General features: G+C 74.0%; 50 protein-coding genes and 1 pseudogene (1 of these 51 cut by a window edge). 32 read left to right on the top strand and 19 right to left on the bottom strand.

The annotated features are described in order from the left end of the window. Positions 1 to 27 precede the first annotated feature (27 nt). Positions 28 to 1,539 (top strand): fatty acyl-CoA synthetase, encoded by a 1,512-nt coding sequence (locus ACFYUS_RS25530; protein WP_388856428.1) that lies wholly within the window; start codon positions 28 to 30, stop codon positions 1,537 to 1,539. Here ACFYUS_RS25530 and ACFYUS_RS25525 read toward each other — a convergent pair. Both ACFYUS_RS25525 and paaK read right to left on the bottom strand, forming a co-directional pair. Beyond that, complete coding sequence (locus tag ACFYUS_RS25525; protein ID WP_388856425.1) at positions 1,530 to 1,913, bottom strand: VOC family protein; 384 nt, start codon at positions 1,911 to 1,913, stop codon at positions 1,530 to 1,532. The two genes, ACFYUS_RS25530 and ACFYUS_RS25525, sit on opposite strands and share 10 nt — an antisense overlap. Before the next feature lie 23 nt (positions 1,914 to 1,936). After that, positions 1,937 to 3,223, bottom strand: a complete 1,287-nt coding sequence (gene paaK, locus ACFYUS_RS25520; protein ID WP_388856422.1) for a phenylacetate--CoA ligase PaaK — start codon at positions 3,221 to 3,223, stop codon at positions 1,937 to 1,939. Between the two features lie 285 nt (positions 3,224 to 3,508). On the opposite strand from paaK, the gene ACFYUS_RS25515 reads away from it, so the two are divergent. Both ACFYUS_RS25515 and ACFYUS_RS25510 read left to right on the top strand, forming a co-directional pair. Continuing rightward, a complete protein-coding gene (locus ACFYUS_RS25515; protein ID WP_388856419.1) occupies positions 3,509 to 4,930 on the top strand; it encodes a family 2B encapsulin nanocompartment shell protein in 1,422 nt (473 codons plus the stop codon). Positions 4,931 to 4,996: 66 nt separating this feature from the next. Continuing rightward, a complete protein-coding gene (locus ACFYUS_RS25510; protein WP_388856416.1) occupies positions 4,997 to 5,773 on the top strand; it encodes a GNAT family N-acetyltransferase in 777 nt (258 codons plus the stop codon). Here ACFYUS_RS25510 and ACFYUS_RS25505 read toward each other — a convergent pair. Then, on the bottom strand, positions 5,770 to 6,585 hold the full coding sequence (locus ACFYUS_RS25505) for a pentapeptide repeat-containing protein (protein WP_388856413.1): 816 nt from the start codon (positions 6,583 to 6,585) through the stop codon (positions 5,770 to 5,772). The genes ACFYUS_RS25510 and ACFYUS_RS25505 overlap by 4 nt on opposite strands. Before the next feature lie 115 nt (positions 6,586 to 6,700). Here ACFYUS_RS25505 and ACFYUS_RS25500 point away from each other — a divergent pair, with 115 nt between their 5' ends. The 4 genes from ACFYUS_RS25500 to ACFYUS_RS25485 all read left to right on the top strand — a co-directional run bounded on the left by ACFYUS_RS25500 (position 6,701) and on the right by ACFYUS_RS25485 (position 9,995). Further along, positions 6,701 to 8,221 carry an alpha/beta fold hydrolase gene (locus ACFYUS_RS25500; protein WP_388856410.1) on the top strand — a complete coding sequence of 507 codons (1,521 nt, stop codon included), beginning with the start codon at positions 6,701 to 6,703 and terminating at the stop codon, positions 8,219 to 8,221. 177 nt (positions 8,222 to 8,398) lie between these two features. Continuing rightward, positions 8,399 to 8,938 (top strand): hypothetical protein, encoded by a 540-nt coding sequence (locus ACFYUS_RS25495; RefSeq protein ID WP_388856407.1) that lies wholly within the window; start codon positions 8,399 to 8,401, stop codon positions 8,936 to 8,938. A 2-nt stretch (positions 8,939 to 8,940) separates the two neighbouring features. Beyond that, positions 8,941 to 9,312, top strand: a complete 372-nt coding sequence (locus ACFYUS_RS25490; protein WP_388856404.1) for a tail fiber domain-containing protein — start codon at positions 8,941 to 8,943, stop codon at positions 9,310 to 9,312. Then, positions 9,309 to 9,995, top strand: a complete 687-nt coding sequence (locus ACFYUS_RS25485) for a 2OG-Fe(II) oxygenase (protein ID WP_388856401.1) — start codon at positions 9,309 to 9,311, stop codon at positions 9,993 to 9,995. The genes ACFYUS_RS25490 and ACFYUS_RS25485 overlap by 4 nt, the downstream gene beginning before the upstream one ends. Here ACFYUS_RS25485 and ACFYUS_RS25480 read toward each other — a convergent pair. Next, positions 9,992 to 11,623 (bottom strand): acyl-CoA synthetase, encoded by a 1,632-nt coding sequence (locus tag ACFYUS_RS25480; protein WP_388856398.1) that lies wholly within the window; start codon positions 11,621 to 11,623, stop codon positions 9,992 to 9,994. The two genes, ACFYUS_RS25485 and ACFYUS_RS25480, sit on opposite strands and share 4 nt — an antisense overlap. Positions 11,624 to 11,795: 172 nt before the next feature. Between ACFYUS_RS25480 and ACFYUS_RS25475 the strand changes: the two genes are divergently transcribed. The 7 genes from ACFYUS_RS25475 to ACFYUS_RS25445 all read left to right on the top strand — a co-directional run bounded on the left by ACFYUS_RS25475 (position 11,796) and on the right by ACFYUS_RS25445 (position 20,238). Then, a complete protein-coding gene (locus tag ACFYUS_RS25475; RefSeq protein WP_388856395.1) occupies positions 11,796 to 12,596 on the top strand; it encodes a crotonase/enoyl-CoA hydratase family protein in 801 nt (266 codons plus the stop codon). Positions 12,597 to 12,854: 258 nt separating this feature from the next. Further along, entirely contained in the window at positions 12,855 to 13,814 is a 960-nt protein-coding gene (locus tag ACFYUS_RS25470; protein ID WP_388856392.1) for a Zn-ribbon domain-containing OB-fold protein, read from the top strand. Continuing rightward, positions 13,811 to 14,872, top strand: coding sequence for a thiolase domain-containing protein (locus ACFYUS_RS25465; RefSeq protein ID WP_388856389.1), 1,062 nt, complete (start codon positions 13,811 to 13,813; stop codon positions 14,870 to 14,872). The genes ACFYUS_RS25470 and ACFYUS_RS25465 overlap by 4 nt, the downstream gene beginning before the upstream one ends. Further along, positions 14,862 to 16,031: a thiolase domain-containing protein gene (locus tag ACFYUS_RS25460; protein ID WP_388856386.1), complete on the top strand. Its 1,170-nt coding sequence runs from the start codon at positions 14,862 to 14,864 to the stop codon at positions 16,029 to 16,031. Before ACFYUS_RS25465 ends, ACFYUS_RS25460 begins: the two co-directional genes overlap by 11 nt. 225 nt (positions 16,032 to 16,256) lie before the next feature. Beyond that, positions 16,257 to 19,298: an ATP-binding protein gene (locus ACFYUS_RS25455; RefSeq protein ID WP_388856383.1), complete on the top strand. Its 3,042-nt coding sequence runs from the start codon at positions 16,257 to 16,259 to the stop codon at positions 19,296 to 19,298. Positions 19,299 to 19,354: 56 nt separating this feature from the next. After that, positions 19,355 to 19,855, top strand: coding sequence for a hypothetical protein (locus ACFYUS_RS25450; RefSeq protein ID WP_388856380.1), 501 nt, complete (start codon positions 19,355 to 19,357; stop codon positions 19,853 to 19,855). Positions 19,856 to 19,872: 17 nt separating this feature from the next. Then, entirely contained in the window at positions 19,873 to 20,238 is a 366-nt protein-coding gene (locus tag ACFYUS_RS25445; protein WP_388856377.1) for an RNA-binding S4 domain-containing protein, read from the top strand. 50 nt (positions 20,239 to 20,288) lie between these two features. On the opposite strand, the gene ACFYUS_RS25440 is transcribed toward ACFYUS_RS25445, so the two are convergent. The 3 genes from ACFYUS_RS25440 to ACFYUS_RS25430 all read right to left on the bottom strand — a co-directional run bounded on the left by ACFYUS_RS25440 (position 20,289) and on the right by ACFYUS_RS25430 (position 26,053). Continuing rightward, positions 20,289 to 22,487 (bottom strand): germacradienol/geosmin synthase, encoded by a 2,199-nt coding sequence (locus ACFYUS_RS25440; protein ID WP_388856374.1) that lies wholly within the window; start codon positions 22,485 to 22,487, stop codon positions 20,289 to 20,291. A 158-nt stretch (positions 22,488 to 22,645) separates the two neighbouring features. Beyond that, entirely contained in the window at positions 22,646 to 24,565 is a 1,920-nt protein-coding gene (locus tag ACFYUS_RS25435) for an N-acetylmuramoyl-L-alanine amidase (protein WP_388856371.1), read from the bottom strand. 360 nt (positions 24,566 to 24,925) lie between these two features. After that, positions 24,926 to 26,053, bottom strand: a complete 1,128-nt coding sequence (locus ACFYUS_RS25430; RefSeq protein ID WP_388856368.1) for an aminoglycoside phosphotransferase family protein — start codon at positions 26,051 to 26,053, stop codon at positions 24,926 to 24,928. 233 nt (positions 26,054 to 26,286) lie between these two features. On the opposite strand from ACFYUS_RS25430, the gene ACFYUS_RS25425 reads away from it, so the two are divergent. Beyond that, positions 26,287 to 27,777, top strand: a complete 1,491-nt coding sequence (locus tag ACFYUS_RS25425) for a hypothetical protein (RefSeq protein ID WP_388856365.1) — start codon at positions 26,287 to 26,289, stop codon at positions 27,775 to 27,777. A 94-nt stretch (positions 27,778 to 27,871) separates the two neighbouring features. On the opposite strand, the gene ACFYUS_RS25420 is transcribed toward ACFYUS_RS25425, so the two are convergent. Continuing rightward, the gene (locus ACFYUS_RS25420; protein WP_388856362.1) at positions 27,872 to 29,374 is read right to left on the bottom strand and encodes a PP2C family protein-serine/threonine phosphatase; all 1,503 of its coding nucleotides are present in this window, start codon (positions 29,372 to 29,374) and stop codon (positions 27,872 to 27,874) included. 407 nt (positions 29,375 to 29,781) lie between these two features. Between ACFYUS_RS25420 and ACFYUS_RS25415 the strand changes: the two genes are divergently transcribed. From ACFYUS_RS25415 to ACFYUS_RS25385, 7 genes are all read left to right on the top strand, one after another. Continuing rightward, positions 29,782 to 31,116, top strand: coding sequence for a hypothetical protein (locus ACFYUS_RS25415; protein WP_388856484.1), 1,335 nt, complete (start codon positions 29,782 to 29,784; stop codon positions 31,114 to 31,116). Between the two features lie 87 nt (positions 31,117 to 31,203). After that, positions 31,204 to 32,412, top strand: coding sequence for a pyridoxal-phosphate dependent enzyme (locus ACFYUS_RS25410; protein WP_388856359.1), 1,209 nt, complete (start codon positions 31,204 to 31,206; stop codon positions 32,410 to 32,412). 108 nt (positions 32,413 to 32,520) lie between these two features. Next, positions 32,521 to 33,267, top strand: a complete 747-nt coding sequence (locus tag ACFYUS_RS25405) for a response regulator transcription factor (protein WP_388856356.1) — start codon at positions 32,521 to 32,523, stop codon at positions 33,265 to 33,267. A gap of 176 nt (positions 33,268 to 33,443) precedes the next feature. Beyond that, positions 33,444 to 34,499 (top strand): glycosyltransferase, encoded by a 1,056-nt coding sequence (locus ACFYUS_RS25400; RefSeq protein ID WP_388856353.1) that lies wholly within the window; start codon positions 33,444 to 33,446, stop codon positions 34,497 to 34,499. Positions 34,500 to 34,528: 29 nt separating this feature from the next. Continuing rightward, positions 34,529 to 34,717, top strand: coding sequence for a hypothetical protein (locus ACFYUS_RS25395; protein WP_388856350.1), 189 nt, complete (start codon positions 34,529 to 34,531; stop codon positions 34,715 to 34,717). Between the two features lie 42 nt (positions 34,718 to 34,759). Beyond that, complete coding sequence (locus ACFYUS_RS25390) at positions 34,760 to 35,263, top strand: GNAT family N-acetyltransferase (RefSeq protein WP_388856347.1); 504 nt, start codon at positions 34,760 to 34,762, stop codon at positions 35,261 to 35,263. 254 nt (positions 35,264 to 35,517) lie between these two features. After that, positions 35,518 to 36,441 (top strand): carbohydrate kinase, encoded by a 924-nt coding sequence (locus ACFYUS_RS25385; protein WP_388856344.1) that lies wholly within the window; start codon positions 35,518 to 35,520, stop codon positions 36,439 to 36,441. On the opposite strand, the gene ACFYUS_RS25380 is transcribed toward ACFYUS_RS25385, so the two are convergent. Further along, positions 36,419 to 37,708, bottom strand: coding sequence for an ATP-binding protein (locus ACFYUS_RS25380; protein WP_388856341.1), 1,290 nt, complete (start codon positions 37,706 to 37,708; stop codon positions 36,419 to 36,421). The two genes, ACFYUS_RS25385 and ACFYUS_RS25380, sit on opposite strands and share 23 nt — an antisense overlap. Before the next feature lie 218 nt (positions 37,709 to 37,926). Further along, the gene (locus tag ACFYUS_RS25375) at positions 37,927 to 38,286 is read right to left on the bottom strand and encodes an SPW repeat protein (protein WP_388856338.1); all 360 of its coding nucleotides are present in this window, start codon (positions 38,284 to 38,286) and stop codon (positions 37,927 to 37,929) included. A 316-nt stretch (positions 38,287 to 38,602) separates the two neighbouring features. On the opposite strand from ACFYUS_RS25375, the gene ACFYUS_RS25370 reads away from it, so the two are divergent. Beyond that, positions 38,603 to 38,968: a cupin domain-containing protein gene (locus ACFYUS_RS25370; RefSeq protein ID WP_388856336.1), complete on the top strand. Its 366-nt coding sequence runs from the start codon at positions 38,603 to 38,605 to the stop codon at positions 38,966 to 38,968. A 37-nt stretch (positions 38,969 to 39,005) separates the two neighbouring features. Here ACFYUS_RS25370 and ACFYUS_RS25365 read toward each other — a convergent pair whose 3' ends face one another. Then, positions 39,006 to 39,371: a hypothetical protein gene (locus tag ACFYUS_RS25365; RefSeq protein ID WP_388856333.1), complete on the bottom strand. Its 366-nt coding sequence runs from the start codon at positions 39,369 to 39,371 to the stop codon at positions 39,006 to 39,008. Between the two features lie 153 nt (positions 39,372 to 39,524). Here ACFYUS_RS25365 and ACFYUS_RS25360 point away from each other — a divergent pair, with 153 nt between their 5' ends. Continuing rightward, complete coding sequence (locus ACFYUS_RS25360) at positions 39,525 to 40,967, top strand: carboxylesterase/lipase family protein (protein WP_388856331.1); 1,443 nt, start codon at positions 39,525 to 39,527, stop codon at positions 40,965 to 40,967. 202 nt (positions 40,968 to 41,169) lie between these two features. Beyond that, a complete protein-coding gene (locus tag ACFYUS_RS25355) occupies positions 41,170 to 42,198 on the top strand; it encodes a LacI family DNA-binding transcriptional regulator (protein WP_388856329.1) in 1,029 nt (342 codons plus the stop codon). Positions 42,199 to 42,223: 25 nt separating this feature from the next. Here ACFYUS_RS25355 and ACFYUS_RS25350 read toward each other — a convergent pair whose 3' ends face one another. Beyond that, positions 42,224 to 42,928 carry a TetR/AcrR family transcriptional regulator C-terminal domain-containing protein gene (locus ACFYUS_RS25350; RefSeq protein WP_388856326.1) on the bottom strand — a complete coding sequence of 235 codons (705 nt, stop codon included), beginning with the start codon at positions 42,926 to 42,928 and terminating at the stop codon, positions 42,224 to 42,226. Between the two features lie 80 nt (positions 42,929 to 43,008). Between ACFYUS_RS25350 and ACFYUS_RS25345 the strand changes: the two genes are divergently transcribed. Next, a complete protein-coding gene (locus ACFYUS_RS25345) occupies positions 43,009 to 44,145 on the top strand; it encodes an FAD-dependent oxidoreductase (protein ID WP_388856323.1) in 1,137 nt (378 codons plus the stop codon). Here ACFYUS_RS25345 and ACFYUS_RS25340 read toward each other — a convergent pair whose 3' ends face one another. After that, positions 44,146 to 44,652 (bottom strand): DinB family protein, encoded by a 507-nt coding sequence (locus ACFYUS_RS25340; protein WP_388856320.1) that lies wholly within the window; start codon positions 44,650 to 44,652, stop codon positions 44,146 to 44,148. A 102-nt stretch (positions 44,653 to 44,754) separates the two neighbouring features. Between ACFYUS_RS25340 and ACFYUS_RS25335 the strand changes: the two genes are divergently transcribed. Next, positions 44,755 to 45,447, top strand: a complete 693-nt coding sequence (locus ACFYUS_RS25335; protein ID WP_388856317.1) for an RraA family protein — start codon at positions 44,755 to 44,757, stop codon at positions 45,445 to 45,447. Between the two features lie 24 nt (positions 45,448 to 45,471). Here the strand turns inward: ACFYUS_RS25335 and ACFYUS_RS25330 are convergent, their stop codons facing one another. From ACFYUS_RS25330 to ACFYUS_RS25320, 3 genes are all read right to left on the bottom strand, one after another. Next, entirely contained in the window at positions 45,472 to 45,909 is a 438-nt protein-coding gene (locus ACFYUS_RS25330) for an OsmC family protein (protein ID WP_388856314.1), read from the bottom strand. A gap of 60 nt (positions 45,910 to 45,969) precedes the next feature. Further along, on the bottom strand, positions 45,970 to 46,752 hold the full coding sequence (locus ACFYUS_RS25325) for a type 1 glutamine amidotransferase (protein WP_388856311.1): 783 nt from the start codon (positions 46,750 to 46,752) through the stop codon (positions 45,970 to 45,972). A 457-nt stretch (positions 46,753 to 47,209) separates the two neighbouring features. After that, positions 47,210 to 47,863, bottom strand: coding sequence for a class I SAM-dependent DNA methyltransferase (locus tag ACFYUS_RS25320; protein WP_388856308.1), 654 nt, complete (start codon positions 47,861 to 47,863; stop codon positions 47,210 to 47,212). Between the two features lie 147 nt (positions 47,864 to 48,010). Between ACFYUS_RS25320 and ACFYUS_RS25315 the strand changes: the two genes are divergently transcribed. Continuing rightward, positions 48,011 to 50,383 (top strand): molybdopterin cofactor-binding domain-containing protein, encoded by a 2,373-nt coding sequence (locus ACFYUS_RS25315; protein WP_388856305.1) that lies wholly within the window; start codon positions 48,011 to 48,013, stop codon positions 50,381 to 50,383. 14 nt (positions 50,384 to 50,397) lie between these two features. Beyond that, positions 50,398 to 50,877: a (2Fe-2S)-binding protein gene (locus ACFYUS_RS25310; RefSeq protein WP_388856302.1), complete on the top strand. Its 480-nt coding sequence runs from the start codon at positions 50,398 to 50,400 to the stop codon at positions 50,875 to 50,877. Positions 50,878 to 50,895: 18 nt separating this feature from the next. On the opposite strand, the gene ACFYUS_RS25305 is transcribed toward ACFYUS_RS25310, so the two are convergent. Then, a complete protein-coding gene (locus ACFYUS_RS25305; RefSeq protein ID WP_388856299.1) occupies positions 50,896 to 51,588 on the bottom strand; it encodes a FadR/GntR family transcriptional regulator in 693 nt (230 codons plus the stop codon). Between the two features lie 151 nt (positions 51,589 to 51,739). Here ACFYUS_RS25305 and leuA point away from each other — a divergent pair, with 151 nt between their 5' ends. Next, a complete protein-coding gene (gene leuA / locus ACFYUS_RS25300; RefSeq protein WP_388856296.1) occupies positions 51,740 to 53,473 on the top strand; it encodes a 2-isopropylmalate synthase in 1,734 nt (577 codons plus the stop codon). After that, a pseudogene (locus tag ACFYUS_RS25295) lies at positions 53,470 to 54,327 on the top strand (ABC transporter ATP-binding protein); the annotation flags it as partial. The gene leuA and the pseudogene ACFYUS_RS25295, both read left to right, overlap by 4 nt. Position 54,328: 1 nt before the next feature. On the opposite strand, the gene ACFYUS_RS25290 reads toward ACFYUS_RS25295, so the two are convergent. Next, positions 54,329 to 54,709 carry a MerR family transcriptional regulator gene (locus tag ACFYUS_RS25290; protein ID WP_388856293.1) on the bottom strand — a complete coding sequence of 127 codons (381 nt, stop codon included), beginning with the start codon at positions 54,707 to 54,709 and terminating at the stop codon, positions 54,329 to 54,331. A gap of 63 nt (positions 54,710 to 54,772) precedes the next feature. Between ACFYUS_RS25290 and ACFYUS_RS25285 the strand changes: the two genes are divergently transcribed. Next, positions 54,773 to 55,993 (top strand): MFS transporter, encoded by a 1,221-nt coding sequence (locus ACFYUS_RS25285; protein ID WP_388856290.1) that lies wholly within the window; start codon positions 54,773 to 54,775, stop codon positions 55,991 to 55,993. Between the two features lie 74 nt (positions 55,994 to 56,067). On the opposite strand, the gene ACFYUS_RS25280 is transcribed toward ACFYUS_RS25285, so the two are convergent. Continuing rightward, positions 56,068 to 56,245 carry the end of a hypothetical protein gene (locus ACFYUS_RS25280; RefSeq protein ID WP_388856287.1) on the bottom strand. The gene runs 650 nt beyond the window's last position, so the window shows 178 of its 828 coding nt (coding positions 651-828); the start codon falls outside the window, past its right edge — the gene reads right to left on this strand; it ends in the stop codon at positions 56,068 to 56,070.

Raw genomic sequence — 56,245 nt, 5'->3', positions numbered from 1 at the left:
CACCCGGTCCGCGCCGAGGATCACCGCATGGATCGACTCCTCAGCCGCGCCGTCGACGGTGTCCTGCGCATGAGCGCCCAGCGCGTCCCCGACCGGATCGCCGTCCGGTACGCCGACCGGACCTGGACGTACGCGGAGCTGGACGCCGCCGTCTCCACCGCCGCCGCCGTCCTGCGGGAGCCGTCCCACGGGCTCGGCCTGCCCGACCGCGCCCGGGTCGCGACCTACGCCCACAACTCGGACGCCTACCTCATCGCGTTCCTCGCCTGCTCCCGGGCCGACCTGATCCACGTGCCGGTCAACCACCACCTGACCGGCGACGACCTCGCGTACATCCTGGAGCAGTCGGAGACCTCGCTCGTCCTGGCGGACCCCTCCCTCGCGGGCAACGTCCCCGAGGGCTTCGCGGTCAAGGCGCTGCGGGACGCGCCCGGTTCACTCCTCGACGCGCTCGCCGAGCCGGACGCGTACGACACCGACCGCGACGCCCGCGAGTACGTCCAGCTGCTCTACACCTCGGGCACCACCGCCCTGCCCAAGGGCGCGATGATGACCCACCTCGCGCTCGTCCACGAGTACGCGAGCGCCATCGAGGCCCTCGACCTGCGCGAGGACGACCGGCCGGTGCACGCGCTGCCGCTCTACCACTCGGCGCAGATGCACGTCTTCCTGCTGCCCTACCTCGCCGTCGGCGCCGAGAACACCATCGTCGACGCACCCGACCCGGGCGTCCTGTTCGACCTGGTCGAGGCCGGCCGCTGCGACAGCTTCTTCGCCCCGCCGACCGTCTGGATCGGCCTCGCCAACCACCCCGAGTTCGCCACCCGCGACCTGTCCGCCCTGCGCAAGGCCTACTACGGGGCCTCGATCATGCCCGTGCCCGTCCTGGAGCGGCTGCGCGCCCGGCTGCCGGAGCTCGCCTTCTACAACTGCTTCGGACAGTCGGAGATCGGCCCGCTCGCCACCGTCCTCGGCCCCGACGAGCACGAGGGCCGGATGGACTCCTGCGGCCGCCCCGTGCGCCACGTCGAGGCCCGCGTCGTCGGCGAGGACGGCGAGGACGTCCCCGACGGCACGCCCGGGGAGATCGTCTACCGCTCCCCGCAGCTGTGCGACGGCTACTGGCGCAAGCCCGACGAGACCAAGGAGGCCTTCCGGGACGGCTGGTTCCACTCGGGGGACCTCGCGGTCCGCGACGCCGAGGGCTACCTCACGATCGTCGACCGGGTGAAGGACGTCATCAACTCCGGCGGCGTGCTCGTCGCCTCACGCCAGGTCGAGGACGCCCTCTACACGCACCCCGGCGTCGCCGAGGTGGCCGTCATCGGCCTCCCCGACGAGCGCTGGATCGAGGCGGTCACGGCCGTCGTCGTCCCGCGCGGCGAGGTCACCGAGGCCGAACTCCTCGACCACGCACGCGGGAAGCTCGCCCACTTCAAGGCGCCGAAGCGCGTCCACCTCGTGGACGCCCTTCCCCGGAACGCCAGCGGGAAGATCCTCAAGCGGGAGCTGCGCGACCGCTTCGCCGGTCAGCCCTGACCCTTCTCCTCCGTCAGGCAGAGGACGTTGCCGTCAGGGTCCTTGAACCAGGCGCCCCGCAGGTCACCCGTCTCGGCCACGCCGTCGACCGTCTTGATGCCAGGCAGGTCGTACTCCTCGAAGGTGACGCCCTTGGAGCGCAGCTCCTTCATCTCGCCGTCGAGGTCGCCGACCTTCCAGCTCGCCAGCGTATGGCCGGCCTGCCCGCCGTAGGGCGTCTCGTACAGGCCGATCATCGTGCCACCGCACTCGTACCTGGTGTCCTCGGGCGTCTCCTTCGCCAGGGAGAGCCCGAGGGTCTCGGAGTAGAACTGCTTGGCCCGGCTCATGTCATTGACCGGAATGATCGCGACCACGGGGGAGTCCGACAGCATCGCAACCACCTCCTCCCCCCAGGCTACGCGCCCCGCAGGTCCACGATCCTCTTGATCTTGCCCACCGAGCGCTCCAGGGTCTCCGGGTCGACCACCTCCACGCCCACCGAGACCCCGATCCCGTCCTTCACCGCCGCCGCGACCGCCCGGGCCGCCTCCGCGCGCTCCTCGGGCGTCGCGTCCGGACGGGCCTCGGCCCGCACGGTCAGCGCGTCGAGCCGGCCCTCCCGGGTCAGCCTCAGCTGGAAGTGCGGCGCCACGCCCGGGGTGCGGAGCACGATCTCCTCGATCTGGGTGGGGAAGAGGTTCACCCCGCGCAGGATGATCATGTCGTCGCTGCGGCCCGTGACCTTCTCCATCCGGCGGAACACCCGCGCCGTCCCCGGGAGGAGCCGGGTCAGGTCGCGCGTCCGGTAGCGGATCACCGGCATGGCCTCCTTGGTGAGCGAGGTGAAGACCAGCTCGCCCTCCTCGCCGTCGGGCAACACCTCGCCGGTGAACGGGTCCACGACCTCCGGGTAGAAGTGGTCCTCCCAGATGTGCAGGCCGTCCTTGGTCTCCACGCACTCCTGCGCCACGCCGGGGCCGATGACCTCCGACAGGCCGTAGATGTCGACCGCGTCGATCGCGAACCGCTCCTCGATCTCCTTGCGCATCTCCTCCGTCCACGGCTCCGCGCCGAAGACGCCCACCTTCAGCGAGGTCGACCGCGGGTCCACGCCCTGCCGTTCGAACTCGTCGAGCAGCGTCAGCATGTACGAGGGGGTCACCATGATGACCTCGGGCCGGAAGTCCTGGATGAGCTGCACCTGCCGGGCCGTCATGCCGCCGGAGGCCGGGATCACCGTGCACCCGAGGCGCTCGGCCCCGTAGTGGGCGCCGAGACCGCCGGTGAACAGGCCGTATCCGTACGCCACATGGACCTTGTGCCCGGGGCGCACCCCGGCGGCGCGCAGCGAGCGGGCCACCATGTCGGCCCACATGTCCAGGTCCGCCTCGGTGTAGCCGACGACGGTCGGCCGGCCGGTGGTGCCGCTGGAGGCGTGGATCCGCCGGATCCGCGACTGGTCGACGGCGAACATGCCGAAGGGGTAGTGGTCGCGCAGATCCGACTTGGCGGTGAAGGGGAAGCGGGCCAGATCGGCGAGCGCCCGGCAGTCGTCCGGGCTCACCCCGGCCGCGTCGAAGGAGCGCCGGTAGAACTCCACGTTGTCGTACGCGTGGCGCAGGGTCGCGCGCAGCCGCTCCAACTGGAGCGCCGCCAGCTCTTCGCGTCCGAGCCGTTCGCCGCTGTCCAGCAGTTCCGTCATGCGCCCACTCCTCCACTGTCGTAAAACGGACTACCGATCATTCGGTTGATCCGTTCCGGGTCAGTAAAACCGGAGGTACCCGGGGTTTGGCAAGGGGTCGGCGGAACTTTCCCGCGCGCACGGCCGCCCGGACGGCGGAGCGCGCGCGGCGCTCGCGAGGCGGCCGCCGTCACACGGCGCAACCACCCGTTCGCGCCGCACCCGGATGACGTACACCACCGTGCGTTACATCTGGAAGCGAAGAGTGACGCACGAGTCCGCGAACGCCCAGAAAGCGAGTCAGCCATGTCGGTCGACACCGAGCCGGCGGCCACCCCGCCCGCCATCGAGCTCCGCCGGGTCCAGCTCAGCCTCAGCACCGCCGCTGCCCGCAACCTCGCCACCACCACCAAGTCCGAACCCCAGATGCAGGGCATCAGCTCCCGCTGGCTGCTCCGCAAGCTCCCCTGGGTCCACACCCCCGGCGGCGTCTACCGGGTCAACCGGCGCCTCTCGTACGTGGTCGGCGACGGCCGCGTCACCTTCGTCAAGAGCGGCTCCCGGGTCGAGGTCATCCCCGCCGAGCTGGCCGAACTCCCGCTCCTCCGCGGCTTCGACGACCCCACCGCGCTCGGCGCCCTCGCCGAGCGCTTCGTCCAGCAGGAGTACGAGCCCGGCCAGATCGTCGTGGAGGCGGGCGCGCGGGCCGACCACGTCTACCTGATCGCCCACGGCAAGATCGAGAAGCTCGGCACCGGGCAGTACGGCGACGAGACCCTCCTCGGGCGGCTCGGCGACGGCGACACCTTCGGCGGCCAGGTGCTCGCAGGGGACGGGACCTGGGACTTCACCGCCAAGGCCGTCACCGCCGTCACCCTCCTCGCCCTGCCCCGCACCGCCTACCAGGCCGTGGCCGAGCAGTACGAGAACCTCCGCGACCACGTCCAGGGCGGCGGGACCGACGGCCACCGGCGCTCCACCAACCCGTTCGGCGAGGCGGCCATCGAGCTCAGCGCCGGCCACGTCGGCGAGGCCGTGCTGCCCGGCGCGTACGCGGACTACGAACCCAGGCCGCGCGAGTACGAACTCAGCGTCGCCCAGACCGTCCTGAAGGTCCACACCCGCGTCGCCGACCTCTACAACCAGCCGATGAACCAGACCGAGCAGCAGCTGCGCCTGACGGTCCAGGAGCTCCGTGAGCGCCAGGAGCACGAGCTCGTCAACAACCCCGAGTTCGGCCTGCTCCACAACGCCGACTTCGACCAGCGCATCCAGACCCACTCGGGCCCGCCGACCCCGGACGACCTCGACGACCTGCTCAGCATGCGCCGCGACACCGACTACATCTTCGCCCACCCGCGGGCCATCGCCGCCTTCGGCAAGGAGTGCAACAAGCGCGGTCTCGTGCTCGGCACCGTCGACGTCGAGGGACGCCACATGCCGGCCTGGCGCGGGGTCCCCCTCCTGCCCTGCGGGAAGATCCCGGTCACCGACCGGCAGAGTTCCTCGATCATCGCCGTCCGCACCGGCGAGAACAACGAGGGCGTCATCGGCCTCCACCAGACCGGCCTGCCCGACGAGATCGAGCCCGGCCTCAACTGCCGCTTCATGGGCATCGACGAGAAGGCGATCATCTCCTACCTCGTCTCCGCCTACTACTCCGCCGCGATCCTCGTCCCGGACGCCGTCGGCATCCTGGAGAACGTCGAGGTGCGCCCGCGGACCTGACCGCCGGTGTCCGGTGCCGGTTAATCCCGTTGCCCGGCACCGGAGGCCGGTGCTGGAGTGGCCGCCATGGAACCCCAGCACCTGCGTGACCTGTACGACCTCCAGCTGCGGCGCGAGGCCCGCCCCGACGGGCCCGGCTGCCGCGTCGAGCGCGTGGGCGCCGTCGTCCGGCACACCGGCCCCGCGCACGCGTGGAACGGCATCCTCTGGTCCGGACTCGACGCGCCCGCCGCCGACGAGGCCATCGCCGCCCAGATCGACCACTACCGCGCCGCCGGCCTGTCCTTCGAATGGAAGCTGTACGGGCACGACACCCCCACCGACCTCGGCGACCGGCTCCGCGCGGCGGGCTTCACCCCCGAGGACCCCGAGACCCTGATGGCGGCCGAGGCCGCCGCCCTGCCCGGCGAGGTCCCGCTCCCCGAGGGCGTCGAGCTCCGCGCGGCCACCGACGAGGCCGGGATCCGCCAGGTCGTCGAGGTCCACGAGCGCGCCTTCGGCACCGACGGCTCCCGCCTCGGCCGACAGCTCCTCGACCGGCTCGCCGCCGACCCCGACACGATCACCGCCGTCGTCGCCCTCGCGGACGGCGAACCCGTCAGCGCCGCCCGCATGGAGCTGTACCCCGGCACGGACTTCGCGGGCCTCTGGGGCGGCGGCACCGTCGAGGGCTGGCGCGGCCGCGGCCTCTACCGCGCCCTGGTCGCCCACCGCGCCCGCATCGCCGCCGCCCGCGGCCACCGCTACGTCCAGGTCGACGCGGCCGACACCAGCCGCCCGATCCTCCGGCGCCTCGGCTTCCTTCCGCTGACGACCACGACGCCGTACGCGTACGAGTTCTAGGCCGCCCAGTGCGCCGGACGGTCGAAGCCCTCCGGCAGACGGGTCGCCGCGTCCCCGCGCGCCGAGTTCAGCTGGGGCTGCGTCAGGAAGAGGGCGCCCGTGAGGTCCGCCCCCGACAGGTCGGCGTCGCGCAGGTCGGCGCCGATCAGGTCCGTCAGCGACAGGTCGGCCCCCGTCAGGTCGGCGGCGATGAGCAGCGCCCCGCGCAGGTCCGTGCCCCGCAGCTTCGCCCCGCGCAGCCGCTTGCCGATCAGGTCCGCCCCGCGGCGGCTCTTCGGCCGGCCGCCGGCCGTGGCGCGGACCAGCTCGCTCGTCCGCAGGAGCAGCGGATTGACCTCGGCGCGCACCGCGGCCACGTCCAGCTCCTCCAGGGCGTCCGGGGTGCCCCCGGCGAGCTCCTCGACCCGGACGAGCGCCGCGCGCAGCTCGGCGTGGACGGGGCGGGCCGTCCGCAGCGCCAGGGCCTCCGTGAGGTAGCGCAGCAGCTCGTGCAGCTGGCGCACCACCGGGAACACCTCGTACATCTGCCGTGCCGTCTCCGGAGCCTCGCGCCAGGACACGCCGCCGAAGGTCACCTGGGAGACCCGCTGGCCGGCGCCGAAGCAGTCGTACACCGTGCAGCCCTGGAAACCGCTCGGCCGCAGCCGGGCGTGGATCCCGCAGCGGAAGTCCTCCTGGAGGTTCCGGCAGGGCTCGCCCGAGGACTTGTTCACGGCGAAGTCGGCCGACTTCGCGAAGGGCAGCGCCACACAGCACAGACCGAAGCAGTTCGCGCAGTCGCCGCGCAGGGCGGGTTCCCGGGTGTCGGGCACGGTGAAACGGTTCCTTCGCAGTTCGGGGACGGTCCGCCCACCGTACCCCGCCCGGTCTCGTGCTCACGGCGAAACCGATTGCGGTGATCCGCCGGGGCCCGTGAAGATCGTCGGCATGCCGACGTTCACGACATATGACGGGACCGAACTCGCCTACCGCGTCCAGGGGGAGGGAGAGCCGCTCGTCTGCCTGGCGGGCGGGCCGATGCGCGACGCCGGCTACCTCGGGGACCTCGGCGGGCTCGCCGCCCACCGCGCCCTCGTCCTGCTCGACGCCCGCGGCACCGGGGCGAGCGCCGCACCCGCCGACCCCGGCACGTACCGCTGCGACCGTCAGGTCGGCGACGTCGAGGCCCTCCGCGCCCACCTCGGCCTGGAGCGGATCGACCTCCTCGGCCACTCGGCGGCCGGCAACCTCGCCGTCCTGTACGCCGCCGCCCACCCCGGGCGGGTCCGCTCCCTCGTCCTCGTCACCTCCCTCGGACGCGCCCTCGGCGTCGGGACCACCGATGAGGAGTGGGACGAGGCCGTCGAGGTCTTCGCCGACCGGCCCTGGTACCCCGAGGCCCGGGCCGCGCTCGACGCGATCGGGCCCGACACCCCGCTGCGCCGCGTCCACGAGATCACCGCCCCCTTCGCCTACGGCCGCTGGGACGCCGCCGCACAGGAGCACGCGGCGGGCACGGAGCGGGAGACGAACTGGGAGGCCGCACCCGCCTACCACGGCGAGGGCGCCTACGACCCGGAGGCCACCCGCCGCGCGCTCACCGCGCTCACCGCACCGGTCCTGATCGTGGCGGGCGAGTGCGACGCGGGTCCGACGCCCGCGAAGGCGGCCGAGGCGGCGGCCTTCTTCCCGCACGCGGAGCTCGTCGTCCAGCCGGGCGCCGGACACCACCCCTGGGTCGACGACCCGGAAGCCTTCGCCCGCCCGATCGCCGCCTTCCTCGACCCGGCCGTCCGCACCGTCACCGTGGACGGCGTACGGATCGCCTACCGGGTCGCGGGACCCGAGGACGCCCGGCCCGTCGTCCTCGTCCACGGCCGCGGCGACGACAGCACGACGTGGACCGGGATCACGGAGGACCTGGCCGCCGACCACCGGGTGTACGCGCTGGACCTGCGCGGCCACGGACTCAGCGACCGGCCCGGCCGCTACGGCTTCGAGGACCTCCGCGACGAACTCGGCGGCTTCCTGAAGGCCCTCGGCCTCACCGGCGCCACCGTCGTCGCCCACTCGATGGGCGCCGCCGCCGCGTACCTCCTCGCCCAGCGCGAGCCCGGACTCATCGGCCGCCTCGTCCTGGAGGAGGCCCCGGCCTTCGTCCCGCTCGACCCGCCGCGCCCGGTGGCCGAGCGGCCCGAGGGCCCCCTCGCCTTCGACTGGGGCATCGTCACGGCCACCGACGCCGAGCTGAACGACCCCGACCCGGCCTGGCGCGAGGAGCTCCCCGCGATCACGGCCCCCACCCTCGTCCTCGCCGGCGGCCCCACCAGCCACATCCCCCAGGAGCAGCTCTCCCGCCTCGCCGGGTCCGTCCCCGGCGCCCGCCTCGTCACGATCGCGGTCGGCCACCTGGTCCACAACGCCGCCCCGGCCGAATTCCTCGCGGCAGTGAGGGAGTTCGGTCTGTAACCCCCCGCCGGTGGCCGCCGGTTGGCCGGTATGAATCGTCCGTGTTCGTCACGGCGCCGCCGACGGTTCATCAGAAGGTGCGTACTCGTGCTCATCGGACGTCCACGCCGGGACGGGCGTGGCTACGGTCGTCCGCGTCGTCCCGCCGGGGGCGGCTCCGGTCGATCGGGAGTGGACATGAGTTCTGTCGGACGTAGGACCGCCGCGGTGATGGCAGCCGCGCTGGCGTCGCTGGGCGCGGGGGGCGCCGTCCCCGCCACCGCGGCCGCCTCGTCGCCCGTGCCGTGCAGCGGTGCGGAATGCCCCAGCCTGAAGCCGGTCAGGCTCGTGGCCAGCCAGGCCACCCTGAACGTCACCCAGATGCAGCTGGAGAACATCCACGCGATCGCCTCCGACGCCGTCACCGGGGAACCCGTACGAGGCGTGAAGATCGTGTTCGCCACCATCGGCGGCCGGACGCTCGGGGCCGCCTACACCGACTACGACGGCGTGGCCGCGATCACCGCCCCGGAGAACCTGGGTCCCGGAACCCTCCAGGAACTGCTCGGCGGCTACGAGGCGGCGCTGCAGGGCGACGGCGTCCACACCCCGGTCGGGGCCCACGGGGCGATCACCGTCGGCACCGACCAGGGGCCCGGGTTGCCCGCCTCCCCGTGCTCCATCTGCAGTGACCGCGGGCTCAAGCAGGACGTCGTCCCGGTCGACTGGAGCCGGTGACGATGGGCATCTTCCCCCGACGGTCCCGAGCGGCCGGCGACGCCCCTTCAGGGCGTGGTGAGGGCGGCGCCGCCGTGGCCCCGGTCGGCGCCGTCAACGGACACGCGGTCCTGGAGACGGTGGCCGCCCTGCCCATCAGCACCTGGCGCTACCTCTGGGAGCCGGAGGACGTCCGCCACCTCGGGCCGATGGCCCAGGACTGGCACGCCGCCTTCGGCTTCAACCCCGACGACACCAGGATCCCGGTCGTCGACGGGCTCGGCGTGGCCCTGGTCTGCGTCCAGGCGCTCCACCGCCACGTGACGGACCTCGAAGCCGAAGTGGCCCGGCTGCGGGAGTCCGCCGCCATGACCCCGTCGGAGGCGGGGCGATGACGGCGCGGCAGGAGCTGCCGCCGGTGTCCACGGATCCGGTGTCCACGGACGCGGTCTTCCGGCTCCCGGCGACGGTCTGCCGCATCACCGGATTCCTCGGCGAGCGGACGGCCGGCGCCCTCCTGGAGCGTGCCATCGCCTCCACGGGGGACCGGCTGAAGCCCTCCATGATCCGGGACCGGGAGCTGGACCCCGACCTGCGCCGGTCCCGCTCGTGCCCGGACTTCGAGGCGCCCGAGCTGCTCGCGGCCATCGACGACGTCCGGGAGTCGGTCGAGCACACGCTGGGCGTCGACTGCCGGTACACCGAACCCCGTTACGGGCTCAACGTGCACAACGACGGGGACTTCTACCGGCCGCACCAGGACAGCGACATCGCGTACGCCCCCCGGCGCCTGCTCACGTTCGTGTACTACCTCCACCGCACGCCCCGGCCGTTCACCGGCGGCGAGCTGCGCGTCTTCGACGCCGCCCTGCCGCTGCGCACCGACACGACCGGGGCGTGGGAGGAACGCACCTGGCGGGACTGGGAGCCCGAGCACGACAGCATCGTGTTCTTCCTGCCCACCGCCTGGCACGAGGTGCGCCCGGTCGCGTGCCCCGGACAGCGGCACGAGGACAGCCGCTTCGCCGTCAACGGCTGGCTGTGCGCCCCCGACCCCGCGCACCGCCACGCGAGCTAGCCGCGCTGCTCCCCGTCCGCCTCCACCGCCACCGCGCGCGCCCAGCGGTAGTCCGCCTTGCCGCTGGGGGAGCGCTGGATGCGGTCGGTGAGGACCAGCTGGCGGGGGACCTTGTAGCCCGCCAACTGCCGTCGGCAGTGGACCTGGAGGCTCTCCAGGTCCAGCGTCTCCGCCCCGTCCCGGAGCTGGACGACGGCGGCCACGTGGTTGCCCCACTTCGCGTCCGGCACGCCGGCGACCAGCGCGTCGTACACGTCGGGATGGGACTTCAGGGCCTGCTCGACCTCCTCGGGATACACCTTCTCGCCGCCCGTGTTGATGCACTGGGAGCCGCGTCCCAGGACGGTGACCACCCCGCTCTCGTCCACGGTCGCCATGTCGCCGAGGAGCACCCACCGCACCCCGTCCCGCTCGAAGAAGGTCTCGGCGGTCTTGGCCGGGTCGTTGTAGTAGCCCAGCGGGACGTGGCCCCGCTGGGCGAGACGACCGGTCTCGCCCGGCGCGACGGGAACCCGGGTCGCCGGGTCGACGACCTGGGTGCGCTCGTTGACGTGCAGCCGGAAGCCCTTGGCCGGGCCGGAGTCGTCGGTGGCGCGTCCGTTGGAACCGGACTCGGTGGAGCCGAAGTTGTTCAGCAGCAGGACGTGCGGCATGAGCTCCTGGAGCTGGGCCCGCACCGTCTCGGACATGATCGCGCCGGAGGAGGAGAGGGTGAAGAGGGCGGAGAGGTCCGTGCCCCTGAGCGGTCCGCGCAGCGCGTCCACGAGCGGCCGCAGCATCGCGTCCCCGACCAGGGAGATGCTGGAGACCTTCTCCTTCTCCAGGGTGCGCAGCACCTCCTCGGGCACGTACTTGCGGTGCAGGACGACCCGCTGCCCGTAGTCGAACGCGATGAACGCGGTCAGGGTGGACGTGCCGTGCATCAGCGGCGGCGCGGGGAAGAAGGTGATGCCGGCGCCGCCGGCCGCGACCCGCTCCGCCAGCTCCTCGGGGCGCTTCACGGGCTCGCCCGAGGGGTCGCCGCCGAAGAGCCCCGCGAAGAACAGGTCCTCCTGGCGCCACAGGACGCCCTTGGGCATGCCGGTCGTGCCGCCGGTGTAGATGATGAAGAGGTCGTCGGGGGAGCGGGGGGCGAAGCCGCGGTCGGGTGAGCCGGCGGTCTCGGCCTCGGCGAACGGCACGCAGTCGAGTGCGGGGGCGTCCTCGTCCGTGGTCCCCACCCGCACGAGGTGCCGCAGCTTCTCCGTCTGCGGCAGCGCCGCCGCGACCCGGTCGGTGAACTCGGCGTCGAAGACGAGCGCCGCCAGGTCGGCGTCCCGGTAGAGGTAGACGAGCTCCTCCTCCACGTACCGGTAGTTCACGTTGACCGGCACGATCCGCGCCTTGAGGCAGGCCAGGACGGTCTGCAGGTACTCGACGCCGTTGTACAGGTGGAGGCCGAGGTGTTCGCCGGGCCGGATGCCCGCGTCGATCAGGTGGTGCGCGAGCCGGTTGGCGGCGGCGTCGAGCTCGGCGTACGTGAGCCGCCGCTCCGCGCCCGTGCCGGGATGGTCTACGTACACCAGTGCCTCGCGGTCGGGGACCACGTCGACGACCGATTCGAACAGGTCGGCAAGGTTGTACTCCACCGTTCCTCCTGACCCGGGTTCGCTGGTTCGCATGGACGTGGCGGTCATTAGAGCGCCGACGGGCGACCGGGGGAAGGGGGTGCGCAGAAGAATCTGACTGAGTGTCAGAAAACTATTGAACTGGACCCCGGGCTCCTGCAACCTGTTCCAGAACTGGAGACGGGAGACCCCCATGGGCGGCACCGAACACCTCAGCGTCCGGCGCGAAGGCGCCACGCTCGTCCTCACCTTGAACCGGCCCGAGGCCAAGAACGCCCTCTCGCTGCCGATGCTCGTCGGCCTCTACGACGGCTGGCTGGAGGCCGACGCCGACGACACCGTCCGCTCGATCGTCCTCACCGGCGCGGGCGGTTCCTTCTGCGCGGGCATGGACCTCAAGGCCCTCGCCGGGAAGGGCATGGAGGGCGAGCGGTACCGGGACCGGCTCAAGGCCGACCCCGACCTGCACTGGAAGGCGATGCTCCGCCACCACCGGCCCCGCAAGCCCGTCATCGCCGCCGTCGAGGGGCACTGCGTCGCCGGCGGCACCGAGATCCTCCAGGGCACCGACATCCGGGTCGCCGCCGCCTCCGCCACCTTCGGCCTCTTCGAGGTCCGCCGGGGCCTCTTCCCCATCGGCGGCTCCACCGTGCGTCTGCCCCGTCAGATCGCCCGCACCCACGCCCTCGAAATGCTCCTCACCGGCCGCCCGTACAGCGCCGAGGAAGCCGCCGCGATCGGCCTCGTCGGCCGCGTGGTCCCCGACGGCACCGCCCTCGACGCCGCCCTCGACGTCGCCGAACGGATCAACGCGTGCGGGCCGCTCGCCGTCGAGGCCGTCAAGGCGTCCGTGTACGAGACGGCCGAGATGACCGAGACGGAAGGGCTCGCCGCCGAGCTGAAGCGGGGGTGGCCGATCTTCGACACGGCGGACGCGAAGGAGGGAGCGAGGGCGTTCGCGGAGAAGCGGGCGCCGGTGTACCGCCGGGAGTGAGTCGTCCCCCGCCCCACCTCTTCCCGAACTGGGGCGCTTCGCCCCGGACCCCTGCGAAACCGGGGCTTCGCCCCGGACCCCGTACGCCCTTCGGGCGTGTCCTCACGCGCCGGACGGGCCGAGATTCGGCCTCGCCGGCGTTCGAGGCGCGGGGGCCGGGGCGGAGCCCCGGTCAGGGAAGGGACGGGGCGGGGAGAAAGCCCCGCGCAGCGGCCCCACCCGCACCCCACGCCCGCCGCCCCGACCAAGGAGCCCCGCATGACAGTCACCGAACCGCCGGAGGCCCTCCGCGCCCCCCTCGTCGTCGAGTTCCCCTTCACCCGCTCCCTCGGCCCCGTCCAGTCCGCCTTCCTCACCGGACTGCGCGAGCGCACCGTCCTCGGCGTGCGCACCGAGGCCGGTGAGGTGCTGGTCCCGCCCGTCGAGTACGACCCGGCCACCGCCGCCGAACTCCGCGAGCTCGTCGAGGTCGCCGCCACCGGCACGGTCACCACCTGGGCCTGGAACCCCGAGCCCCGGCCCGGGCAGCCCCTCGCGACCCCCTTCGCCTGGGTCCTCGTGCGCCTCGACGGCGCCGACACCGCCCTCCTCCACGCCCTCGACGCCCCCGGCCCCGAAGCCGTCCGCACCGGCCTTCGGGTGCGGATCCGCTGGGCGGCCGAACGGGCCGGCGCCATCACGGACATCGCCTGCTTCGAACCGTACGAGAGCACGGAACAGGGCGAACCCGCGCCCCACGACGGGGAGTTCGAGAACCCCGTGACCGGCATCGTCGCCCCGGCCCGCCTGGACTACACGTACAGCCCCGGCCGTGCCCAGACCCGCTATCTGCACGCACTCGCCGAGCGCCGTACCGTCGGCGAACGCTGCCCCTCCTGCGCCAAGGTGTACGTCCCGCCCCGCGGCGCCTGCCCCACCTGCGGCGTCGCCACCACCGACCAGGTCGAGGTCGGCCCCCGGGGCACCGTCACCACCTTCTGCATCGTCAACATCAAGGCGAAGAACCTGGACATCGACGTCCCGTACGTCTACGCCCACATCGCCCTCGACGGTGCGGGGCTCGCCCTCCACGGCCGCATCGCCGGCATCCCGTACGACGAGGTCCGCATGGGCCTGCGCGTCGAACCGGTGTGGAGCGAGGGCGGCCGCTATCCCGACCACTACCGGCCCACCGGCGAACCCGACGCCGACTACGACACCTACAAGGAGCTGCTGTGACGACGGCCAGGGAAGTGGCGATCGTCGCCTTCGCCCAGAGCGACCACCGGCGGCGCACCGACGACCTCTCCGAGGTCGAGATGGTGATGCCCGTGCTGCACGAGGTGCAGCGGCAGACCGGCCTGAAGGCCTCCGACATCGGCTTCACCTGCTCCGGTTCGAGCGACTACCTCGCCGGGCGCGCCTTCTCCTTCACCATGGCGCTCGACGGCGTCGGCGCCTGGCCGCCGATCTCCGAGTCCCACGTCGAGACGGACGGCGCCTGGGCGCTGTACGAGGCGTGGGTGAAGCTGCTCACCGGCGAGGCCGACACGGCCCTCGTCTACGCCTACGGCAAGTCCTCGCCGGGCTCCGTCCGCGACGTCCTCACCCGCCAGCTCGACCCGTACTACCTCGCCCCGCTCTGGCCCGACTCCGTCGCCCTCGCCGCCCTCCAGGCGCAGGCCCTCGTGGACGCCGGGGACACCGACGAACCGGCCCTCGCCGCGATCGCCGCCCGCAGCCGCGAGGACGCGACGGCGAACCCGCACGCCCAGCTGCGGGGCGCCCGCCCCCAGGGCGGATACGCCGTCCGGCCCCTCCGCACCGGCGACTGCCCGCCCATCGGCGACGGCGCCGCCGCCGTGATCCTCGCCGCCGGCGACCGGGCCCGCGAACTGTGCGAGCGCCCCGCATGGATCCGGGGCATGGACCACCGGATCGAGGCCCACTCCCTCGGCGTCCGCGACCTCACCGACTCGCCCTCCACCCGCCTCGCCGCCGAACGCGCCGGGGCCTTCGAGCGGCCCGTCGACACCGCCGAGCTCCACGCGCCCTTCACCTCCCAGGAGGTCGTCCTGCGCAAGGCCCTCGGGCTCGACGACAGCGTGAGGGTCAACCCCTCCGGCGGCGCCCTCGCCGCCAACCCCGTCATGGCCGCGGGCCTCATCCGGCTCGGTGAGGCCGCCGCCCGCATCCACCGCGGGGAGTCCGACCGCGCCCTCGCCCACGCCACCTCGGGACCCTGCCTCCAGCAGAACCTGGTCGCCGTCCTGGAAGGAGACCACCGTGTCCGCTAAGGAGCCCGTGGCCGTCGTCGGCATCGGCCAGACCAAGCACGTCGCGGCCCGCAGGGACGTCTCGATCGCCGGACTCGTCCGCGAGGCCGCCCTCCGCGCCCTGGCGGACGCGGAGCTGACCTGGGCGGACATCGACGCCGTCGTCATCGGCAAGGCCCCCGACTTCTTCGAGGGCGTCATGATGCCGGAGCTGTACCTCGCCGACGCGCTCGGCGCCGTCGGCAAGCCCATGCTCCGGGTGCACACGGCGGGATCGGTCGGCGGCTCCACCGCGCTCGTCGCCGCCAACCTGGTCTCCGCGCGCGTGCACCGGACCGTCCTCACCCTCGCCTTCGAGAAGCAGTCCGAGTCCAACGCCATGTGGGGCCTCTCCCTGCCCGTCCCCTTCCAGCAGCCGCTGCTCGCCGGAGCCGGCGGCTTCTTCGCCCCGCACGTGCGCGCGTACATGCGCCGCACCGGCGCCCCCGACACGATCGGCTCCCTCGTCGCGTACAAGGACCGGCGCAACGCGCTCAAGAACCCGTACGCCCACCTCCACGAGCACGACCTCACCCTGGAGAAGGTCCAGGCCTCCCCGATGCTCTGGGACCCGATCCGCTACTCCGAGACCTGCCCCTCCTCGGACGGAGCCTGCGCCATGGTCCTCACCGACCGGGCCGGCGCCGACCGTGCGCCGCGGCCGCCCGCCTGGGTGCACGGCGGCGCGATGCGCAGCGAACCCACCCTCTTCGCCGGCAAGGACTTCGTCTCCCCGCGGGCCGGGCGGGACTGCGCCGCCGACGTCTACCGGCAGGCCGGCATCACCGACCCCCGGCGGCAGATCGACGCCGTCGAGATGTACGTGCCGTTCTCCTGGTACGAACCCATGTGGCTGGAGAACCTGGGCTTCGCCGAGGAGGGCGAGGGCTGGAAGCTCACCGAGGCCGGCGTGACCGAACTCGACGGCGACCTGCCCGTCAACCCCTCGGGCGGGGTGCTCTCCACCAACCCCATCGGCGCCTCCGGGATGATCCGCTTCGCCGAGGCCGCCCTCCAGGTACGGGGGGACGCCGGCGCGCACCAGGTCGAGGGCGCGCGCCGGGCGCTCGGCCACGCCTACGGGGGCGGAGCCCAGTTCTTCTCCATGTGGCTCGTGGGGGACACCCCGCCCACCGGCTGAGCCGCAACGGGGTGGCCGGATTCCATCGCGACCACCTGTTCGTCGAACATGACCGGGCGGGCGAGGCGTTGACCGTTCCGGACCGTCTCTTACGGCGGTCGGCCGGCTTGGCCGAATGACGGTCACAGGCGGCCCCGCCCGGCGTACCCTGGGGCCTTCGCGGGGCCACTCGCCCGGTCCTCCCGCTTTTGCGCCGGGCGTGCGCCCTCGGTGTGGGGGTGGAACGTGGCTCGACAGGACGACCGACCGACCCGTCAGGGATTCGGCCTCTTCGAACGTGAAGCGGCACTCGGCGCGGCCGAGGACGCCCTCGACCTCCTGACGGGCCTCGCCGGGGAGCCGCCCTGGCCCGACCGGGTCCCCGCACCCCGCGAGGCCACGAGCCCGCACCTCGTCGTCGTCCCGGACCGGCCGCCGACAGCAGGGCGTCCGGACCGGCCGTCGGCGGCCGAGCGCCCGGCCGGTCCCGCCGACACCACCGGCCGGCCCCGCACCGCCGCCCGGCGCGGTGGCGTCCTCGCCTACGCCGCGCCCGCCGGGCTCGGCAAGACGACCCTGCTCGCCGAGATCCGCCGCCGGGCCGCCGCCCGCGGCTGCACCGTGCTCTCCGCGCGCGGCGGCGACCAGGAGCAGCGGGTGGCCTTCCACGTCGCCCGGCAGCTCCTCCAGCCCCAGCTGGCCCACGCCTCCGACGCCGAGCTGCGCGAACGCCTCGGCTCCTGGTACGACATCGTCGGCCCCGCCCTCGGGCTGCGGGCCGCCGCCGCGGGCTCGCCGCCCGACCCGCAGGGCCTGCGCGACGGACTCGACTGGGTCCTCACCCACCTCGCGGTGCGCCGCGATCCGCTCGTCGTCGTCCTCGACGACGTCCACTGGGCCGACCCCGAGTCCCTCGGCTGGCTCGCGGCCTTCGCCCCGCGCGCCGAGGAGCTGCCCATGCTCCTCGTCGCCGCCTACCGTCCCGACGAACTCCCCGAGGAGGGCAAGGAGTTCACCGGGCAGCGCTCCGGGCGGCGGCCCCACGGCCTCGCCCCGCTCACCTCCGCAGCCGTCGCCCGCCTCGTCCGCGACCGCGTCGGGTCCCACGCCGACGACGCCTTCTGCCGCGACTTCTGGACCGTCACCTCCGGCAACCCCTTCGAGGCCGCCGAACTCGCCGCCAAGGTCCGCGACCGCGGCCTCGAACCCACCGCGCGCGGCGCCCGCCACCTGCGCGATCTCGCCGCCGCCCTCAAGGGCAGCGGCCTCGTCACCCGCCTCGAACGCCTCGGCGCCGCCACCGTCCGCCTCGCCTGGGCCTGTGCCGTCCTCGGCACCGAGATCTCCCCGCAGCTCGCCGGGGCCGTCGCGGGACTCGGCGACGAGGCCGTCGCCGACAGCGCCGCCCGCCTGCGCGAGGCCCGGGTCCTCGCCGAGGCCGAAGGGCCCGACGAACCCCTGGAGTTCGTCCACCCCCTCATCGCCACCACCGTCTACCGGTCCATCCCCGCCGCCACCCGCGTCGCCCTGCACGGCCAGGCCGCCTGGTGCGTCGTCGACGCCGGGCTCGGCCCCACCACGGCCGCCCGGCACCTCCTGGAGACCCACCCCGAGGGCGACCCGTGGGTCGTCCACCAGCTGCGCGCCGCCGCCGGGGAGAACCTCCGCGCCGGAGCCCCCGACGCGGCCCGCCGCTTCCTCGCCCGCGCCCTGCGCGAACCGCCCGCCGCCGACGACCGGGCCGCCGTCCTCTACGAACTCGGCTGCTCCTCCCTCCTCACCGAGCCCGCCACCACCGTCAACCACCTGCGCGCCGCCCTGGAGGAGCCCGTCGCCGACCTGGCCCTCCGGCACGGCATCGTCTACCGCCTCTCCCAGGTCCTCGCCCACAGCGACCGGCTCGTCGAGGCCTCCGAACTCCTCGGCCGCGAGGCCCGGCAGACCACCGACGCCCGCAGCCGCCTGCGGATGCAGGCCGACAAGTTCATGTGGGACGCCTTCCGCGCCGACGAGCCCGAGTCGCCCGCGCGCTCCCGCCGCCTCGCGGCCCTCGCCGACCGGCTCACCGGACGCGACCTCACCGAGCGGTACGTCATCGGCCTGCGCGCCTGGGACGCCACCCTCCGCGCCGAACCCTCCGCCGTCGCCCTCCGCCACGCCGAGCGCGCCCTCGAAGGGGGTCTGAGCTGGGCCGACGAGAGCCGCGGCTTCGAGGTCCCGGTCATCACCGCCCTGACCTTCCTGTACGCCGACCGGCCCGGCCGCGCGGAGGAGCTCTTCGCCGCAGGCACCGCCGAGTTCGAGCGCCAGGGCTGGCGCGGGGCCCACCTCTCCTTCGCGTACACCCTCCTCGGCTACATCCGCTTCCGGCGCGGCCGCCTCGTCGAGGCCGAGGACTTCGTCCGCGCCGGCCTGCGCCTCGCCGAACGCGTCGGACCCCGCACCCCCGCCCAGTGGTACGCGGTCGGCGTCCTCATCGAGGTCCTCCTCGCCCGGGGGCGTACGGAGGAGGCCGCCCGCATCGCCCGCGACCACGACTTCGGCGAGCCCTTCCCCGCCGCCGTCACCTTCCCCGACTCCCAGACCGTCCACGCCGAACTGCTCCTCGCCCGGGGCCGCACCGAGGAGGCCGCCGCCGAGCTCGCCGCCGTCGGCCGCCGCCTCGACCCGCGCGGCATGCGCAACCCCGCCTGGTGCCCCTGGCAGCTCCACCTGGCCCTCGCCGAGGCCGCCACCACCCCCGACAGGGCCCGCCGCACCGCCGAGGACGCGGTCGCCCGCGCCCGGCAGTACGGTGCGCCCTCCGCGATCGGCCAGGCGCTCCGGGTGACCGCCGAGGTCTCCGAGCCCGCCGCGCGCGTGAAGCTCCTGGAGGAGTCCGTCGACTGGCTCGACCGGTCACCCGCCGCGTACGAGCTGGCCCGCTCCCTCGTCGCCCTCGGCGCCGCCCTGCGCCGCACCGAGCGTGCGAAGGAAGCCGCCGAGCACCTCTACCGGGGCCTGGAGACCGCCCAGGACTGCGGTGCCGACGGCCTCGTCGACGAGGCGCGGGCCGAGCTCGGCGCGGCCGGACTGCGCCCCCGCGCGCTGCACCCGGCCGGCACGGACGCGCTCACCGCGCGTGAGCGGGCCGCCGCCGAGCTCACCGTCCGCGACCGGGACGCGGCCGCCGTCCTCGGCATCGACCCGGCCGCCGTCGGCAGGCTCCTGTCGTCCGTCTACCGCAAGCTCGGCACCGACCGCCCGGGCCTCGCCCAGGCCCTGCGGAAGGCCGGCGAGCAGGGCTGAGCGGAGGCGGCCGCCCGGCGCGTCGCGCCACGCGCCGGGACACGTACCATGGCCGTATGTCCTTCCTCCGCCGCCGCAGCGCCGCCACACCCGCGGGCCCGGACTTCGATGTCCTGGCCATGGATCCGGGGGACTGGCCCGGCAATCTCGGCGCCGGTCTGCTGCCCGCACCCGACGGTTCCTGCCAGGGCGTGTTCCTCCGCTACGACCTGTTCGGCGGCCGCGGACCCGCGATGATCATCGGCAATCTGCCCGAGGGCTCCCCGGCGCGCGAGCTCGCCGAGGGCCAGGTCCCCTTCGAGGTGGCGCAGCTCCTCGTCGCCCTGGAGAACGACGAGCCGGTCGAGGTCCTCGACACCGAGGACGTGCCCGTCATGCAGGGCGACAACCTGCTGATCGTGCGCCGTCTCAAGCTCTCCGAGAGCCGCATCTCCTGCGTCCAGTTCGACCGCAGCGACAACGTCCTCGTGACGATCGCCAGTTGGGACCGGCCGATCACCGACGACCTGTACGCGCTGCTCAAGCCGCTGCCCGCCGAGCTGTTCCAGCAGGGCTGACGGGGGAGCGGGGGCCGATGAGCGCGCGCGTCGACGCCTGGATCTGGGCGGTCCGTCTGACCAAGACCCGCTCGCAGGCCGCGGCCGCCTGCCGGGCCGGACACGTCAAGGTCAACGGCGAGCGGGTCAAACCCGCCCAGGCCGTGAAGCCCGGCGACGAGGTCCGGATCTACCACGGCGGCCGGGAGCGGATCGTCGAGGTCAAGGAGCTCCACGTCAAGCGGGTCGGCCCGCCGGTCGCCGCCGAGGCGTACGTGGACAACAGCCCGCCCCCGCCGCCCCGCGAGCACGTCGCCGTCGCCGCCGTGCGCGACCGGGGCGCGGGACGTCCCACCAAGCGCGAGCGCCGCGAGATCGACGAACTGCGCGGCCGGCGCGCCTGAACCGAGCGGCCGAAGGCCTCCGGGACCCGTCCCGGAGGCCTTCGGCCTTTTCAGCGCGGGCCCGCGCCGAGCAGCTCGGAGATCCGCGCCGCCGAGGTGCCGAGCCCCCTCGGCCCGCCCCGCAGCAGCGTGCTGCCGCTGCCCGCGCGCACGTCCTCCGCGCCGTAACGCCGCACCTTCCGGTGCCAGTTGAGGACGCCCGTCAGCCAGTCCTCAAGGCCCCGCAGGTACTCCCCGAAGGCCTCCCGCCCCGCCGCGTCGAGCCCGAAGTCCTCGAAGAGCAGGGGGATCTCACGCTGTTTCAGGATCTCGTACTGGCGCAGCCGGGCCCGCATCAGATCGTCGACCATCGACACCGCGGTCGGATAGTCGCAGTCGAAGAACTTCTGGAGCACCAGAACGCCGTTGTGCACCTCGCCCTCGACCTCGACCTCCTTCTGGTACGAGAAGAGGTCGTTGATGAGCGCCCCGTAGTCCATGACCGCGTTCTCCAGGCTGCGCACCGTGCCCGACCGGAAGAGCTCCGGCGGCAGCGCGGTCTCCTGCCGGAGCCGGCAGAGCAGGGTGGTCAGCTCGGAGCCGAAGGTGCTGCGCCGCATCTCGATGTAGTCGACCGGGTCGGGCACCCGGTGCTGCACCACGTTGTGCATCTCCCACATCCAGCTGTCGAGCATCACGTCGAGCGAGGTCCGCAGCTCCGCCCGCGCCCCGGACGCCATGGGAACGGCGGTCCGCTCCCAGACGTCGGCGAGCGCGCGCTCCAGCGGGTTCAGGGCGAACGCCGCTCCGGTGGCCGGTTCGTCGAGCGGCATGCAGGCCTTGAGCCGGTCGGTCTGCTCCTTCGCGGCGGCCAGGCCGCCCGTCCGGCCGAAGACGGCCGGGTAGTAGTCGTCCGCGTAGGTTCCCCAGGTCAGCCAGTCGGAGCTGAGCCGCAGCTCCTCGGGGGAGGCGTCCGGATCGAGCCCCGCCGCGCACAGCGCGAGGTCGAAGCCCTCCGCCATCGGCCGGTCCCACAGGTCGTCGAGGATCCCCATCCGCTCGGCCCAGTCGACCGTGTGCCGCGCCGCGTCCCGGTGGTGGGGGTTGACGGTGAGCGGGTACGGCAGGTCGAACGCGGGCAGCAGCGAAGGGCCCACGGGCTGGTGCGGCGCATGCGTGAACGCGCGGTGCCGGGCCGCCGCCTGACGGCCGAACACGTTCCGGATGTCGAGGGCGGAGGTCCCGATGATCCCGTCCAGGTGCGAGGGCCCGCCGACCATGCCCTCGTTCATGTACCGGCTGGAGCGCATGTGCCACTCGTGACCGCCGGACTGCCAGTCCTGGAGCCCCTTCACGTACGCCGCGACGGCCGCGCACTCCTGAGGACTCAGGCCCTTCTCGGCGGCGAGCAGCGGCACCTCGCTCAGCGCCGTGTTCTCGAACTGGTGGAGCCGGGAGGTCAGCAGGTCGTTGACGGCGTTCGCCGCCTCCTGCGTCGTACAGCCGAGGAACCGCTCCAGGACCAGGACGCCGTTGCTGTTCTCGCCCTCGTCCTCCACCTCGCGCTGGTACGAGAACAGGTCGTTGCGCAGGTGCACGGCGTCCGAGAAGGCGTCCCTGAGCACCCGCAGCGGCCGGGAGTACGCCACCTGGGCCGGGACCTCGGCCCCCGCCGCGTACTCGACGAGCCCGGCGGACCAGGGTGCCCCGCCCACCTTGCGGCGCATCTCGATGTACTCCAGGGGGTTGGCGACCCGCCCGTCGTTGATGTTGTCGAGCTCCCACAGCGACTCGTACAACAGGTGCTCCGTCGCCTCCGCGAACCGCACCCGCCAGCCCTCGGACATCGAGGGAACGGTCCGCCGCCAGAGGTCCGCGAGTCCCGCCTCGACGGGGTTGACCGGCTCGGGCACGCCCGCCGCCGGGTCCGCCGGCATGAACAGCGGCAGCCGGTCCAGATAGGCCTTGCTGCCCGCCCGGTCCTGGGTGCGCTTGAAGACCTCCAGGAAGTGGTCGTCGAAGAAGAAGACCCAGGTGTACCAGTCGGTGACGAGGTTCAGCGCCTCCTCGTCGCAGTCCGGGTGGGTGTAGGAGCAGAGCAGCGCGTAGTCGTGGGATTCGAGGTCGTGCTCCTCCCAGACTCCCGAGCCCTCCAGCATCCCCATCTCCCGCGCCCAGTCACGCGTGTGCGTGCGGGCGGCCTCCACATGGGGATTGAGCCGTGCCGGATACGGGACGTAGAAATCCGGCATAACGAAGGGCTGAGGCATGTGCTGAGGGGCCTTCCGGTGAGCTGGGCTGTATCCGGCCCAGCCTTACCCGTCGCCCGGACGGCGCACGCGATCTCCTGAATAGTCGTATGAACGCCGACGGGGTGGCGCCGGACCCCACGACCGGCACCACCCCGCACCTTTCGGCCAGACCTCCGTCAGCCCTGCGAAACCCGCACGTCAGCGGCCTTCACAAAGGCGATCCGATGGCCGAACTGGATCTGGTAGTACTCCTCCTGACCCCGGACGACCGTGTGCCCGCTCGGGTCGAACACCGGCGCGAAGTAGTACTCGCCGGGGGTGCTGCCCCCGACCACGTACCGCTGGCCCGCGAGCAGCCTGTACGGCAGCGGCGACACCGACTGCACCGGCACGCCCGCCGGATAGGCCGAGGCCTCCGGATACGCCCTCCCGTACACCGGCACCTGCGCCAGACCCTCCCGGGGCGTGAGGACCGGCCCGCGCGCGTTCACCGCCGTCGGCTCCTCCACCGGGTTCTCGAACCAGGCCTTCTGTCCCAGGTACCAGACCGCCGTCCAGTCGCCCCGGCGCTCCGCCACCGCGAAGCTCTGCCCGGTCGAGGCCCGCGCCCCCGTGTCGTTGACCCCGGTGGTGGAGTCCTGACCGCCCGGCCGCAGACCGATGTCCTTCACCAGGGGCGCGTCGGTGCTCGGCGCCGTGTACAGCCGCACCGCCCCGCTGCCGTGCGGCACGCACGCCTGCCCCGCCGTCGCGCAGCCCGTGTAGACCGGCCGGTGGGAGTCGTAGTCGGGCCGGATCGTCACCACGCCCGCGTGCGGACCGGCGCTCGGGGTGATCGGACGCCCGAGCAGCTGGAAGTAGTGCGCCCAGTCCCAGTACGGCCCCGGGTCCGTGTGCATGCCCTTGACCGAGGACGTCGTCGGCCCCGGCACGTTGTCGTGGCCCAGGATGTGCTGCCGGTCCAGCGGGATGCCGTACCGCCCGGCGATGTACCGCACCAGGCGCGCCGACGTCCGGTACATCGCCTCCGTGTACCAGGAGTCCGGCGAGGTCAGGAAGCCCTCGTGCTCCAGGCCCACCGACTTGGCGTTCACGAACCAGTTGCCCGCGTGCCAGGCCACGTCCTTCAGCGGCACGTGCTGGGCGATGTGCCCGTCGGAGGAGCGCAGCGAGTACTGCCAGGACACGTACGTCGGGTCCTGCACCAGCTTGAGGGTGGTCCTCCAGTCGGCCTCGGTGTCGTGGATCACGATGTAGTCGATCGACTGGGAGACCGGCCGGTCCGCCTTGTCGTGGTTGCCGTAGTCGCCGTCGCCGAACTCCTCGTACGGCGCGGGGACCCACTCGCAGGCCACCGAGGCCGGGCACTCCACCGGCCCGTCGGCCGGGCGGCGGAGCCCCAGGGCGTCCAGCTGACGGGTGGCGGGCGCGACGGCGGGAGCGGCCGGGAGCGTCACCACCTGCCCGCTGTCCGTCGTCCGCGTCTCCCCGGTCCGGATCACGTCGAACACGTCGTTCGCGTACGTCGCCGCCGTCGCCGCGTCGTCCGCACCCGAGTACCGCGCCACCGCCCCGTACCAGTCGGCCGGGTCCGCGCTCGCCGGCAGCCCGGCCTCCCGCTGCGCCGCCGCGAGCAGCGCCGCCCCGCCCTCGATGTTCGCGGCCGGCACGGTGCGCAGCTCCTCGGCCGGGATGCCGGACAGCTCCGACGCCCGCTCCAGGGTCCGCAGCCCCTCGGGCAACCGCGCGGGCTCGGGCACCGAGGCGTCCGAGGGCGCCCGGACCGGGCGGGAGTCGTCGCCGCGGGCGTCCTCCTCGCCCTCGGAGTGGTGCGGGACGGTCCGCGCCAGGGCCGTCGCCGCGTCCGTCAGGTGCATCGGCCCGTAACCGCCGGTCACGCTCGGCGCGCCGCCGTGGGTGTCCCACCGCGACTGGAGGTACGAGACGGCGAGCAGCACGCTCTCGGGCACGCCCTGCCGTGCGGCCGCCCGCGCGAACTGCCCTTGCAGGACACCCGCCTCGGGCACCTCGGCGCCGGCGGGCGGGGCGGCGGACAGCAGGGGGAGCAGCAGGGCGGCGGACGCCAGGGCGCCCACCGCCCCCGGCACACGGATCGGTGACGGACGTCTGCGCGACGCGGAACGGAACAAGGCAGCCTCCAGAGGCAGGGGGTGACACGGGGGCGTGCGGGGCCGAACCCGTACAGGGGTATCGGCTCCCGGACGTCCCGTCAATCACACCTGCGCAAAAGGAAGTTCCCACGTCAGGGAGGGAATGGAGGCCATACGGCGGAGTTTCGCGGAGACGGGTCCCGGGCCTGGGACGCGTCACTGGAGTGGACCACTGGAGGCGGCTCCCGCGCCGCCCCGGCGCGGACAAGCCGGTGCGCCGCGTCCCGGTGTGTCGGCACCGGGACGCGGCGCACCGCCCCCGTGTGGTCGGCCGGACCCGCCCCTTCAGCGCGTCCCGACCGCCGCGCGCACGGCCCGCCGTGCCATGGCGCAGTCGTCGTGCAGCCGCCTCAGCAGCAGCCGCTGTTCCTCGCCGGGCGCGAGCGCCCCCGAGGGCACCGGCACGGACCCGGCCGGCGGAGCCTCCTTCATGGTGCGCTGCACCGCCGTCTCGTAGGTGCGGATCTCCCGCGTCAGCACGATCATCAGGTTCACCAGGAAGGCGTCCCGGGAGGCCGGGCCCGCCTGCTGGGCGAGCTGGCTGATCTGGCGCCGGGCCAGCGGCGCGTCGGCGAGCACCGCCCACAGGGTCGCCAGGTCGTATCCGGGCAGGTACCAGCCCGCGTGCTCCCAGTCGACGAGCACCGGCCCGGCGGGGGAGAGCAGGATGTTGGAGAGCAGGGCGTCACCGTGACAGAACTGGCCCATGCCCTGACGGCCGCCCGCGTGCGCCAGACCGTGCAGCAGCTTCTGCAGGTCGTCCCGGTCCCGGTCCGTGAAGAGCCCGAGCTCGTGGTAGCGGGCGATGCGGGCGCCGTAGTCCAGCGGGGCGTCGAAGGTCCCGGCCGGCGGACGCCAGGCGTTGAGCCGGGCGATCGCACCGAGCGCGGCCCGCACGTCCGCCCGGGGCGGCGCCTCGACGGGGTGGCGCGACAGCGCCGCCGCCCGTCCGGGCATCCGCTCGATCACCAGCGTGCAGTTCTCCGGGTCCGCGGCGATCAGCCGCGGCGCCCGCACCGGTGGACGGTGGCGGACGAAGGAGCGATAAGAAGCTATTTCGTGCCGGAACCGCTCGACCCACGCGGGGGAGTGGTCCAGTAAACACTTCGCGACCGCCGTGGTCCGCCCGGTCGTCCCGACGATCAGTACGGAACGGCCGCTGCGCCGCAGCACCTGCACCGGGTTGAACTCCGGACAGATCCGGTGGACCGACGCGATCGCCATCTTCAGCTGCGCCCCCTGCGGGCCGGACAGATCGATGCGCCCGCTGACCGGCTGGGTACCGGTGCCGCCCGCCCAGCGCCTCGGCCGGACGACCTGGGGAGCGGGGGCGAGGTACGGTCCGGCACCGGCCGGGACGATGCGGTGCTGCGGCCGGGGCGGTGCGGACACGGAGGACGATGCTGTGTACATGGAGGTGACAGATCCCTTCGTGCGCCGACGAGTTGCGTGCGTCGCCCCGCCCGCCCCCGGGCCGCACCCTGGGGAATGAGGGCCGGTCGGCGGGGCGGGGTGGCGCGTTCCTACCTGACACCCGGGCGCGGGTGGCGGAACATCTCGCGCACCCTGGCGAAGCCTGGCGAATTGTCGCCAGGCCTATGACAGGGGGTTACTGTCAACTCAGCCGAGAACCTGGGGGCTTAGACGTGACCGAGCAAACCAACACCCGCCTGGCAGACCTGTTCGGCCTGGCCGGCTGGTCCAAGGGCGAACTCGCGAGACTCGTCAACCGGCAGGCGGCGGCCATGGGCCACCCCCAGCTGGCGACGGACACCTCGCGGGTACGGCGGTGGATCGACCGGGGCGAGACCCCGCGCGATCCCGTCCCCCGGGTGCTGGCAGCACTGTTCACCGAGCGACTCGGCCGTGTCGTGACCATCGAGGACCTCGGGTTCGTACGACACGGGCGCGCCGGAAAGAAGCAGGACGTCAGGAAGACGGAGAACCCTGACGGGCTGCCCTGGGCACCCGATCGTACGGCGGCGGTCCTCACCGAATTCACGGGAATGGACCTCATGCTCAACCGACGCGGCCTGGTGGGCGCGGGTGCCGCGCTTGCCGCCGGCTCCGTACTCAGCAACGCCATGCACGACTGGCTGCAGACCGAACCCGCGCGCAAGGGCGCGGCTCCGCGGGCCATCGATCCCCTCCACGCCGACCCCGCCGGGTTCGACCGTTACGAGGCCGCCCCCATCGGGTCGGAGGAGATCGAGGCCCTGGAGCACTCGGTGGAGGTGTTCCGCGCCTGGGACGCCTCCCGGGGCGGCGGTCTCCAGCGCAAGGCGGTCGTGGGCCAGCTCAACGAGGTGGGCGGCATGCTCGCCTACCGTCACGCCGACCACCTCCAGCGGCGCCTGTGGGGCGTCGCCGCCAACCTGGCCGTCCTCGCGGGCTGGATGTCCCACGACGTCGGCCTCGAACCGACGGCGCAGAAGTACTTCGTCATCGCCGCCCACGCGGCGCGCGAGGGCGGTGACCGGCCCCGGGCCGGCGAGGCGCTGTCCCGGGCCGCCCGCCAGATGGTGCACCTGGGCCGCCCCGACGACGCCATCGACCTCATGAAGCTCGCCAAGGCGGGCTCGGGCGAGCGCCTGCTGCCCCGCACCCAGGCCATGTTCCACACCATCGAGGCCTGGGCGCAGGCGTCGATGGGCCGGGGCCAGGCCATGCGCCGTACCCTCGGCGAGGCCGAGGAGCTGTTCGTGTCCGACCAACAGGACGAGAAGCCGAGCTGGATGCAGAACTTCGACGAGGCCGACATGCACGGCATGCAGGCCCTCGCCTACCGCACCCTGGCCGAGCACGACCCGACCGCGGCGATCCCCGCGCAGCGCCACGCCAAGCTGGCCATCGAGCTGCGGCACGACGGGCACGACCGGTCGAAGCTCTTCGACCACATCTCGCTCGCCTCGGCCTGCTTCATCGCCGACGACCCGGAACAGGCCGACCGGTACGCCCGGCTCGCCCTCATGTCGATGGGGGACACCTCGTCCCACCGGACCTGGGACCGGCTGCGGGAGATGTACCGGCTCACCGGCCAGTACGCGGGCTACTCGAAGATCGAGAACCTGCGCGAGGAGATCGAGCTCGCCCTCCCCAGGTCCCCCGTCAATCGCCCCAGGCCCGGACAGGCCTGAGCCTCCCCGTCCGAGGGAAGGGGAGGCTCAGGGAAGTCGGTGTCTCGGCACGCGGCGTCTCCGACGGGCTGCCAGGGGCTTCTTCCAGGGGCTTTCAGCGGGTGACCCCGGGCTGGTCCCGGCGGGTGACCCGGACCACCATCACGCAGGCGTCGTCCTCGCGGGACTCCTCGCCGAACTCCTCCACCACCGCGCGCACGCCGTCCTGCGCGTCCCGCGCCTCCGCGAGCCGGGGGCCGAGGGCGAGCAGCCGTCGCGTGCCCGTGTCGTCGTCCGTGCCGCTGCCGCGGGTCAGCCCGTCGGTGTGCAGGACCAGCAGGTCCCCCGGGACCAGCCGGGTCTCGGCCTCGCCGTACACGGTGCCGCCCGTCGCCCCGAGCAGGACGCCCTCGGGCCGCCGGAGCACGTGCCCCGTCCCGTCGCGGAAGAGCAGCGGGGCGGGGTGGCCCGCCTGTGCCCAGGCGAGGGTCTGGGCCACCGGGTCGTACCGGCAGCACATCGCGCTGCCGAGCGCGGGTTGGACGGAGGTCTCCAGGAGCTGGTTGAGGTGGCCCATCAGCGCGGCGGGGCGGATGCCGGCGACGGCCATGCCCCGCAGCGCCCCGAGGAGCATGGCCATGGAGGAGGTCGCGGCGACCCCGTGGCCCGTCAGGTCGCCGACGGTCAGCAGCGCGTCCCCGTCGGGCAGCGCCAGCGCGTCGTACCAGTCGCCGCCGATCAGTCCGGTGCTGGCGGCCGGGAGGTAGTGCGCGGCCACGTCGAGCGGGGCGGGGCCGTCGTGGGCGAAGCGGAGCGAGCCGCGCCAGGGCGGGAGGACCGCCTCCTGGAGCTCGACGGCGAGCCGCCGCTCGGTGCGCTCCCTGTGACGGCTGCGCTCCAGGCTGTCCCGGCTCTCGCGGACCGCACGCTCGCTGCGCCGCAGCTCGCTGACGTCCCGGAGGACGGCCCACATGGAGGCGGTGCAGCCGTCGGTGTCGAGCACGGGTTCACCGGTCATGTGCACGGTGCGCACCTGGCCGTCCGTGCGGATGATCCGGAACTCGCCGTCGATCGGCTTCCCGTCGATCAGACAGTCCGTCACCATCCCCTGGAGGGCGGGCTGGTCCTCGACGAAGACCATCGTGGGCATCTCGTCGAGCGGCATGGGGCCGCTCTCGCGGGACCGTCCGAAGATCTGGAACAGCTCCTCGGACCAGCTGACCTCGTCGGTGAGCAGGTTCCACTCGGCGCTGCCGACCCGGGAGAGCAGCGAGCCGGTCCGGGGCGGGGCGGCCGCGCCGTACGCCGCACCGGGGGCGGTCGCGGGCGCGGCGTGCGGGGCGGTGTGGAGGGGCGCGGTCCCGTCCCCGGGAGCGGCGCCGACCGGGACACCGGCTCTGAGCTGGCCCAAATGGGTGCCCAGGGAGTCGAGTTGATGGACCGCCAGGTCGCACAGGGCGCGCTGCCAACGCTGCTGGGGGTCGTCCTCGTCCGCCACGGCGTCCCGGCGCACGGCGTCCACCTCGCCGCGCAGGCGGCGGGTCTGTGAGATCAGCGCGTCCACCGCGCCCGGCTCCGGCGGCTGGGCGGGGCGGTCCGCGAACAGATGGGACGGCATGTCGTACTCCGATACAGGCGCGGCGCGGCCAGGTGTGGAAGGTGGCCCCTGGACGACTGTCGCACAGCCCGGGACAGCCCGTAAGGGATTTGGCAACACTCGATCCGGTGGTGCTTCTGTCATATGCCAAAGGCCCGGCGATTATCGGACAGGGCGCGACGCGTTACGGTGCTGGGGTGGTGAACGACGACGGAACCGGCACGGTGGGCGCGGATACGACGGTCACGGGCGGGGTGGTGGCGGGTGGGTCGGACGTGCGTACGGAAGCGGGTGCGGTCGTACCGGAGGGGCGTACGCCCGGTGTCACGGGGGCGCATGTCGCGGCCGCCGGTGCGGGCGTGGCGGCCCTGAGCCCGGTGGGCACCGCCGTACTGCTCGCCGCCGCGCCCGCCGGCCGGGGCCGCGCGATGGACGCCGCCTCCGTGCTGCCGGCGCTCGCCGCCGTGCCGCCCGGGGTCCTCACCGGCACCGCGGCCGCCACGGTCGTCGAACTCGCCGACCCCCTGGACCCGCAGACCGTCCTCACCCGCCTCCGCGCGGCGGCCGCGAGTCCCGGCCCCCTGGTCGTCTGCCTCGCGGGCCAGCTCCATCTGGACCGCCGGCAGCAACTGCCCCACCTCGCGCTCGCCCGCACCACCCCGGCGACCCTCCGCTACACGGCGCTGCCCTGGCACTGGCTGGCCGGCGAGCTCGGCACCCGGCGGCCCGGCACCACGACCGTCGTCGCGGACCTCGCCGCCGACCCGGACGTCTGGCAACGCCTCACCGCCACACCCGGACTGCTGCACCTGGGGCCCGGCCCCCTGCTCTACGGACGCGTGGTCCCCGCCCCGCGCAAGGGCGAGCCCACCACCCCCGACTACCTCCGCGCCTGGGCCGAACTCTGGCGCTCCGGCGCCCGGTTGACCCCGTCCGCCGCACACGCGGAGGCCGCGGCACGGGCGGTGACGGTGGCACCCGCACCGGAACCCTTCTTCCTCACGCCCACGCCCGCACACCCACCGACCACCACGCCTGCTCCGGTCCCCGGCCTCGCACCCGCCCAGGTCCCCGGCCCTGCGCCCGTTCCGGGGCCCGGCATCGCGCCCGCTCCAGGCCCCGGCCCCGTGCCCGGTCCGGCATCCGTGCCCGCTCCGGCACCCACGCCCGCACCCGCCGCCGCGCCCCAGCCCGCGTTCGGGCCCGGTCCGGCACCCGCCGCCGCGCCCGGCCCCGGCCTCGTACCTGCCCCCACATCCCGCCCCGCACCCGCACCCGCACCCGCGATCCCCCCGTCATTCACCCCCGCGACTCCGCCTCCGCCCCCGCTCGCCGGCGCGGGCGGGCCGGTGACCGTGCCGGATCCCCATCCCGCCATCCTGGCCGCCGCCATGGCCGGTCGGCACGGGGAGGCGGCGGCGGTCGCGGCGGCCTGGGAGAGCGAGGCGCTGCGCCGGCACGGGCCCCGGTCGATGGAGGCCGTGCACTGGACGGAGGTGCGGGCCGACCTCGCGCGCCTCGCCGGGGAGCCGGCCCGGAGCTGCGAGCTCTGGCTCGCCGCCGCGGAGGCCCGGCTCGGGCTGCTCCAGCGCCCGGACGACCCGGACGTCGAAGGGGCCGTCGACCGGGCCCACCACCAGTGGGAGCAGATCGGTGACCCCGACCGGGCCCGGGCCCTCGGCCCCACCATGATCGCCCTCCGGCGACGGGTCCCGGGCAGCCGGCCCGGCGCGCTGGCCGCGCTCACCCGCCGCATGGGCTGAGGCCCGGACGGGGGTGGGCGGCAGCGGCTCGCTCCTCGCGCCCGTACGACCGATCCCGGTTCGCCGTACCCGAAAGGCCCGACACGCGTGACCTCGCTCGCCGTCGCCCAGCGCTCGCTCGCCGATCCGTCCGTACGCCACCCGCTGTGGCCGCCGTTGACCCGGGGCTGCCCCGTCACCTCCACCGAGGAGGTCGCGTACCCCCTCGACATCGACTACGCCTACGACCGCGTCCCCGCCGACCTGTTCACGCGCCCGGCCGCCCACGGCCTGGAACGGTGGGCCCCGTTGCTGCCGCCCCTCGCCGCGCCCGGTCTCGGCGAGGGGAACACGCCCCTGGTCGAACTCCCCGACGGCGTATGGATCAAGGACGAGTCCCGCAATCCCACCTGGAGCCACAAGGACCGGCTCAACCGGGTCGCCGTCAGCGCCGCCGTCGCCTCGGGGGCGCGGGGCATCGTCGTCTCCTCGTCCGGCAACCACGGCGCGGCGGCCGCCGCCTACGCGGCCCGTGCCGGACTGCCGTGCGCCGTCTTCACCTCCCCGGACGCCCCGCCCGCCGTCGCTTCTCACCTGCGCGCCTACGGGGCGACGGTGCTGACCGTGCCGTACGGGTCGGTACGCCCCCTGATGCGCCGCATCGTCGACGAGCTCGGCTTCCAGAGCGTCAGCGGCGTCACGGACACCGCCCACACCGGGCACCCCTTCGGGCCCGAGGGCTACAAGACCCTCGCCTACGAGCTCGCGCTCGACCTCGGGCGCGCACCGGCGGAGGTGCATCTCCCCACGGGATACGGCGAGTTGCTCTTCGGTGTGGCCAAGGGATTCCAGGAGCTCGCGCGGCTCGGCGTCACCGGTTCCGTCCCCCGCGTGTACGCGGCCGAGCCCGCCGCGGCCGGCGCCCTCACCGAGGCCCTGCGCACCGGCCGCCCCGTCGCCCGGGTCCCGGTCGGACCGACAGCGGCGTACGCCATCGACTGCGAGGTCAACAGCTACCGGGGCGTCCTCGCGGCCCGTACGACCGGTGGAGCGGCCCGGACGGTGACGGACGATCAGATGGCCGCCGCACGGGCGGAGTTGGCGGCGCAGGGGATCTGGTGCGAAACCTCCTCCGCCGCCGGACTCGCCGGGCTCCGCGCCCACGGGCCGCGCGAGACCGACGGCCCGGTGGTGTGCGTGGTCACCTCCAGCGGCTACAAGGACATCGCGACGGCGAAGGAGGCCTTCGAGCCGACGGCCCCGGACTGGGAGCCGATCAAGGCCGCCCTGACCGCTCGGCAGGCCGACCCGAACTGACCCGACCCGCCCCAACCCGCCCCGAGCTGACCGGCTCGGCTCGGCTCGGCTCAGCTCGGTCGCCGACGGCGAGTGTCACGACGACCGAAGTCGGTTTATTGTCCGAATATGCCACCCTCTGTCGTTCCGGAGCCGAGTGGGTCCGCCCGGCCCCTCATCCTCTTCGCCCTGACGGACACCCGCGTCGTCGACGTGGTCGGCGGCATGCTGCGCGAGCAGGGGCACGAGGTGCGGCAGACCGCGGACGGACCCGCCACACGGCAGGCGCTGCGGGAGCGCGAGCCGCAAGGCGTGGTGCTCAGCCTCGAACTGCCCCGCTGCGATCCCTGGCAGTTCCTCCAGGACCTGCGGGATCAGGCCCGCGCCATGCCCATCGTCGTCGTCGCCCCCGTCTACATCGAGGTCGACGCGGCCCGCGCCTACCGCTCCGGGGCGGACGACTACCTCACGTACGGCATCTCCCGCGAGCAGGGGCTGCCCCGGGTCGCCGCCCGCTTCCGGCGCCTCCTGCCGTCGTCCGGGGCCTCGGGGCCGGGCGCCGGCGCGCCCGGTCCGGCCGGGCCGCGGGGCATCGTCGTCGACCGGGCCACACGCGTGGCCCGGGCGAACGGCACCCCGCTCGACCTCACGCCGCTGGAGTTCGACCTGCTCGCCGCGTTCGTCGCCCGCCCCGAGCAGGTCCTCGGCCAGGGGTGGCTGCTCGGCGAGGTGTGGGGCGAGAGCGAGAACGCCGACCCGCGACGGGTGAAGTACGCGGTGCTGCGGCTGCGCCGCAAGATCGCCGAGGCCACCGGAGGCCGTACGGGCATCGCCACCGTCCGCGGCGTGGGATACCGCTACCACCGCATCGACTGACCTGCTGACCCGCCGACCTATGGCCCGAGCCGGGACGGGACGGAAGTCCCTCCGGTCCCGCCGAACGTCCTCCGCCGCCACCCCGCAACCCGGCCGCACCCACCGCGCACCCGCCCCGCAACCACGGCACGGCACCGTCGTTCCAGGACATCCGGAACGCACGGAAGGAAACGGCGGTGGAACTGGTCGCGGTCGTACCGGCGCACAACGAACAGCACGGCATCGTCGCCACCCTCGCCGGTCTCTACCGGCAGACCGTCCGGCCCGACCGGATCGTCGTCGTCGCCGACAACTGCACCGACCTCACGGCGGAGATCGCCGAGCGCTGCGGCGCCGAGGTCTTCGTGACGTCCGCCAACCGGGACAAGAAGGCGGGGGCGCTCAACCAGGCCCTCCCCGCCCTGCTCGACGAACTCCCCGACGACGCGCTGCTCCTCGTCCAGGACGCCGACACCGTCCTCAATCCGCGCTTCGTCGCCTGCGCCGCGGAGGCCCTCGACGAGGACGCGTCCGTCGGAGCCGTCGGCGGGATCTTCTTCGGCGAGGAGGGCGGCGGACTCCTCGGACTGCTCCAGCGGATGGAGTACGAGCGGTACGCCCTGGAGATCCACCGCAAGGGCAACAAGGCCACCGTCCTGACCGGCACCGGAACGGTCTTCCGCACGAGCGTCCTGCGCGAGGTCCGGGACGCCCGCCGGGCCGGCCGGATCGGCGGTGGGGACGGCTACTACAGCCTGGCCTCGCTCACCGAGGACGACGAGATCACCAAGGCCGTGAAGACCCTCGGCCACCGGACCGTCTCGCCCGACGGCTGCTGGCTCGTCACCGAGGTCATGCCGACCCTCCCCAAGCTCTGGCACCAGCGCATGCGCTGGCAGCGCGGTGCCCTGGAGAACCTGCGCGACTACGGACTGACCCGCGTCACCCTGCCGTACTTCGGACAGCAGCTGATGCTCGGCATCGGCGGCCTCGCGCTCGCCCTGTTCGCCACCGCCACCGTCCTCGTCCTGGCCACCGCCGGCTGGCAGGGCTTCTCGCTGTTCTGGGGGGCGATCACGCTGATCTTCGTCCTCGAACGCACCCTGACCGTCCGCCGGGCCGGACGCCGGGCCGTGCTGCTCGCCCTCCCGCTCGTGCCGGAGCTGCTGTACGACGTGTTCCGGCAGCTGGTCTTCGCCCGGTCGCTGATCGACCTCGTCCTGCGCCGCCAGGAGCGCTGGGTCGCCACCTGAGCCCACCCCCTCATCGGAAGGATCACCCCATGTACGGCAAACCCATCGGAGCGGGCGCGGTAGGCGGCGGAGGCGCGGGCCTGGCCGCCACCGGCGGCGGGATGTCCCCGATCGCCGTGCTGTGCCTCGTCGTCGCCGCGACCACGCTGGTCGCCGCGGGACTCGCCCTGCGCAGCCTCGTCCCCGTCATCCGCGGCGACGTCCCGGAGCGCCGCTGACCGGCCCCCGGATTCCGGTCCGGTCCTGAGATGATCGGAGCTGTGACCATCTCCCCGCCCCCCGCCCCGCCCGCCGGCCCGCTCGTCACCGAGCGGCTGGTGCTGCGGCCCGTCCGGAGCGGTGACCTGCCGGCCGTGACCCGGTTGTGGACCGACCCGGAGGTGCGGCGCCACCTCGGCGGTCCCGTCATCGACTCGGTCATCCGGATCCGGCAGCGGCGGATCGTCGGGGCCGCCGGTTTCCACGCGGTGGTCCGGGCCGAGGACGGCGTCGTGCTGGGGCTCGTCACGGTGGAGGCCGCCGGGTGGGGCGGCGAGACGGAGGTCTCGTACCAGTTCCTGCCCGAGCACTGGGGGCGGGGCTACGCGCGCGAGGCCGTCGCCGCGGCCGTGGCGGGGGCGCTGGAGACCGGGCCGAGCGTGGTCGCGGTCACCCAGGAGGCGAACCACCGCTCCCGCCGGCTCCTGGAGGCCGTCGGCCTGGAGCACGCCGAGTCCTTCGTCGAATGGGACGCCCACCAGGTGCTGTACCGCCGGCGGCGGTGAGGGCCCTCACCCCCCGGTCGTTCCCCTGGGCGCCGCCGGGCAGGAAGGGACCGGCACGCGCGGGCGCTCCGTCGACCGTTCCACCGCATGCCCGGCCGACTCCACCACCGCGTGGGACACAGCGGTCGGCAGGACGGTTCCGGACGTACGCCGTCGCCGCCCTTCCCGTCCGCTCCGGCGGTTACGCTCCCGTCATCGACACCGAGGACCCTGCGCCCGCCCCGGGCTCCTCGTCCCCAAAGGAGCTCTGCCCCATGTCCTTCCTGGTGATCGGCGAGTGCGTCGCCGACATCGTGCGCGCCGCCGACGGCACCGAACGGATCCATCCGGGCGGCAGCCCCGCCAACGTCGCCTACGGCCTCGCCCGTCTCGGCCGGGACGTCACCCTGCTCACCCAGCTCGCCGACGACCCCACCGGGCGGCTGATCGCGGACCACCTGGAGGGAGCGGGCGTACGGGTGGCGATCGGGGGAGTCCCCGCACGCACCCCGTCGGCGATCGTCGGGCTCGACGCGCGGGGCGGGGCCACGTACGCCTTCGACATCGCCTGGACCCTGGAGGCGGGGGAGCCTCCGGCCGAACGGCCCGGCCATGTGCACATCGGCTCCATCGCCGCCGTCACCGCCCCGGGCGCCGCCACCGTCCTCGCCGAGGTCGAGCGGCTCCGCGACCGGGCCACGGTCAGCTACGACCCCAACGTGCGGCCCGGACTCATGGGGGAGCACGGCGCGGCCGTCGCCCGCGTCGAGCGCTGCGTCGCGCTCAGCGACCTGGTGAAGGCGAGCGACGAGGACCTGGCCTGGCTGTATCCGGGGGAGTCCGCCGAGTCCGTCGCCGCCCGCTGGCTGGCCCTCGGCCCGGCCGTCGTCCTGGTCACCCGGGGCGCGGAGGGATCGCTCGCCCTCACCGGGCGGGAGACGGTCACGGCCGTCGCCCCGCCGGTCGCCGTCGTCGACACCGTCGGCGCGGGCGACTCCTTCATGTCGGCCGTCCTCGACGCCCTCGCCGGGCGGGAGACCTTCGACGGGCTCGGTGCCGACGACCTCGCGGAGCTGCTGCGCGGGGCGGGCGCGGCGGCGGCCGTCACCGTCTCCCGGGCCGGCGCCCAGCCCCCCGACCGCGCCGAACTGGACGCGGCCGGGGAGCGGTTCGCCCTCAGGTCCGGGCGTGCGTCGTGATGTCCGAGGCGAACTGCTCGATCATCTCCGGCGTGACCGTCGGCCGGCACTCGGCGATGGCCTCCAGGTAGTCGGCCGTGCTCGCCCCGGGCGCCGGATCGTCGCCGCCGCGCCCGCCGACCGAGACGAGGTCCCGCTCGAAGGAGGCCTGGGCGGCGATCCGGGCCGCGTGCTCGATGTCGGCGGGCGTGAACAGCTCGCTCGCGAGGACTAGGGCGTCGATGTCGACGTCCGTCCGCCCGTCGGTGTAGCGGGACCAGATCGCCGCCCGCGCCGCCTTGTCCGGCGTACCGATGGGGATGAGGTAGTCGAAGCGGCCGGGGCGCAGGAACGCCGGGTCGAGGGAGCGGATCGAGTTGGTCGCGCAGACGAGCAGCCGCTCGTCCCGCTCCCGGAAGCCCGGTATCAGCTTCAGGAGTTCGTTCGTCACCCCGTGCATGCCGCCGGGCCGGGCGGGCTCCGAGCGGACCGGGGCGATCTCCTCGACCTCGTCGATGAAGACGAGGACCCGCTCCAGCTCGGCGATCCGCGCGAACGCGGACCGCAGGGCGGCGGCGAGGTTCCCCTCGTCGGCGAGGCGGGACGGAAGGATCTCCACGAAGGGCCAGCCGAGCCGGGAGGCGATTCCGCGCGCGAACGTGGTCTTGCCGGTGCCGGGCGGGCCGAACAGGCAGACCGCGCGCGGCGGCCGCACCCCGTGCCGGGTGGCCCGCTCCGGCTCGGCCAGCGGCAGCACCACCCGGCGCTCGATCAGGTCCTTCTCCCGCTCCATGCCGGCGACCTTCGCCCACAGGTCGCCCGGCAGCAGCCGGCCGCCCAGGTCGTCGAGGAGCCCGGCGGTGGGGCCGTGCAGCGGTTCGGCCTTCTCGAAGTACGCGACGGCCGGCTGGCGCGTGTACCCGGCGTTCAGCAGGCCCTCGCCGAGGAGCTCCTCCTCCGGCAGGACGTACGCGATGCGTCCGACGCGGGCCGCGACGAGCCGCCGCTCCAGCTCCACGAGCAGGGCGCTGGCGAGGCCGCGGCCCCGCCACGCCGAGGAGATCGCGATCCGCATGACCCAGGCCCGCTCGCCCGAGACGCAGGCGAGCGCCGCGCCGATGGGGGCGCCCTGGTGGACGGCGACCACGGCCGGCTGGCGGGTGGTGAGGGCTCCGATGCACTCGGCGAGCGAGAAGACGGACTCCTGCCCGAGCTCGGCGGTGGTGTCGATCAGATGGACGACGGCGGCGAGATCGCTCTCGCGGTAGTCGTGGATGTGCCAGTTCACCGGCTGTACCGCCCCTCGTTCGTGCTGTCGTGGCGAGGCTAGGCGGGGGCCCGGGCGGCGGTCCTGTGCCATCCTGCACAGGGCGGGGCGGTCCAACGCGCCGATCCGTCACTGGTCGGAACGGCGCGCATGCGGTGGACGGCGGTCCTGCCTCCCTCACGGTGAACGGCGGTACCTCGCCGGGGAGGTGCCGCCGTTCGGGGGAGAGGATCGACGTGTCACGTCCTTCTCTTGCTCATGAGCAGTCCGCCGGCCGTCAGGGAGAACAGGCAGACGCAAGCGCCCGTGATGACATTGCTGAGGATCGTGCCCGTGTCGGGGTGCCGGGTGACGACCCAGGGCGAGACGATGAGCCACGCGCCCATGAGCAGCACGACGAAGTTCAGGTCCTGGGACCGTTCCGGCGCCATCGACATGCACAGGCCGAGGATCGCGAGGGCGATGCCGACGACCAGGTTGGTGAGGGCGAGTGCCGGCTCAGCAGCGGCGAAGTGGACCGTGTAGGCGGAGACCGCCGTCCAGATTCCTGCGAGGATCACGAGTTCCTCGACCGCCGCGACACCTCGGGTCTGCATCATGCGGGCGTAACGGTCCCGCATCTCCGACGCGTCGGGGTGGCCCGCGATATCACCGTGACGGTGAGAGACGTCGGCCATACGACTCGCCTCCTTCTGGCGTCCTGCACGTCTGACCGCGCTGCGGCATCTGCCGCGTCTTCATTGTGCTCTTATCTGTCCTTTATGTGTAGATATGGCAGATATGGGATGCGAACAGAAATGAGGCGCCGGATGTGCGGGAAACCGCCAAAAACGACTCCCGTCGAAGGGGGCGCCGCCCCGGCGTAGCCTGGAAATGGACTCGGGGACCGGAACTTTCCACCGCCGGGAGTGCGCGATGGCCGGCATCGTACGGAAGAGCTTCGACTCAGCGGACGAGACGCGTCCCTTCGAGGACGGCAAGGGCAGGCTCGACCTGCTCGTCGGTGACGGCGGCTCGGTGGGCCGCGCCGTCTTCGAGCCCGGCTGGCAGTGGTCCAAGCACGTCAAGCCGATCGCCGGCACCGACAGTTGTCAGGCCTCGCACGTCGGATACGTGGTCAGCGGCCGGATGAAGGTCGTCATGAACGACGGCGAGTCGGTCGAGTTCGGCGCGGGCGACTACATGGAGGTCAAGCCCGGACACGACGCCTGGGTCCTCGGGGACGAGCCCTGCGTGACCCTCGACTGGCTGGGCTTCACGAACTACGCCCTGCCCTCCTGACGGTTCCCGGCCGCCGCGGGCCGTCGCCCGCGAGGCGCTATTCGTACGCGTCGGTGACGCAGTCGGCGGCGCACCGTCCGTGCTCGAAACGGCGGCGGAGCGCCGCCGCCGCGTGCCGCCGCTCCACCTCCGCGTAGCCGTACCGCTCCTCGGTCAGCCGACGCACCGCCTCGACGGTGACGATCGCCGGTTCGCCCTCGCCGGCGGACCGGCGGGCCTCGGCGATCACCTGGTCGGCCGCCCGCTGGAGGTCGCGGGCGTACTCCCGCTGGGCGACGGAACGCGCCCGCGAGGCGGCGAACGGCCGGACCGCCCGGCCCTTCCAGATCAACCCGGCGGCCATCAGGCCCGTCCCGATCAGGGCGACGAGCACCCCCACCGCGGCATCGAGACCCCACCGCATCGCCGGCCGCCTTCCCCCTGGACCCACGGGTCCTGCACGAGTCTCCGAGTCTAGGGGCGGGGTCCTGACCCTCAGTGTGTTGACACGTGTAAGTCTGCGGTGACAGGCTCTTTCTCCGGCCCCCGTGTGCCCGCGCAGAAGGAGCAGCACCCCATGAGCACCCTCGTCACCACCCTCCGAGGCCCCGTCCGCGGCGAGCGCCGCGCGGACGGGAGTCTGCGTTTCCTGGGCATTCCGTACGCGCAGCCGCCGGTGGGTGAGCTGCGGTTCGCGGCGCCGGTGCCGCCGGAGGCGTGGGCGGAGCCGTGGGACGCGACGGCGTACGGGCCGACGGCCCAGCGTCGTCCGTTCGCGGACGTCACGACGATTCCGGAGCCGTCGGTCCCGGGGGAGGGGGTGCTGAACCTGAACGTGTTCACGCCGGAGGCCGATCCGCGGGCGGGTCTGCCGGTGCTGGTGTGGATCCACGGTGGTGGGTACGTGGCGGGGTCGGCGGCGAGTCCGTGGTACGACGGGGCCGCGTTCAACCGGGACGGTGTCGTGCTGGTCTCGGTCGGTTACCGGCTGGGTGTCGAGGGGTTCCTGCACCTGGAGGACGCTCCGGACAACCGGGGCGTGCGGGACTGGGTCGCGGCCCTGGAGTGGGTGCGGGACAACATCGCGGCCTTCGGCGGGGATCCGGCCAAGGTGACCGTCGCCGGTCAGTCGGCGGGCGGCGGCGCGGTGCAGACCCTGCTGGCCGTCCCGTCGGCGCGGGGTCTGTTCCGGGGCGCGATATCCGTCTCCGGCGCCGTCATGCGTCCCGACGGCCCCGAGGTCGCCCGCACCGCGGCCCGGCTGTTCACGTCCCGCACCGGCGTCCCGGCCACCGCCGCCGCCCTGCGCGACCTGACCGACGACGAACTCCTCGACCTCCAGGACCTCCTGAGCGAACCGGGCCCCGACCGCGAGGGCCTGCCGCCGCTGCTGTCCCTCGCCCCCTTCGCCGACGGCGAGCTGATCCCCGTACCCGTCCTGGACGCCCTGACGACGGGTGAGGCGGCCGCCGACGTGCCGCTGATGCTCGGTTTCACCGAGGACGAGTTCTCGATGTTCCCCGCGCCCGGCCCCGAGGGCCCGCCGCTGCCCCTCCTCCTCGGCGCGCTCGGTCTGGACCCCGCCAGGGCCGGGGCCTTCACGGAGACGTACGCGGCGGGCGGCGAGGACCGGTACTTCGGCCAGGCGCTGACGGACACCCTCTTCCGCGCCCCGAACCTCGCCGTCGCCGACGCCCGTGCCGCCCGCGAACACCCCACCTGGCTCTACGAGTTCCGCTGGCAGTCGCCCGCCCTCGGCCTCGCCTTCCACTGCCTGGACCTGCCCTTCGCCTTCGACCTCCTCGACGCCGAGGGCGTCGCGCCCGTCGCCGGTGACGCGCCGCCGCGCGCGCTCGCCGACGCCCTGCACCGGGCCTGGGTCGCCTTCGTCACCGACCAGGACCCGGGTGACGACTGGCCGCGTTACACCTCCGCGGAACGGGCCACGAAGATCTGGGACGCGGAGCCCCGGATCGCCGCGGACCCCGTGCGCCGGGTCCGCGAACTCTGGCTCGACTGAACCGCCACGGCCGGCCGGCCGCCGAGACGAAGCCGGGGCCGCCCCCTTCCCGGGGCGGCCCCGGCTTCGGCGTGAGCCGCCGAGGGCGAACCGTGAGACGCCCCTGGGCATGAGGGAGATAAAACGTTTTACGCTAGGGTCCGGGCAGTTTCTCCCGCGGCTTCGGACGGACCGGCGCGGGGACGGACCCGGAGGGCGCGCCATGGGACGCAGGAGAGGGCACACGATCGAGGACGTCGCGCGCGCGGCGGGGGTCTCGATCTCCGCCGTCTCGTTCGCGCTGAACGACAAGGGCAACCTCGGCGCGGCCACCCGCGCCCGCATCAAGCAGGCCGCCGCGGACCTCGACTACCAGGCCGACGCGCTCGCCCGCGGCCTGCGCCGGATGCCCATGGGGACCATCGGCATCGTCGTGCGTCCGCTCGACGCGCTCGGCGAGTACGCCCTCGGCGGCGTCGACTTCTTCAGCCGCCTCATCGCGGCGGCGGCGGTCGCCGGGATGGACCGGGGCCTCGGCGTCATGCTCGTCCCGAACCTGCTGAAGTCCCCCGTCCCCGCCTTCGCCTACGCGCTCGACGGCTATGTGGTCGTCGACCCCGAGGTGGACGACCCCGTCGTCCGGCGCCTGGAGGAGCGCGGCATCCCCTACGTCTCGATCGGCCGCGACGTGGCACGCCCCGACTCCACGCGCTGGGTCGCCTGCGACGACCGGGCGCTGCGCGAGGCCCTCGGGCATGTCGTCTCCGCGGGGGCGCGCGACGTGGCCCTGGTCACGGGCACCGACGCCAACGCCTGGAACCAGGAGCTCGAACTCGCCTACCGGAGCTGGATGACCGGCGCCGGACTCGGTCACCGCGTCCTGAGCGCTCCGGAGGCCGCCGGGATCCCCGGCGGCCGCGCCGTCGCCGCGCGGCTGCTGGGCGAGGGCCTGCCCGATGCCGTGCTGTGCGCCACCGGGCGTCAGGCGGTGGGCGTGGTGGAGGAGTTGACGGGCCGCGGGGTGGGCGTGCCCTCCCGCGTCCTCGTCGCGACCGCCTCGGACTCCGAGCACGCCCGCCTCTCCGCGCCCGCCGTCACGGCGATCGACATGCACCCCGAAGGGCTCGCCGCGAGCGCCGTCGACATGCTCCAGGACGTGATCCACGGCCGGCCGGTCCCCGAAGGGCTCCGCCTGCCGACGACCCTGCTCCCGCGCGCCTCGACCCATCGCCCGGCCCCGGAGGAGGGCTGACGCCCCGTGCGGTCCGGGACCCGGCTCAGGACGCGGTGCGGGAGAGGCCGGCCAGCAGGACCGCGAGGCCCGCGTCGAACATCTCGGCGGGGTCCTGGTCCGAGGCGTTCCCGACGACGTGCGCGAGCGTGGGGTAGCGGCCGGTGGCGAGCATCCGGACGAGGTACGGGCCGGTGGCCGCCCGCCACTGGTTCTCCGTGAGGCCGCTCGCGCGCTCCACGCGCCGCTCCACGACCTCGTGGCGGACCGCCCCGAAGACGTAGCCGTTCACCGCCTGCAGGGCCTGCATCAGCGTGTCGGCGTCGTCGCCGATCCCGGGCGCGGAGCGCAGGGCGGTCAGGGTCGCCTCCATGTGGCCCAGCGCCGCGGGCCCCAGCTGGGGGCGGCCGCCGAGGAGGTCGGCGAACCACTCGTGGCGCAGGGCCGCGCCCCTGAAGCCGCGGGCGAGCGCCCCCACCTCCGCCCGCCAGTCTCCGCCCGGGGCCGGCGGCGGCGCGGAGACCTCCCCGTACACCGCGTCGACCATCAGGTCGAGGAGCTCCTCCTTGGTGTCCACATAGCGGTAGAGCCGCATGGGGCCCGCGTCGAGCGCGCCCGCGACCTTGCGCAGCGACACCGCCTGGAGTCCGTCGGCGTCGGCAAGTCCGATCGCGGCCCGCACGATCCGGTCGCGGCTCAGCGGGCTCGGCGTCGAGCGCGCGGCCGGTTCGGGGCGCTCCCAGATGAGCATCGATCCGTTCTCCTCACTGTCATGTCGATACAGCGTATCGTCTCGATACGCTGTATCGAATCGACGGGGAAGGCACAGCCATGTCACGCATCGCCATCGTCGGAGCCGGGCCCGGCGGCCTGGTCCTCGCCCGCGTCCTGCACCTGCACGGCATCGAAGCCGTCGTCTACGAACGGGACGCGTCGCCCGCCGCCCGCGCACAGGGCGGCATGCTCGACCTCCACGTCGACAGCGGCCAGCGGGCCCTGCGCGAGGCCGGGCTGGAGGCGGAGTTCCTCCGGATGGCCCGGCGCGAGGGCCAGGACATGCGCCTGCTCGACCACACCGGGAGGATCCTGCTCCAGGAGGACACCCCCGAGGACGCTCCCATGGCACGCCCCGAGGTCGACCGGGCGGACCTGCGCGCGATCCTCCTGGACTCGCTGCCGCCGGACACCGTCGCCTGGGGGCGGGGCCTCCGGCACGCCGAGGCCCTGCCCGGGGGCCGCCACCGCCTGCACCTCGCCGACGGCGGCACCGCCGAGTGCGACCTGCTCGTCGGAGCGGACGGCGCCAACTCCCGCGTACGCCCCCTCGTCTCGGACGCCCGCCCGGCCCACCTCGGCACCCACATCGTCGAGCTGGGCGTTCCCGACCTCGCCCGTACGCGGCCCGACCTGGCCGCGAGGGTCGGGCGCGGGAACTACTGGGCCTTCGGACCCGACCGCTCGCTCTCCGCGCAGCTCAACGGGGACGGGCGGCTGCGCGTCTACCTCAGCTTCCACGGCCCGGAGGGCCGGCGCGCCATCCACGGCATCGACGCCGACGAGCCGGTCCGCGCCCGGGGCCGGCTGAGGGACCTGTTCGCGGGCTGGGCGCCGCAGTTCACCGAGTTGATCGACGCCTGCGACGACACCGTCGTGCCCCGCACCCTCACCACCCTGCCGGCCGGTCACACCTGGCCCCACGCGCGCGGCGTCACCCTCCTCGGCGACGCGGCCCACCTCATGCCGCCGGCGGGCGACGGCGCCAACCTGGCCCTGCTCGACGGGGCCGAACTCGGCCGTGAGATCGCGGCCGGAGCCGGGGACCTCGACGGAGCCGTACGCCGCTACGAGGCGGCCATGTTCCCCCGGGCGGAACAGGCCGCGCGCTTCTCCGCGCGGGTCCACGAGATGCTGAGGGCACCCGATGCCGCCCAGCGCCTGCTGTCCGTCCTCCAGCCGGCGGGGGAGTGACTAGTCGCCGGTCGTGCCGTCGAGCAGCTCGCGCAGGATGTCCAGGTGGCCGTTGTGGCGGGCCGTCTCCTCGGCGAGGTGGAGGAGGATCCAGCGCAGGTCGACGTGGACGCCGCCGCGGACGGTCCGCTTCGCCGTGGCGTCCAGGTCGTTCGCGGCGACCAGGTCGCGGTAGCGGGCGCTCTGCTCGGCGTACTCGTCGAGCAGCTGCGCGAGCGGGAAGTCGACGGCGATGCGCATCTCGCGGTCGGGGTCGTCGTCGGTCCAGGGCCCCTGGTCCTCCTCGCCGAGGAAGACCACCTGGAACCAGTGGTACTCGACCCAGCGGAGGTGGTTGACCAGTCCGCTCAGGGTCATCAGCGGCGAGCCCGGCAGGAGCGCCTTGCGGGCGTTCTCCGCCGAGACGCCCTCGCACTTGGCGCGGACGGTGTCACGTGCGTAGTCGAGGAACGTGGTGAGCTGGGTGCGCTCGTCCCACGCGGTCGGGGTGTCGTCGATTCTGTTCATCGCGTGCAGCGTCCCCGATCATGGGATCGCTGTCGAGGCAATTACGGCCCTGGACACGGGGCCCGGCACACCGCACCCGCCACGGACGGATCGGAGCGCAGGATGCTCGAGGACTTCGCCGACCTCTCCACGCCGTTGATCGCCGACGCCTGCGTACGGCTCGGGGAACCGCTGCGGGCCGCGCCCGCCGGGATCCTGCCCGTCGTCGCCGGGCAGCGCCTCGCCGGACGGGTGCTGCCCGCCCGCCACTACGGAAGCGTCGACGTCTTCCTGGAGGCCTTCGCGCACGCCGCGCCCGGGGACGTCCTCGTCATCGACAACGGGGGCCGCCGCGACGAGGCCTGCGTCGGCGACCTCGCCGTCCTGGAGGCCGAGGCGGCGGGCGTCGCCGGGGTCGTCGTCTGGGGCCTGCACCGGGACACCCCGGACCTGGTCGAGATCGGACTGCCCGTCTTCTCGTACGGACGCCACGCGCCCGGCCCCGTACGCCTCGACGACCGGGACCCGGACGCGCTGACCACCGCGCGGTGCGGCGACCACGAGGTGACCGCCGCCGACGTGGTGTTCGGCGACGACGACGGTGTGGTCTTCCTGGCGGCCGACCGCGCGGACGCCGTCCTCGAAGCCGCCCGGGCCCTCTTCCACGTCGAGCGGGAACAGGCCCGCCGGATCAGGGCGGGGGAGACCCTGCGCGCGCAGACCCGGTTCGACGACTACCTCGCGGGCCGCGCCGAGGACCCCTCGTACACCTTCCGCCGCCATCTGCGCCGGATCGGCGGCGCGATCGAGGAGTGACGCCCCTCCCGCCGGACGGCGCGGTCAGCCCTCGAAGCCCACCGTGCCGTCCGGCAGGACCGCCTCCACGCGCGCGCCGTGCTCCACGGTCCGGCTCACCGTGCAGAACTTCTCGTGCGTCAGGCGCACCCCCCGGGCGAACACCTCGGCCGCCTTCGGGTTGTTGTCCGGCAGGTCGAACTCGTAGCTCACCCGGATCCGGCCCAGTCGGCCGTCGTCCTCGGGACCCGACACCGACTCCACCACGATCCGCAGGTCGTCGTGGTCCACCGCCCGGGCCGTGCGGTCGATCACGAGGCCGCCACAGCCGCCCATCGCCGCGAGCAGCAGCTCGACCGGGGTGAACGAGGGCTGCGCGTCCGCGTCGTCGGCGGCGGCCATCCGCACCTCCGCGCCCCGGTCGTTGCGGGCGGTCCAGTTCCGGTACCCGGTGCGGACGGTCTCGATCCGGTAGTCGGCCATGACGGCGAAGCTCCTTCGTTCACGTGCGTGTTCCCGTACGGTACGCGCCGGACACGCCCCTCAGACGCCGCGCGCGCCCGCGCGGGCGCGGACGACCGCGCCCCAGGCCTCGGACACCGCTCCCCAGACCGCGCGGAGTTCCGGCTCCGCCTCCCGCACCGACGCCACCGCGGCCTCCGGATCGCCGCCCGCCGCGCGCAGGTCCTCCCCGTCGACGGCCGCCCACGCCGCGACCGTGTCCGCGCCCACCTCCGGATGGAACTGCACCGCCCAGCCCGCGCTCCCGACCCGGAACGCCTGGTACGGGCAGTCGTCACCGGTCAGCAGCGGCACGGCGCCGTCCGGGAGGCGGTCCACCTCGTCCCAGTGCCACTGTGCCGCCGGGGCGCCCTCCGGCACTCCGCCGAGCACCGGGTCGCCCTCGGCGGCCGGGAGCCTGCGCAGCGGTACGGCACCCGCCTCGGGCCCCCGGGCCCGCCGCGACACCGCGCCGCCCAGGGCGTGCGCGACGACCTGGCCGCCCAGGCATATCCCGAGCAGCGGCACCTCCCCGGCCACGGCCTCGCGGACGAGCCCACGGACCCGGGGCAGCCACGGCGCGGCCTCGTCGTCCTCGCAGTTGGCGGACCCGCCCAGGACGAGCAGCCCCGCGTGGCCGCCCAGGGTCTCCGGCAGGGCCTCGCCCCGCCAGGCCCGTATCACGTCCAGGCGGAGCCCGGTCCGTACGAGGCGCTCGCCGACCAGGCCGGGACCGGCGTCCTCCTCGTGCTGCACGACGAGCACGGCCGGACCCCCGCGCCCCGTCGCCCCGGTCTCCTTCGTCTCCGTCGTCTCCGTCGTCACGGTCGCCCCGCCTCCACGTCCGGTCCCGGGAACGCCCAGGCGCGTTCACTCCCCCGAGGATCTCCGACCGAGGATCTCCGAAGAAGCCCCCGTGCGGGAGTCCCTGGTGGGGGCCGTGCCCGAGCACATCTGAGTAGCCCGGTACGGGCGCCTGAGTACGCCGACCGATACGGCCGCCGCCGCCCGCTGATGGACTGGGGTCATGACCTTCGACGCCCGGCGCACCCGCCGCCTCCAGCACGTCACCGCCACCGGCTCGGCCCTCGCGGTGGCCCTCGGCCCGCTGGTCCTCGGCGCGCTGCTCGCCAAGTCGGTCGGCGGGGACCCGATGGCCTCCGTCAACGCCCTGATCGCGGGCGGCGGCCAGCGCGCCCGGATCTCCCGCGCCCAGCTCCGCTCGGGCACGCGGCTGCGGCCCGGTGTCCGGCTCGGCGGGCCGGCCGTGCGCCGCCGTGCCTCAGCCGCGCGGTCTGCGCGCCAGGAGGAAGGCCTGCGGCGTGCTCTCCACGGGGTCCGGCTCCCGTACCAGACGGGCCGACTCGACCAGCCCCGCCGCGGACAGCAGACCCGAGAGACGGTCGGGTGACCAGCGGTACACGTCGAGATCGACCTCGTGCCCGTACGCCCGCTCCAGACGCACCCGCTCGTCGCCCACCTTGAAGGCGACCAGCACGTACCCGCCCGGCGCGAGGACCCGGTGGAACTCCGCGAAGCAGGCGGCGAGTTCCTCCTCCGGCATGTGCACCGTCGAGTACCAGGAGAGCACCCCGCCGAGCGAGCCGCCGGGCAGGTCGAGCGCGGTCATCGACCCCACCTCGAAGCGCAGGCCCGGGCAGGTCTCCCGGGCGACCGCGATCATCCCCGGCGACAGGTCCACACCGAAGACCTCGGCGCCGAGGTCCCGCAGATGGGAGGTCACCCGGCCCGTCCCGCAGCCGAGGTCGCCGATCGCGCGCGGCCCGCCCGCCGTCTCCACCTTCTCCACGAAACCGGCGATCATCGCCCGGTCCAGCGGTGTCGTCGCCAACTGGTCGGCGAGCAGCCGCTCGTAGGCGACGGCGACGGTGTCGTACGAGCGGCGGGTGGCGGTGACGTGCGGGGCCTCGGTCATGCCGGAACCCTACGACGATCGCCCCGGCGGCCGTCCCCGGTCGTCTCCGGCGAAGGGTCCCCGGAGGCCCCCCGCATGCGCGATGATCGTCGCCTCTGAAGATACTCGGCGGTAGCAGGCCGGGGCCATGGCGAAAGGGCACACCGAATGGCGAGGCGGCACCCCGCGCGGGACGAGCACCACACGAGCGGTACCGGGGACGGAGGTCCGGGCGAACGCGGCATCGGACGGCGCCGGTTCCTCGGGTACGTCCTGGCCGCGCCGACCCTCACCGTCGCCGCCCAGCTCGGCGCCGAGGCCCTCGCCCCGCGGCAGGCCGCCGCCGCGACGCCGGCGCTCGTCCCCTCGCTGCCGGGACCGGCCGAACTCCTCGACCTCAACGAGCTGCTGACGCTCGCCGCCCTGCCCACCAGCAACCTCATCACCATCCGCATCGACACCGACGGCACGGCCCACTTCGCCCTGCCCCGCGCCGAGGTCGGCCAGGGCGTCACCACCTCCAGCGCCATGATCGTCGCGGAGGAGCTCGACCTGCCCCTGGACAAGGTGAAGGTCACCCTCGCCGACGCCCGCCCCGAGCTGCTCTTCAACCAGCTCACCGGCGGCTCCAACACCACCTACTCCACCTACACCCCGATCCGGGTCGCCGCCGCCCTCGCCCGGGCCCGGCTGCTGCACGCCGCCTCCCTCGTCCTCGGCGCCGCCGTCGAGACCCTCACCACGAAGGCCGGCGCCGTCCTCTCCCCGGCCGGCGCGCTCCTCGGCTACGGAGACCTCGCCGAGAAGGCCGGCGCCGTCACCGACGCGGCCGTCGAGGTCACCCTCAAGGACACGGCCGACTTCCAGGTCATCGGCACCGGCCGGAGCCGGGTGGACGCCCTCGAAGCGGTCACCGGGCGCAAGAAGTTCGCCATGGACCTCCAGGTCCCGGACGCGCTGCCCACCATGGTCTGCCGTCCGCCCACCATCAACGGCACGGTCCGCTCCGTGGCCAACCTCGCCGAGGTCCGGGCCATGCCCGGCATCACCGACGTCGTCACCGTCTCCACCGGCGTCGCCGTCCGCGGCCGCACCTTCGGCCAGTGCGTCGACGCCGTCCGCGCCCTCCGCGTCGACTGGGGCCCCGGCACCGCCGAGGGCGCCTCCGACGCCACCGTCCTGGAGAAGCTCCGCAAGGCCGAACTCCCGCTCGTCATACCGCCGTTGCCGCTCCTGACGAAGGCGGTCGACGCCCGCTTCACCTTCCACTTCGCCAGCAACGCCGCCCTGGAGACCAACTGCGCGATCGCCGACGTCCGCAAGGACTCCGCGGAGATCTGGGCCTCGGTCAAGGCGCCGATCGTCGCCCAGGAGAAGATCGCCCTCAAGCTCGGCCTGCCGCCCACCGCCGTCCGCGTCCACGTCACCGAGGGCGGCGGCTCCTTCGGCCGGAAGCTGTTCTCCGACGCCGCGCAGGAGGCCGCGGAGATCTCGAAGGCCCTCGGCAAGCCGGTGAAGCTGATGTGGCACCGCACCGACGACTTCCGCCAGGGCCGTACGCACCCGATGTCCACCTCCCGGGTGCGGGCCACGTACTCGCTCGGCGAGGTCCTCACCTACGAGCAGCGCCACACCTCCGTGGCCACCGACTTCGGGCACGGCCTCGGCGAGGTCCTGACGGCGGAGGCGGCCCGGCTGCCCGTCGCCGACGCCACCTTCTCCGAGACGATGTTCCAGCTCACCCAGATCAGCCCGTACCACCTCGGCGTCACCACCCAGCTCCTCGCCGAGACCGACAAGGGCTTCAACACCGGCTCCATGCGGAACATCTACTCGCCCAACGTCCGCTGCGCCCAGGAACTCGTCATGGACGAACTGGCCGAGCGGATGGGCCAGGACCGGTACGAGATGCGGCGCCGGCTCCTCAAGGACGCGCGGGCCCGCGCCGTCCTCGACAAGGTCGCCCAGGCGGGGCGGTGGGGGCGGAGCATGCCGGCCGGCACGGGCCAGGGCATCGCCGTCCACACCGAGTACCACTCCGCCGTCGCGATCCTCGCCGAGATCGACTGCCGGCCCGAGACGGCCGGGCGGAAGGTCCCCAACGCGTACACCGGGCCGCGCGTGACCAAGGTGGTCTGCGCCGTCGACGTCGGCCTCGCGGTCAACCCGCGCGGCCTGGAGGCCCAGATGATGGGCGGCATCGCCGACGGCATCGCCATCACCCTGACCTCCGGACTCCACCTGAGCGACGGGCACTTCCTCGAAGGCAGCTGGGACCAGTACTTCTACACCCGGCAGTGGAACACCCCGCCCGAGCTCGAGATCATCGTGATGCCCCCGAGCGGCGACAAGCCGGGCGGCGCGGGCGAGCTCGCGGTCGCCGGCGCCATGGCCGCCGTCGCCTGCGCCTACGGCCGGGCCACCGGCGCGATGCCGACGGTCTTCCCCGTCAACCACGCCGAGCCGCTCGCCTTCACCCCCCTGCCGACCGTCCCGCCCGTCCCGGCCTCGCCCACCGACGGCCGCGACCGCACCATCTGAGACCTGGAGCCCCCGTGCCGCAGCACACCTTCATCCTGAACGGCAAGGCCGTCACCGCCGACGTCGAGGGCGACGTCCGGCTCCTCTGGGTCCTCCGGGACGTCCTCGGCGTCACCGGCCCCAAGTACGGCTGCGGGGTCGGCGTCTGCCGGGCCTGTACGAGCCACCTCAACGGCAAGGCGTTCACGCCCTGCGCCGTGCGCGTCGACGACGTGGCCCCGACCGACGAGATCACCACCATCGAGGGCCTCCCGGACACCGTCGGCGCCGAACTCCACCCGATGCAGGAGGCCTGGCTCGACCTCGACGTCGCCCAGTGCGGCTTCTGCCAGCCGGGCCAGATCATGGCCGCGGTCGCCACCGTCCGCAAGGCGCGCGAGGCCGGCCGTGAGGTCACCGAGGCCGACCTCGACACCATCCGCAACATCTGCCGGTGCGGCACCTACCACCGCATCCGGCAGGCCGTCCTGGAGGGCGCCCGCAGGATGAAGTGAGCGCGGCGCGGCCTGTGTTCAGGGCGCCGACCGGAGCAGGGCCAGGGTGGACTCCAGCTCCTGGCGGGTCAGGCGGGCGGCCTCCTCCGGGTCGCCCGCCTCCACCGCCCGGACCACGTCCGCGTGGGCGTCCTCGCCGTGCCGGAGGTCGGTGCCCCGCAGCCCGAGCAGGTCGAGCAGCTCGATCAGGCCCTCGCGGAGCGCCGGCGCGAACTCGCCGAACAGATCGGTCAGGACGGGATTGCGGGCCGAGGCCACGATCGCCGCGTGCAGGGCGATGTCGGCGTCCACGAAGGCCGCGTCGTCGCCCGCGCCGGCCGCCACCCGCCCGGCCAGCGCCTTCCGCATCGCCGCCACGTCCTCCTCGGTCCTGCGCCGCGCCGCGAGGCGCGCCGCCTCCACCTCGACCAGCATCCGCACCTCGTACACGTCCGTCACCGCCGCCCGCCGCAGCCGGGCCGGCCAGTCCTCCGTCGGCCGGGTCGCGATCACGAAGACGCCCGCGCCCTGCCGCGGCTGGACGAGTCCGGCGCCCGCCAGCGCCCGCAGCGCCTCACGGACCGTGGAGCGCCCCACGCCCAGCTCCTTGGCGAGCGTCGTCTCGCCGGGGAGCTTCGTGCCGACCGGCCAGTGGCCCCGGACGATCTGCTCGCGCAGGCGCTCGGCGGCCTGTTCGACCAGGGGGCTGGGACGCAGGGCGCCGAGCGGCATGGGGTCACCTGATTCTCTGATGTCCGGCCCTTCGCGAAGGTCCGGACGGCGGGCGCGTCCTCCGGATCGCGGGGACGCCGCCGAGGAATCTACCCGAACTTGTCTGAGGAGTACTTGTCTGAGGAGCTGAGGAGTGGCTACGGTACCCGCCATGATCCGCAATCCCCAGCGCCCCGGCCCCATGCCGTACCACCGCTACCGCCCGTTCCAGGACCGCGTCCACGTCCCCGAGTTCGACCGCCGCTGGCCCGACGCCCGTCTGGAGCGCGCCCCGCTCTGGGTCCCCGTCGACCTCCGCGACGGCAACCAGGCCCTCGCCGAGCCGATGGACACCGACCGCAAGCACCGCTTCTTCGAGCTCCTCGTCTACACGGGCTTCAAGGAGATCGAGGTCGGCTATCCCTCCGCCAGCCGCGCCGACTTCGACTTCGTCCGCCGGCTCGCCGGCCTCGTCGCCTCCGGAGCCGTCCCCGAGGACGTCACCCCGGTCGTCTTCACCCCGGCCCGCCCCGAGCTCATCGAGCGCACCTTCGAGTCCCTCGACGGCCTGCCCCGCGCCGTCGTCCACCTCTACATCGCGACCTCGCCGGTCTGGCGCGACACCGTCCTCGGCCGCGACCGCGCCGAGGTCCGCCGCACCGTCCACGAGGCCGCCACGCTCATGGCGCGGCTCGCCGAGGCCCGCCCCGGCGCCGACATCCGCTTCCAGTTCTCCCCGGAGACCTTCAACCTCACCGAGCCGGACTACGTCCTGGAGCTCTGCGACGGGCTCACCGAGCTGTGGGACGCGAGCCCCGACCGGCCGGTCACCCACAACCTGCCCGCGACCGTCGAGATCTCCACCCCCAACGTGTACGCCGACCAGATCGAGTACGTGCACCGCCACCTCGCCCGCCGCGACTCCGTGATCCTCTCCGTCCACCCCCACAACGACCGCGGCACCGGAGTGGCCTGCGCCGAACTCGCCGTCCTCGCCGGAGCCCAGCGCGTCGAGGGCTGCCTCTTCGGCAACGGCGAACGGACGGGCAACGTCGACCTGGTGACCCTCGCCCTCAACCTCTACGCCCAGGGCGTCGACCCCATGCTCGACCTCTCCGACATCGACGCCGTCCGCGAGGTCGTCGAGCACTGCAACCAAATCCCCGTCCACCCCCGCCACCCCTACGCGGGCGAGCTCGTCCACACCGCCTTCTCCGGCACCCACCAGGACGCCATCAGCAAGGGCCTCGCCCGGCACGCCAAGGACGCCGCCGAGGCCGGGATCCCGCCGGAGCTCGCCCCCTGGAACGTGCCCTACCTGCCCCTCGACCCCGCCGACCTCGGCCGCGGCTACGAGGCCGTCATCCGCGTCAACTCCCAGTCCGGCAAGGGCGGAATCGCCCATCTGCTCCGCACCCACCACGGCCTCGACCTGCCGGAGCGGATGCGCCCCGACGTCTCCCGGACCGTCCAGGCGGTGACCGACGACAGCGGCCGCGAGGCCACCCCCGACGACCTCCACGCGCTCTTCCGCACGGCCTACCTGGAGCCCGGCCGGGGCGCGGGACCCCTCGCCCTGGAATCCTGGACCACCGACCGAGACGCGACGGGCGGCCACCGCTTCACCTGCGTCCTGCGCGTCGGAGACCGTACGGAACCGGCCGAGGGCAAGGGCAACGGACCGCTCTCCGCCCTGGCCGACGCCCTCACCCGGGCCGAAGTCCCCGTCGACGTCCTCGACTTCACCGAGCACGCCGTCTCCTCCGGCAGCGCGGGCGAGGCCGCCGCCTACGCCGAGTGCCGCGTGGGGGACCGCACCGCCTGGGGCGCCGGCCTGGACACCTCCGTCCTCACCGCCTCCGTCCAGGCCGTCCTCTCCGCCGTGAACAGGGCGTACGGGTCATGAGCCGGCCCCTGGAGGCGTCCGGGCCCGCGCCCCAGGCCGGGCCGCCGCGTCCGGCCGTGCCACCGCCCGCCGCCGCCCCGCCCGTCCTCCACGCCGAGGCCGTCACCGTCGTCCGCGAGGGGAACCCCCTCCTGAACGACGTCACGCTCACCGTCCGGCCCGGAGAGCACTGGGCGCTCCTCGGGGCCAACGGTGCCGGGAAGACCACCCTCCTCGGCCTGCTCGGCGCCCAGACCCATCCGACCCGCGGCCGGGTGGAGGTCCTCGGACGCCAGCTCGGCCGGGTCGACCTGCGCGAACTGCGCACCTCCATCGGCCATGTGACGCCGCGTCATCCACTGTGCTCCGCCCTCGCCGTGCGCGACGTCGTCCTCACCGGAGCCGTCGGATCCGTCGAGCGGCCGCCCCGGTGGACCCCCACCCCCGCGCAGGAGGCGCGGGCGGACCGCCTGATCGCCACCCTCGGGCTCGCCGGGCGGCACGCGGCCCGCTGGCCCACCCTCTCGCAGGGGGAGCGGGGCCGGGCACTGATCGCCCGGGCGCTCATGCCCGAGCCCCGGCTCCTGCTGCTCGACGAGCCCGCCACCGGCCTCGACCTGCCCGGCCGCGAGCAGCTCCTCGACGCCCTGGACGCCCTCGGCGCCGAACACCCGGACCTCGCCACGGTCCTGGTCACCCATCACCTGGAGGAGCTGCCCTCCGGCACCACCCACGCCCTGCTCCTGCGCGAGGGCCGGGCGCTCGCGCGGGGGCCGGTCGAGGAGGTGCTCACCGGGGAGCAGCTCGGCGCCTGCTTCGGCCTGCCCCTCACCGTGGAGCGGCACGGCGGTCGGTACGCCGTGCGAACGGTCCGCGCTACGCCGACGACCCCGCCGCCAACTTCTCCCGCACCACGTCGAGATACTCCGCCACCGCGTCCCGGTTCCGGGTCAGACAGCGGATCCGGTCGGTCATCCGGTCCCGCTCGTTCTCCAGGGTCTCCAGCATCTCCGGGGTCGCGTCGGGGAAGTGGATCGTCCGCGGCTTGTTCAGGCAGGGCAGGATCTGCTTGATGATCCGGGTCGGCAGGCCGGCGTCGAGCAGGCCGCGGATCTGCATCACCCGGTCCACGTTCGACGTGTCGTAGACGCGGTAGCCGTTCGGCAGCCGTTCGGCGACGATGAGACCCTGCTCCTCGTAGTAGCGCAGCAGTCTGCGCGGTGTTCCGGTGCGCTCGGACAGCTCGCCGATCCGCATGGGAAGCCCCCTCGAGGCAGTCGCTTGACCTTCACACCAATGTGAGGGTTCGAGCATACGGACATGACCCACGACACGACAGTGGCGGCCGGTTCCGCCACCCCCGCGCGCCCCGAACCCCGCCCCGCCTCCGACCGGTTGCCCCTCCCGGCCCTCCTGGCCCTCGCCACCGCCGTCTTCGTCACCAGCCTCACCGAGACCCTCCCCGCCGGAGTCCTGCCCGGCATGAGCGCCGACCTCGGCGTCGGCGAGGCCGCCATGGGCCAGTCGGTCACCGGCTACGCCCTCGGGACGGCCCTCACCGCCGTACCGCTCGCCGCCCACACCGCCGGCTGGCGCCGCAAGCGCCTGCTGCTCACCTCGATGGCCGGCTTCGCCGCCGCCAACACGGTGACGGCGGTCTCCTCCTCGTACGCCCTCACCATGGGCGCCCGCTTCCTCGCCGGGGTCGCCGCGGGCGTCGCCTGGGCCCTGCTCGCCGGCTACGCCCGCCGCATGGCCCCGGCGCACCTCCAGGGCCGGGCCGTCGCCGTCGCGATGACCGGCATCCCGCTCGCCCTCTCCCTCGGCGTCCCCGCCGGCACCTTCCTCGGCGACGCCGTCGGCTGGCGGGCCGCCTTCACCGCCATGACCGTGATCGCCGTCGGGCTCCTCGGCTGGATCGCCCTCGCCGTGCCCGACCTGCCCGGCGAACCGCGCGGCGGACGCGCCCCGGTGGCCCGCACCCTGAGGACCCCGGGCGTCCTCCCCGTCCTGGCCGTCACCTTCACCCTCGTCCTGGCCCACACCGTCCTCTACACGTACGTCGCCGCCTACCTGGACCACCTCGGCCTCGGCGGCTCCACCGGTCTCGTGCTGCTGGTCTTCGGCGCCGCCTCGCTCGCCGGGATCTGGTTCACGGGCCGTCACATCGACCGCAGGCTCCGGACCCTGACCCTCGCCGGAGCGCTCCTCTTCGCCGTCGCGGCGGCCGCGTTCGCCGTCGGGACGGCGAGCACGGCCCTGGTCCTGGTGGCCGCCGCGCTCTGGGGCCTCGGCTGGGGCGGCGCGCCCACCCTCCTGCAGACGGCGGTCGCCGAGGCGGGCGGGGACGACGCCGACACCGCCCAGACGATGCTGGTCAGCCTCTGGAACGCGGCCATGGCGGCCGGCGGCGTCGCCGGCGGCCTCCTCCTCGACGGGCTCGGCGCCGGCGCGCTGCCCTGGAGCGTCCTCGTCCTGCTCGTCCCGGTGGTCGCGATCGTGACCGGCGCCCGGGCGCACGGTTTCCCGGCCCGCGGGTGAACCCCGCCTGTTCCCCCGGACGCACCGAGGCCCCCACCGCGCGCGGTGGGGGCCTCCGTACGTTCCGGTCCGGGTCAGACGCCCGGCGGCACCCGGGACGGGCGGCCGCTGCCGCGCGTCAGGGCGTAGCCGCCGATGCCCGCGAGCGCGGCCAGGACGCCGCCCGCCAGGGTCCAGATCCAGCGGTCGGACCACCAGCCGGAGGACCAGCCGTCCTCCGGGGCCGCCGCCTCGACGGCGGTCTTCCGGCCG

Source organism: Streptomyces sp. NPDC004284, assembly GCF_042874035.1.
In the GTDB taxonomy this organism is placed as follows: Bacteria; Actinomycetota; Actinomycetes; order Streptomycetales; family Streptomycetaceae; genus Streptomyces.
This window is presented reverse-complemented; position numbering and strand designations above follow the sequence as displayed.

Coding starts and splice junctions, on each gene's coding strand:
- ACFYUS_RS25285 (WP_388856290.1), top strand. CDS start 54,773: ATGACCCACGACACGACAGTGGCGGCCGGTTCCGCCACCCCCGCGCGC.
- ACFYUS_RS25485 (WP_388856401.1), top strand. CDS start 9,309: ATGACGGCGCGGCAGGAGCTGCCGCCGGTGTCCACGGATCCGGTGTCC.
- ACFYUS_RS25495 (WP_388856407.1), top strand. CDS start 8,399: ATGAGTTCTGTCGGACGTAGGACCGCCGCGGTGATGGCAGCCGCGCTG.
- leuA (WP_388856296.1), top strand. CDS start 51,740: ATGATCCGCAATCCCCAGCGCCCCGGCCCCATGCCGTACCACCGCTAC.
- ACFYUS_RS25315 (WP_388856305.1), top strand. CDS start 48,011: ATGGCGAGGCGGCACCCCGCGCGGGACGAGCACCACACGAGCGGTACC.
- ACFYUS_RS25530 (WP_388856428.1), top strand. CDS start 28: ATGGATCGACTCCTCAGCCGCGCCGTCGACGGTGTCCTGCGCATGAGC.
- ACFYUS_RS25320 (WP_388856308.1), bottom strand. CDS start 47,863: ATGACCGAGGCCCCGCACGTCACCGCCACCCGCCGCTCGTACGACACC.
- ACFYUS_RS25360 (WP_388856331.1), top strand. CDS start 39,525: ATGAGCACCCTCGTCACCACCCTCCGAGGCCCCGTCCGCGGCGAGCGC.
- ACFYUS_RS25330 (WP_388856314.1), bottom strand. CDS start 45,909: ATGGCCGACTACCGGATCGAGACCGTCCGCACCGGGTACCGGAACTGG.
- ACFYUS_RS25450 (WP_388856380.1), top strand. CDS start 19,355: ATGTCCTTCCTCCGCCGCCGCAGCGCCGCCACACCCGCGGGCCCGGAC.
- ACFYUS_RS25395 (WP_388856350.1), top strand. CDS start 34,529: ATGTACGGCAAACCCATCGGAGCGGGCGCGGTAGGCGGCGGAGGCGCG.
- ACFYUS_RS25445 (WP_388856377.1), top strand. CDS start 19,873: ATGAGCGCGCGCGTCGACGCCTGGATCTGGGCGGTCCGTCTGACCAAG.
- ACFYUS_RS25385 (WP_388856344.1), top strand. CDS start 35,518: ATGTCCTTCCTGGTGATCGGCGAGTGCGTCGCCGACATCGTGCGCGCC.
- ACFYUS_RS25345 (WP_388856323.1), top strand. CDS start 43,009: ATGTCACGCATCGCCATCGTCGGAGCCGGGCCCGGCGGCCTGGTCCTC.
- ACFYUS_RS25290 (WP_388856293.1), bottom strand. CDS start 54,709: ATGCGGATCGGCGAGCTGTCCGAGCGCACCGGAACACCGCGCAGACTG.
- ACFYUS_RS25470 (WP_388856392.1), top strand. CDS start 12,855: ATGACAGTCACCGAACCGCCGGAGGCCCTCCGCGCCCCCCTCGTCGTC.
- ACFYUS_RS25335 (WP_388856317.1), top strand. CDS start 44,755: ATGCTCGAGGACTTCGCCGACCTCTCCACGCCGTTGATCGCCGACGCC.
- ACFYUS_RS25500 (WP_388856410.1), top strand. CDS start 6,701: ATGCCGACGTTCACGACATATGACGGGACCGAACTCGCCTACCGCGTC.
- ACFYUS_RS25415 (WP_388856484.1), top strand. CDS start 29,782: ATGGACGCCGCCTCCGTGCTGCCGGCGCTCGCCGCCGTGCCGCCCGGG.
- ACFYUS_RS25525 (WP_388856425.1), bottom strand. CDS start 1,913: ATGCTGTCGGACTCCCCCGTGGTCGCGATCATTCCGGTCAATGACATG.
- ACFYUS_RS25420 (WP_388856362.1), bottom strand. CDS start 29,374: ATGCCGTCCCATCTGTTCGCGGACCGCCCCGCCCAGCCGCCGGAGCCG.
- ACFYUS_RS25350 (WP_388856326.1), bottom strand. CDS start 42,928: ATGCTCATCTGGGAGCGCCCCGAACCGGCCGCGCGCTCGACGCCGAGC.
- ACFYUS_RS25305 (WP_388856299.1), bottom strand. CDS start 51,588: ATGCCGCTCGGCGCCCTGCGTCCCAGCCCCCTGGTCGAACAGGCCGCC.
- ACFYUS_RS25440 (WP_388856374.1), bottom strand. CDS start 22,487: ATGCCTCAGCCCTTCGTTATGCCGGATTTCTACGTCCCGTATCCGGCA.
- ACFYUS_RS25355 (WP_388856329.1), top strand. CDS start 41,170: ATGGGACGCAGGAGAGGGCACACGATCGAGGACGTCGCGCGCGCGGCG.
- ACFYUS_RS25430 (WP_388856368.1), bottom strand. CDS start 26,053: ATGTACACAGCATCGTCCTCCGTGTCCGCACCGCCCCGGCCGCAGCAC.
- ACFYUS_RS25490 (WP_388856404.1), top strand. CDS start 8,941: ATGGGCATCTTCCCCCGACGGTCCCGAGCGGCCGGCGACGCCCCTTCA.
- ACFYUS_RS25510 (WP_388856416.1), top strand. CDS start 4,997: ATGGAACCCCAGCACCTGCGTGACCTGTACGACCTCCAGCTGCGGCGC.
- ACFYUS_RS25370 (WP_388856336.1), top strand. CDS start 38,603: ATGGCCGGCATCGTACGGAAGAGCTTCGACTCAGCGGACGAGACGCGT.
- ACFYUS_RS25475 (WP_388856395.1), top strand. CDS start 11,796: ATGGGCGGCACCGAACACCTCAGCGTCCGGCGCGAAGGCGCCACGCTC.
- ACFYUS_RS25340 (WP_388856320.1), bottom strand. CDS start 44,652: ATGAACAGAATCGACGACACCCCGACCGCGTGGGACGAGCGCACCCAG.
- paaK (WP_388856422.1), bottom strand. CDS start 3,223: ATGACGGAACTGCTGGACAGCGGCGAACGGCTCGGACGCGAAGAGCTG.
- ACFYUS_RS25375 (WP_388856338.1), bottom strand. CDS start 38,286: ATGATGCAGACCCGAGGTGTCGCGGCGGTCGAGGAACTCGTGATCCTC.
- ACFYUS_RS25365 (WP_388856333.1), bottom strand. CDS start 39,371: ATGCGGTGGGGTCTCGATGCCGCGGTGGGGGTGCTCGTCGCCCTGATC.
- ACFYUS_RS25405 (WP_388856356.1), top strand. CDS start 32,521: ATGCCACCCTCTGTCGTTCCGGAGCCGAGTGGGTCCGCCCGGCCCCTC.
- ACFYUS_RS25515 (WP_388856419.1), top strand. CDS start 3,509: ATGTCGGTCGACACCGAGCCGGCGGCCACCCCGCCCGCCATCGAGCTC.